This window comes from Gracilibacillus sp. Marseille-QA3620 (assembly GCF_054950035.1).
The window spans coordinates 87,672-144,778 of the sequence record NZ_CM143102.1; the positions used below are offsets into that span (position 1 = coordinate 87,672).

Below are 57,107 nucleotides of genomic sequence, written 5' to 3' on the forward strand. Positions count from 1 at the left end.
CTGTCTTCCCGACCATTTACAACTTAAATTATATGGGGCCTTAGCTCAGCTGGGAGAGCGCCTGCTTTGCACGCAGGAGGTCAGCGGTTCGATCCCGCTAGGCTCCACCATATAAGTCCGGTAATGATGGCGAAGAGGCCACACCCGTTCCCATTCCGAACACGGAAGTTAAGCTCTTCAGCGCCGATGGTAGTTGGGGCTCACGCCCCTGTGAGAGTAGGACGTTGCCGGGCACAAAGAGACCAGTTCAGTAATGAGCTGGTTTTTTGTTTTATCTATTGGTTGTTATTAAGAAAGAGTCAGTGCAGCCTAATATTTTTAGGTTCTATACTAAATGTTGGGGTGTCCACAAAAAACGGACATAAAAAAAGAGCACACATGCTCCACTTTTCTTATACTTGAATTGTCGAGAAACAAGTCGAAAAGGAGATGTGTGCTCTTGAATTTTAACATAACATTGCCAGGTTTAGAAGACGTTAAGGTGATAAAGTCCAAGGTAAATGATCATGGTGTTTTTGAAATGACCGTGGAGATGCCCCTGACCCCGCATATTTGTCCAAGATGCGGCGAGAAAACAGGGAAGGTTCATGATTATCGCATCCAGTCCGTTCGACATCTGAAAATGGCGGAACGACCAACGATTCTCCAGTATCGTAAACGCCGGTATGCCTGTCAATGCGGGAAAAGGTTTGCCGAACAGAATCCGTTTGTCGATCGGTATCAACGCTTCTCAAAAGAATGGAACCAACAAGTACAAATACGAGCCATCAAAGCGAAGACATTCAAGGAAATCGCCGCTCAATACCACACATCCGTCAGTACCATCATCCGGCGGTTTGATGCCATTGTCCCGTCCTCCATGAAGGGGAAGTCAGCCTTACCAGAAGTGATTGCCATTGATGAATTCAAGGGGAATACAGGCAAGGAAAAGTACCAGCTCATCATCGCAAATGCCGAGACTCGCGAGCCAATTGACATCCTACCAAACCGGCGAAAGGACACCATCAAGGACTATTTGCGCCAATACGGCGCGAAGGTGAAAGTGGTGGTCATGGACATGAGCCAGGCCTTTAAAGCGGCGGTTCAACAGGCGTTGGATCGTCCCATCATTGTGGCGGATAGCTTTCACTTTGTGCGATATATGAATTGGGCGCTGGATCGGGTTCGAGTGAGGGAACAGGCCAGGTGGCATGAATATGACCGAAAGAAATGCAAGAAAGCCCGCTATATCTTTCATAAAGCTGCTCATAAATTAACGGAGAAAGACCAATGGCTTCTTCAGCGATACTTCAGCTTTTCCCCTGAGCTCCAGAAAGCGTATGAGCTCAAGGAAGCCTTTTATACTTGGTTTTATAAGGCAAAAGAAAATGGAGAAAATGGGATTGTGGAGACGCAGAAAGAACTTCGCAAGTTCTATCAGAAGGTAGAAGAGAGTGGCATTCCTGAATTGAGCAAGACAGTCCAAACGTATCGAAACTGGGAAAGAGAAATCTTAAATCGCTTCGAGTTCAATTACTCGAATGGGTTTGTGGAAGGCTTAAACAATTTGACAAAGGTCATGAAACGGAATGGATTTGGCTATCGGAATTTCACCCGATTCCGCGCGAGAATCCTTCTCCATCATCAATATAAAAACATCGGCGATTCATTAGGATAAGGGGTAGAGCAAAAAGACTCTACCCCAACACTTGAAAAAGAACCTATTTTTATCATGCATATAACTTGTAGGGTATATTCAAAGGCTCCGAACAGGGGTATGGAAAATTGCTCGGTTCTATAACGGGCAGTCTGAGAATCAATTTACTGAATGGTGAGGGACCAGTTCTTAATGGAACTGGTCTTTTGTTTTTATATGGGGAAGAAGAGGAATGCTCAGGATACCCATCCTATGTCCATGCAAAGGGGGTGAAGAGTGGGAGTCGTCAGAGAAAGCCCACCCTTTGACCATACAATACATCGGAAAGATGAAGAGAAGGTGGACAAAAGGTGGGACAAGCCATGTTCCTCCCACCCTTACCTCATGCAAGGCATAGGAAGCATGGGGAAAGGGTGTTCGAAAGATGGTTAAATTCCGCTCCCTCAACAAAGACAGCCCAACTCACTCCCGCTCAAATCAGGTATCAAGTTAGAGAAAGAAGATCATTCATTCACACAAATTTTCACAACCATCTGTATTGCCTCCTCCATCGTTTTACCGTACCTCCTATACCCTATTTCTTCTTTTTATATAATTACCATAAAATGTTGATGTAGAGGGTTTCTAATAAAGAGAATATGGGTAAAATTTTATTATTGGCTTTTTGCCTTATAGCCCTTTTGCGAAATAATGTATATACATAGTGAAATGAATAGAGTAATTCATTGTCAAAATGAGAAAACTTTTTTATAATTAAAGTCAAATATAGTCAAAGTCAGAGCGGCGAGAGGGGGAGTCAAGCGATGAAGAATATATCAGATATTATTGAGAGTTATTTAAAGAATGTATTAGAGATGAGTGAGAAGGAATTAGTCGAAATTAAAAGAAGCGAGATTGCTGATAAGTTTCAATGTGTCCCCTCTCAAATCAACTATGTTATTAACACCCGCTTTACCATCGAAAGAGGCTATGTTGTGGAGAGCAAGCGTGGCGGAGGCGGATATATTCGTATTATGCGGGTTCAGTCACATGATAGGGCACATCTTATTGAACAGCTCAGCAGTTTAATTGGTGACCGGATTTCTCAAAGTAATTCAGAGGCGTTAATTGGAAGGCTCGTTGAGGAAGAAGTGATTTCTATCCGTGAAGCAAAAATTATGATGAGTGTGATGGATCGCTCAGTTTTACATTATGACCTGCCTGAGCGTGATGAGCTTAGAGCAAGAATTTTAAAGGCGATGTTTATGACGTTACGATATAAGTAAGTGAGTAGTGAATGAGGTGGAGAAATGCTTTGTCAGGAATGTAATGAACGGCCTGCTACGCTGCAGTTCACGAAGGTGATTAACGGCAAGAAGGCAGAAGTGAACCTTTGCGAGCATTGCGCCGCTGAGAAGGGGGATATCTTTATGCTCCATGATGGGGGCAATTTATCTTTCAACAATTTACTTGCAGGCCTTTTAAATATGGGTCTTGGCATGACATCGACGAAGGCGAGTCCCGGCTTTGGGGGCGACCAGCTGGAATGTCCTCATTGCCATTTGACTTACCGGGAGTTTGTGAATAGCGGGCGGTTTGGCTGCCGGCAATGCTATGAAACCTTTGCGCCATATTTGGAGCCGGTTTTAAGCAGGCTTCATGGCGGGAATGTAAACCATACAGGCAAGATACCAAAAAGAGCCGGCGGCACGCTTCATATAAGAAAGCAGATTAATGACTTGAAGGCAGACCTGCAAGCGTTGATTGAGCAAGAAGAATTTGAAAAGGCTGTACATGTCCGTGATGAGATTCGTCAGCTTGAGAAGGAGATTGAGGCTGCGTCTCAGGAAGGGGGCGGGGAAGGTTGACGATTGAAAATTTTATGAACCATGCAATTAGTTCATGGATGAACCAGGAAGGTCCGGAATCAGATATCGTGATGAGTTCGAGAATTCGGCTTGCACGTAATGTGAAGGATCTTTCCTTCCCGACAGTGTTCTCCGCAGAGGAGGCGGCTAAGATGCTCCGCAAAGTGGAGAATCGTCTTGGTGGCCAGTATCTGCCGGGACTCGGCACTTTGGAGATGGTGAGGTTGAGAGACCTTCAGGCGCTCGACAGACAGGTTCTTGTGGAGAAACATTTGATCAGCCCGCTGCTTGCGAAAGAATATGAGATGGGCGGAGTCTTGATCACAGAGAATGAAGAGGTCAGTATCATGGTAAATGAGGAAGACCATATTCGGATTCAATGTTTATTCCCTGGACTTCAGCTGAAAGAGGCTTTAGATGTAGCGAGCCGGATTGATGATTTGCTTGAAAATGAACTTGATTATGCATTTGATGAGAGGATTGGGTATTTAACGAGCTGTCCTACCAATGTTGGTACCGGTCTGCGGGCTTCTGTGATGCTGCATTTGCCGGGGCTGGTGCTGACAAGGCAAATGGATAGAATCATCTCGGCCATCAATCAGCTTGGACTGGTCGTTCGGGGCATGTATGGAGAAGGCAGCGAGGCACTCGGGAATATTTTTCAAATCTCGAATCAAATGACGCTTGGAAAGACCGAGGAAGCCATTGCTGAGGACTTGGACAGTGTGGTGAAGCAAATAATTATGCAGGAAAAAGCCGCGCGTGATACATTGGTCCAATCTTCAAACATACAATTGGAAGATAGGGTATTCCGTTCCTTAGGGATTTTATCGAATGCCCGCATCCTCGAGTCTAAGGAAGCGGCTAAATGTTTATCAGATGTTCGGCTGGGGATTGATTTAGGATACATCCCCAATATTACGAAACATATATTAAATGAATTAATGGTTGTTACGCAGCCTGGTTTCCTGCAGCGCTATGCAGGCGGGCCGCTGAACCCAAAAGAAAGAGATATACGAAGAGCTTCTCTCATTCGGGAAAGGCTGGCATTAGAAGATAAACCAATGAAAGAATAGGAGGAACTTATCATGATGTTTGGTCGATTCACAGAAAGAGCACAAAAGGTACTCGCACTTGCACAGGAAGAAGCAATCAGGCTCGGTCATAATAATATCGGTACGGAACATATCTTACTTGGATTGGTGAGAGAGGGAGACGGCATTGCCGCGAAGGCACTATATGCCCTTGGATTAAGCCCGGAAAAAATCCAAGAAGAGGTTGAAAATCTCATTGGGAAAGGTTCTGAGACGGTTCAAACGATCCATTATACTCCCCGAGCGAAAAAGGTTATCGAGCTTTCCATGGATGAAGCAAGGAAATTGGGCCATTCCTATGTGGGAACCGAGCATGTCCTCCTTGGGCTGATTCGTGAAGGAGAAGGCGTCGCAGCCAGAGTGTTGAATAATTTAGGCGTCAGCCTCAATAAGGCAAGACAGCAAGTATTGCAGCTTCTTGGCAGCAATGAATCGGGTGTTCATCAAGGAGGAGCCTCCTCTGCAGCCAGCACACCTACCCTTGACAGCCTGGCACGTGATTTGACCGCCATTGCAAGAGAGGGAAGCCTTGACCCGGTAATTGGCAGAGGGAAAGAAATTCAGCGTGTGATTGAGGTGTTGAGCCGCCGCACGAAGAATAACCCTGTTTTGATTGGAGAGCCCGGTGTTGGTAAAACAGCGATAGCTGAAGGACTCGCCCAGCAAATCGTCAATAATGAGGTCCCAGAGATTTTGCGGGACAAACGCGTCATGACACTGGATATGGGAACGGTTGTAGCCGGTACTAAATACCGCGGCGAATTTGAGGACCGCCTCAAAAAGGTGATGGACGAAATTCGAGCAGCCGGCAATGTCATCCTCTTCATTGATGAGCTTCATACCTTGATTGGTGCAGGCGGAGCTGAGGGTGCCATTGATGCATCTAATATTTTGAAACCATCACTCGCACGCGGTGAGCTTCAATGTATTGGTGCGACGACGCTTGATGAATATCGTAAATACATTGAGAAGGATGCAGCACTTGAACGCAGATTCCAGCCAATCCAAGTGGATGAGCCGACAATTGATGAGTCCATTCAAATTTTGAAGGGTCTGCGTGATCGTTATGAGGCCCATCATCGAGTATCTATTACCGATGAAGCAATTGATGCAGCGGTAAAATTATCAGACCGCTACATCTCTGACCGATTCCTTCCGGATAAAGCCATCGACTTAATTGATGAATCCGGCTCTAAGGTGCGTCTCCGCTCTTATACAACACCACCTAATTTGAAAGAACTTGAGGTGAGACTGGAGGAGGCACGCAAAGAAAAGGATGCGGCAGTTCAAAGTCAGGAGTTCGAAAAAGCAGCTTCCTTACGCGATATGGAGCAAAAATTGCGTGAAGAGCTTGAGAATACAAAACGTAATTGGAAGGAAAAGCAGGGCAAGGAAAACAGCGAGGTAACAGTGAATGACATCGCACATGTTGTTTCCAGCTGGACTGGAATCCCGGTTACGAAGCTTGCGCAGACAGAATCTGATAAACTGTTGAATATGGAAGACATTCTTCATAATCGTGTCATTGGTCAGGAAGAGGCTGTAAAGGCTATTTCGAAAGCGGTTCGCAGAGCGAGGGCTGGTCTTAAAGATCCGAAGCGTCCAATTGGCTCCTTCATCTTCTTAGGGCCTACCGGTGTCGGTAAAACCGAGCTTGCTAGAGCTCTTGCTGAGTCCATGTTTGGAGATGAGGATGCCATGATTCGGATTGACATGTCTGAGTACATGGAGAAACACTCAACCTCCCGTCTTGTTGGTTCACCACCAGGCTATGTCGGCTATGAGGAGGGCGGCCAGCTTACAGAGAAGGTTCGCCGAAAACCATATTCCGTCGTGCTGCTTGATGAGATTGAGAAAGCACACCCTGATGTTTTCAACATTCTATTACAGGTGCTTGAGGATGGAAGGCTGACAGATTCGAAGGGACGTACAGTAGACTTCCGTAATACAATCTTGATTATGACATCCAATGTGGGTGCACATAGCTTGAAGAAAAACCGGTATGTTGGTTTCAATATGCAGGATGAAGGCCAAGACTATAAGGATATGAAGGGGCAGGTTATGGATGAGCTCAAACGGGCTTTCCGTCCAGAATTCTTGAACCGGATTGATGAAATTATCGTCTTCCATGCTCTTGAGAAGAAACACCTGAAGGAAATTGTGACATTGCTGTCTAATCAATTGATTAAACGCTTGAAGGAGCAGGATATTGACCTTGAGCTTTCAGAAGCGGCTAAGGAAAAAATTGTCGAAGAGGGCTACGACCCAGACTATGGAGCCCGTCCGCTTAGAAGAGCTTTGCAAAAACATGTAGAAGACTTCTTGTCTGAAGAGCTTTTAAGAGGCAATATAGATAAAGGGAAACAGATTGTCATTGATGTGGAGAATGGCGAATTCACGGCTAAAACCGGTGAAAAGAGCCTGGCAAGCAAGTAAGATGAAGTAAGAAGAAGGGCACTTCCTATATGTGGATTGTGCCCTTTCCTTTCAATAGGAAAAAAGGCATTTCACCCTATGTATGGATTGGAGGGTTATGCTGCAGCCTGCTTCCTGAAGCGGGTTATATCCCCTTTAGTCTCTCCGAGTGGGCTGGTTATAAAGAAACCGAGTCCTCATCTATCATTACTTCTAACACATATCTTTGAGGAAATTTCCATATGAGCAGTCATGTATTTACGATATAAATGAAAAAGGGGCAGGTGGATCTGCCTGCACCGTAAGAGAGAGGATACTACCCTTTATGGCAAAGAAAAAAACGAAGTTCATTTGTCAGTCCTGCGGGTATGAATCTCCCAAGTGGATGGGGAGATGCCCAGGCTGTAACGGTTGGAACACGATGACAGAGGAAGTTGAAATCACGGCTTCAAAAAATCAGCGCAGAACAGCTTTTACCCATACAGATCAGCCAATGTCAAAGCCGGTATCCATCATGACGGTGGGAACTGAACAGGAGCCGCGGGTTATGACCGACTCGGGTGAACTGAACCGTGTACTTGGGGGCGGAATCGTGCCAGGGTCTTTACTATTGATTGGGGGAGACCCAGGGATAGGAAAGTCTACCTTGCTTTTGCAAGTATCGGCCCAATTAGCGAGAAAGGATTATGATGTCTTATACATATCCGGAGAGGAATCTGTTAAACAGACGAAGCTTCGTGCCGTAAGGCTTGGAGTCACTTCAGATCACCTATACGTTTATTCAGAAACGGATATGGGGATGATTGAACAAGCGATCAATGAAATCGATCCGGACTTCGTTATCATTGACTCCATTCAAACAGTCTTTCATCCAGATGTCACATCTGCACCAGGCAGTGTATCCCAAGTGCGTGAGTGTACGGCTGAGCTGATGAGATTGGCGAAGACGAAGGGAATTGCCATCTTCATTGTCGGACATGTGACAAAGGAAGGGAATATAGCGGGTCCGCGCCTTTTAGAGCATATGGTTGACACTGTATTATATTTTGAAGGGGAGCGGCACCATACCTTCCGGATTTTGCGAGCTGTCAAGAACCGCTTCGGCTCGACGAATGAGATGGGAATCTTTGAAATGAAGGAAGAGGGACTAGAAGAGGTCATGAATCCTTCCGAAATATTCCTTGAGGAGCGATCACAGGGAGCGGCAGGGTCTACCGTTGTTGCCTCGATGGAAGGGACACGGCCTATACTAGTAGAAATCCAAGCCTTGATTTCACCATCGATATTCCCTAATCCACGCCGGATGGCAACAGGAATTGATCATAACCGGGTGTCACTGCTGATGGCTGTACTGGAGAAAAGAGTCGGTCTTCTATTGCAGAACCAGGATGCCTATTTAAAGGTAACAGGCGGAGTCAAGCTTGGTGAACCTGCAGTAGACCTGGCCGTAATTGTCAGCATTGCTTCCGGATTCCGAGATGTGCCAACGAGAGCAACAGATTGTATTGTTGGCGAAGTCGGGCTGACAGGTGAGGTCCGCAGGGTTTCCCGAATAGAGCAGCGAGTGAAGGAAGCAGCCAAACTCGGATTTGAACGAATTATCATACCAGCCAATAACTTAAGCGGATGGACGCCTCCATCTGATATAAAGGTTGTTGGTGTAGCAACAGTCAGTGAAGCATTGAAATATGCGTTAGGGGGATAACTAGATGGATAAAAAGGTAGTCGAACGGGATAAATCACAGATCATACAGCTTGTAGCCCCGGGGACACCGCTCAGAGAAGGCTTGGACAATGTGCTTCGAGCTAATACAGGAGGCTTAATCGTTGTCGGCTATAACGATAAGGTAAAGGGCCTTGTCGATGGAGGGTTTAAGATTGGCTGCCCGTTTTCACCAAGCTATTTATATGAGCTCGCGAAAATGGATGGGGCAATTATTTTGAATGATAAGATTGATACTATTATGTTTGCGAATGCACATCTCGTGCCAGACAAAACGATTCCTTCCATGGAGACAGGCATGCGTCACAGGACAGCGGAACGAATTGCGAAGGAGACAAAATCACTCGTGATTGCCATCTCGCAGCGGCGAAATATTATTACCCTTTATCAAGGGAATTTCCGTTATGCCTTGAAGGAACTGTCAGTCATCTTGACGAAGGCGAATCAGGCCATGCAGACCTTGGAAAAATACCGTTCCGTGCTTGAGGAAAGCATCCAAAATCTAAGCAAGCTGGAATTTGAGGAGCTCGTAACATTCGGTGACCTTACCCATGTCTTGAACCGGCTGATTATGGTTATCCGAATTAAAACAGAGCTCCTATCCTATATGAATGAGCTTGGGGTAGAGGGGCGCTTGCTTCGGCTCCAGCTGAAGGAAATGCTGAGCGGTGTAGAGCAAGAGGCCTTTCATATTCTAAAGGATTATCACCATCAGCCTGATGCCTGCTCCCCGGAGAAGGTGTTTGAGCTGTTAAGCGAAATGTCTCAGTCAGAAGTGATTGAGGATACGGCTCTTATGAAGGCCCTTGGCTATCCAGGAGCAATGCCGCCTGAGCAATCGATAGCACCATGCGGGTATCGGGCTTTGCATAAGATTCCAAGGCTTCCTTTATCGATTATCCAAAATCTCGTCAAAACCTTTAAAACTTTGCCTGGCTTAATGAAGGCGGGAGTGGAGGATTTAGATGAAGTAGAAGGAATCGGGGAGGTCCGTGCGAAGAAGATTCATCAAGGATTAAAAAACCTTAAAAGTGTCAATAAATTATAAAAGGCAGAATTCTGACATCTAGCTGACATACTAAAAGGTATAATGAAGGAGACAGGCTTAAAAAATGCCAAAAATATGGTCTCAAGGGAAATGTTACAGACGCTTTACAGGATGTTTACAGCTTCAGTTTTATAGGGAAATAAGTAGGATGGGTGTTTCTGCTCGTTTATAATTAATTATAGGAGGTGAAAGAATGTTGAAAAGAATACTGCAAATTTGTTTCATATTTATCGGCGGGGCACTGGGCATGGGTATTTTGCCTGATTTATTACCATTGATCAATATTGATAATGAATTAATAACGAATCCGATTTCTTCTGCTATTTTAGGTGCAATTATATTCTATCTCATTACTTTCTGGTTGGTTGACTATGTCGCCCATTTTATTAAATGGATTGAGGAGCAATTATTGATTGCCCCTATTACGGATATTATCTTTGGAAGTATGGGCTTGTTAATTGGGCTCTTGTTGGCATTTTTGATTACATTGCCGTTGAATCAAGTGCCTATTCCCATATTGAATACGGTTTCTCCGATTCTTTTGACATTAATATGCGGTTATTTAGGATTTCAGGTAGGGTTTAAGAAGCGGGATGAGCTGACGAAGCTTGTGACGAATTCTGTCAAGACAAAGAAAAAGGGCTCTGAGCGGGATGGTGAAACAGCGGAGGACTCACCAGTTAAGCGTAAGGTCCTTGATACAAGTGTCATCATTGACGGCCGAATCGCTGATATCTGCAAGACAGGCTTCTTAGAGGGCCCGCTTGTAATCCCGCAGTTCGTGCTTGGAGAGCTTCAGCATATTGCGGATTCCTCTGATGCATTGAAGCGTACTAGAGGCCGCAGGGGACTTGATATCCTGAATAAGATTCAAAAGGAACTCCCTATTGAAGTCGAGATGTATGAGGGAGATTTTGAGGATATCTCTGAGGTGGACAGCAAGCTGGTCAAATTGGCAAAAACAATTGATGGAATCGTGGTTACAAATGATTTCAACTTGAATAAGGTATGTGAATTCCAGAATGTCCAGGTGCTGAATATTAATGAATTGGCGAACGCGGTTAAGCCAGTCGTCATCCCAGGTGAAGAGATGAATGTTCAAGTCATCAAGGATGGTAAGGAGCAGAACCAAGGGGTTGCTTACCTGGATGATGGTACAATGATTGTAGTGGAAGAGGGACGCAATTATATCGGCAAGAAGATTGACGTCATTGTAACGTCTGTACTGCAGACCTCTGCAGGCCGGATGATCTTCGCCAAACCGAAATTATTAGAAAAGGCTCTTTAAACCGAATTAAGGGGTATTGTAATCATGAAGTATGAAGTCATTATTCCTGCCGCGGGGCAGGGGAAGAGAATGAAGGCAGACCGGAATAAGCTCTGGATTGAGCTTGAAGGTGAGCCAATCATCTCTCATACATTGCGTCAATTTGGCGCAGATGAGAATTGCAAACGTATTCTCCTTGTGGTGAATCCTTCCGAAGAGCCTGACTTTCAGGTTCTTTCAGAGAACTGGCAATTGCCGGTACCGATTGAGCTCATACATGGAGGCAGCGAGCGGCAATACAGTGTGAAGAACGCAGTTGATTCTCTAACCGATGAAACGGAGATTGCTCTCGTCCATGACGGGGCAAGACCATTTATTACCCGCCCGCTCATTGAGAAGCTGATAAAGGATGCTGCCGAACATGGCGCAAGTGTTCTTGCAGTACCGGTTAAGGATACGATTAAGCAGGCAGAAGACTCCTTCATCACGAAAACGATCGAACGTTCAAGCTTGTGGGCTATTCAAACCCCGCAAGCTTTTCGTGTGTCCATCCTGAAGCGTGCACATAGTAAGGCGCAAGAGGATGGGTTCCTCGGAACGGATGATGCGAGTTTGGTCGAGCGCTTATGTATGCCAGTGGCGATTACGGAAGGGAATTACGATAATATCAAAATTACGACTCCAGAGGACTTGTATTTCGCAAAAGCCATACTGGAGAAGAATAAAGGAGTCCAGCATGATTAGAATAGGGCAAGGGTTTGATGTACATCAATTAGTGGAAGGTCGTCCGTTGATTATTGGGGGAATAACCATCCCTCATGACAAAGGCTTGCTAGGTCATTCTGATGCAGATGTTTTGCTGCATACGGTGGCTGATGCAATCTTAGGTGCACTGGCGGAAGGGGATATTGGCAAGCATTTTCCTGATACGGATATGGCATTTAAGGATGCTGATTCAAAACTGCTGCTGAAAGAAGTATGGGCAATTGCAAAGAAGAAAGGCTATAAGCTTGGCAATATCGATTGCACAATCATTGCGGAGCGTCCAAAAATGCGCCCTTACATCGATCAAATGCGAGAAGTGATTGCGGGTATCCTAGAGGCTGAAATGGAACAGGTTAATGTGAAGGCGACGACAACAGAGAAGCTCGGTTTTCCGGGTAGAGGAGAGGGGATTGCCTCACAGGCAGCTGTTCTTTTGGTAAAAGAATAAGGCCGGGCAGTTTTCTTCCTTTATGAATTAGTGGTAAAATGAACCCACAATTAGTTACTTTATCTTTTTGGGAGGAAAAAAGAATGACAAGCAGTATTCGTGTTCGGTATGCGCCAAGTCCAACCGGACATCTTCATATCGGTAATGCCAGAACAGCATTATTTAATTACTTATTTGCGAGAAGCCAAGGCGGAAGCTTTATTATCCGTATTGAAGATACAGATCAAAAAAGAAATATTGAAGGCGGCGAAGAGAGCCAGTTGAAGTATTTGAAATGGCTCGGTATGGACTGGGATGAAAGCATTGACTGCGAGGGAGCTTATGGCCCTTACCGCCAGTCTGAGCGTCTTGATATTTATAAACAATATTATACAGACCTGATGAACAGGGATATGGCTTATAAATGCTACTGCACGGAAGAGGAATTAGAGAAAGAGCGTGCAGAACAAATGGAACGCGGTGAAACACCAGCTTATTCCGGTAAATGCCGTCATTTGACGAAGGAGCAGCAAGAAGCATTGGAAGCAGAAGGCAGAAAGCCTAGCATTCGCTTCGCTGTCCCTAAAGGCAAGGTGTACACCTTCAATGATATGGTCAAAGGGGAAGTATCCTTTGAATCAGACGGTATAGGCGACTATGTCATCATTAAGAAAGACGGTATTGCAACCTACAACTTTGCTGTGGCGATTGATGATCATCTTATGGAAATCTCCCATGTTCTGCGCGGGGATGACCATATTACCAATACACCGAAGCAGCTGATGATCTATGAGGCATTTGATTGGGAGCCTCCTGTGTTCGGCCATATGACATTGATTGTTAATGAAAGCCGGAAGAAATTAAGTAAGCGTGATGAGTCTATCATCCAATTCATTGAACAGTATGAGGAATTGGGCTACTTGCCTGAGGCACTGTTTAATTTCATCGCATTGCTAGGCTGGTCTCCGAGCGGTGAAGAGGAGCTCTTCACGAAGGATGAGTTCATTTCTATCTTTGATGCTGACCGTCTGTCTAAATCTCCGGCATTGTTCGATAAGCAAAAGCTTACATGGATGAATAATCAGTACATGAAGAAGGTTGATACAGAGCGCGCACTTGAGCTGGCTCTTCCGCATCTTGTGAAGGCAGGACGTGTGTCTGAGAATATGACGGAGGAAGAACGCCAATGGGTGTACAAGCTTGTTGAGCTTTACCAAGAGCAAATGAGCTTCGGTGCAGAGATCGTTGAGCTTTCCGGATTATTCTTTAAGGATGAGCTTGTTTATGATGAAGATGCGAAGGAAATACTAGGGGATGAGACTGTTCCAGAAGTGCTTGGTGCCTTCCTAAATGAGGTAAATGCATTGCCTGAATTTACGGATGCAGAGATCAAAGCTGCCATCAAACGCGTTCAGAAGGAAACAGGTCACAAGGGCAAGAAGCTGTTCATGCCGATTCGTGTGGCTGTAACTGGACAAGCTCATGGTCCAGACCTTCCAAAAGCAATTGCTCTTCTTGGCCGCGAGAAAGTAAAGATGCGTTTAGAAGGACTTTTACGTTAACAATTGAGCGGAAATATAATATAGTATAGATACATCTAATAGGATAAAGCGTTGAGCGGGGAAGAGTAAGATTACGTCTGAGGTTTGACAGAGAATAACCACCATTGGCTGGAAGTGGTTTAAGCCGTCAAGTAATCTGAATGCGCCCCTGAGCCCTTCTTTGAACACCGTATGAGCGGACTAGTAGGAGAAGGCGGCATCCCATTGCCGTTACGAAATGGAAAAGTTGGGGTTCTTGTCATATAGAGAGCCCAAACAGAGTGGAACCGCGCATTTGATAGCGTCTCTGTCCTTCAATGGCAGAGGCGCTTTTTTATTTTTATGGATGGGGAAGGCTTTACGCGGGCTCGTGGGTTTTACTAAGAGCCATATGAAGAGGGGGTTATGCAAGTGTGGAAGCGAATGAAAGAGGATATTGATGTCATATTTGAGCAAGACCCTGCTGCTCGTTCTACGATTGAGATTATCTTAACGTATTCAGGTCTGCATGCGATTTGGAACCACCGCATTGCACATGCCTTATATAAACGACGATTCAAGTTTCTTGCGAGGGCTGTATCACAGATCAGCCGGTTTTTCACCGGTATTGAGATTCACCCGGCAGCAAAGATTGGAAGACGATTTTTCATTGACCATGGCATGGGAGTCGTAATTGGGGAAACGTGTGAGATTGGGGATAATGTCATTGTCTATCAAGGTGTGACGCTCGGGGGCACAGGTAAAGAAGGTGGCAAGCGGCATCCAACGATAGAGGATAATGTCTTGATTGCGACAGGTGCGAAAGTACTTGGGTCCATCATCATCGGGGAGAACTCAAAGGTTGGTGCGGGTTCGGTTGTTTTGAAGGATGTCCCGGCAAATTCAACTGTTGTGGGTATCCCAGGCAAGGTAGTCATTAAAGACGGGATTCGGTTGAAGCAGGATCTGAACCATCGTGATCTGCCAGACCCAGTTGATGATCAATGTCAGCAAATGCAGCAGCAGATTGATGAATTGAAGCAGGAACTGCAGGAATTACGAAAGGAGCTAACAAAGCATGAGCATTCAAATATATAATACGCTGACGAGAAAGAAAGAGCCCTTCCAACCGATAGAGGAAGGAAAAGTGAAGATGTATGTATGCGGTCCGACTGTATATAATTATATTCATATAGGAAATGCGCGACCGGCAATTGTTTTTGATACGGTTCGAAATTACTTGAAATACAAGGGATATGACGTCAAGTATGTCTCCAATTTCACGGATGTCGATGATAAGTTGATTCGAGCTGCACGTGAGCTGCATGAGGATGTTCCAGCGACTGCTGACAGATTTATTCAAGCCTACTTTGAGGACGTAGGAGCCCTAGGCTGCCAAAAGGCTGATGTGCATCCGCGGGTTATGGAAAACATGGATTTAATCATTGAATTTATTCAAGCCTTAGTTGATAAGGGAATGGCGTATGAATCGGGCGGCGATGTCTACTTCCGAACAAGAGAGTTTGACGGTTATGGCAAGCTTTCACACCAGTCCATCGATGAGCTCCGAGTAGGCGCGCGTATTGAAGTGGATGAAAGAAAGCAGGATGCGCTTGATTTCACCTTGTGGAAAGCGGCTAAGGAAGGAGAAATCTCCTGGGACAGTCCGTGGGGCAAGGGGCGCCCTGGATGGCATATTGAATGCTCCGCTATGGCGAAAAAATATCTAGGAGATACAATTGATATTCATGCCGGCGGTCAGGACTTGGCGTTCCCTCATCATGAGAATGAAATTGCCCAATCAGAGGCATTGACTGGTAAGCCATTCGCAAATTATTGGATGCATAATGGTTATATCAATATAGATAATGAGAAGATGTCCAAATCTCTCGGTAATTTTGTCACTGTTCATGATATTATCAAACATCACGATCCAATTGTTTTGCGCTTCTTTATCCTTTCTGTTCATTACCGCAACCCAATCAATTACAGCGAAGAATTGCTTGAGGCAACGAAGCTGTCATTTGACCGCTTACGTACGACGTATGAGAACTTAAAGCATCGCCAAACAGCCAGCACGAATATCACGACAAATGATGAGGAATGGCTCGAGAAAATTAAGGGACTGCATGCATCATTTGAAGAAGCTATGGATGACGATTTCAATACAGCTAATGCGATATCTGTTTTATTTGAGCTTTCGAAGCTTGGAAATCATTATTTGCTTGAAAAGGTTACTTCCTCTGATGTGATTGATGCTTTCTTGAATGAATTTAAGGTATTGTTCGGAGTGCTCGGAATGCCGATTGAGGTTGAAGAGACATTGGACGAAAAAGTGGAAAAATTAATTGAAGAACGCAATCGTGCGAGAAAGGAACGCAATTTCGCCCGTTCGGATGAGATCAGGGACCAATTGAAAGAGATGAACATCATCCTGGAGGATACACCTCAAGGCACGCGTTGGAAACGGGGATAAGAGAATGTTTGATTTGAAGGAGCTTGATGTAAAAGGATTGGGAAGTCTGGCTCTTGCCTATATGGGTGATGCCGTTTATGAGGTGTATATCCGGCATCATCTCTTACTCTTAGGGCAGGTCAAGCCTAATAAGCTTCATAAAGAAGCCACGAAATTTGTATCAGCAAGAGCGCAAAGCGCCGTGCTTCATTACATGCTTGATGAGAAGCTGTTGAGCGAGGAAGAAGAAGCCGTTGTAAGAAGAGGCAGGAATGCAAAGTCTGGAACTGTGCCGAAGAATACGGATGTTCAGACCTATCGCTATTCAACAGCCTTTGAGGCGCTGATTGGTTATTTGTATGGAAGTAGACAGGAGGAACGTTTGAATGAAATTATCAGGTTATCCATTCAATTTAAAGAAGGGAAGTGAAAAGAATGAGCGATGATTTAATTATGGGACGCAATACGGTGCTTGAGGCACTGCGCTCGGAGCGGGACATTCATAAGATTTGGGTTGCAGAAGGAGCAACTAAGGGGCAAATCCAGCAGGTCATCGCTGTCGCGAAAGAAAATAAAGTCATGATCCAAGTTGTGCCGAAGAAGAAGCTTGACCAAATGGTCGAGGGGAATCATCAGGGAGTTATCGCCCAAGTGGCGGCATATCAATATGCGGAGCTTGATGATATTTTCCGCCTGGCTGAGAAGAAACAGGAGGATCCGTTTATCCTGCTCCTTGATGAGCTTGAGGACCCTCATAACCTAGGATCCATTCTTCGTACGGCTGATGCCTCGGGCGTGCACGGTATTATTATTCCAAAAAGAAGAGCTGTCGGCTTGACGGCAACAGTAGCCAAATCCTCAACAGGGGCGATTGAGCATGTACCAGTTGTTCGTGTGACAAATCTTTCGCGTACGATTGAGGAATTAAAGGAACGCGGTGTATGGATTGCGGGAACGGATGCAAAAGGAAGTCAGGATTACCGCAGAATGGACGGGACGATGCCGCTTGGAATTGTTATTGGCAGTGAAGGCCGCGGAATGAGTCGGATTATCAAAGAAAAATGCGATTTCCTCTTCCACTTGCCAATGGTCGGCCATGTTACATCCCTCAATGCCAGTGTAGCGGCAAGCCTGCTAATGTATGAGGTTTACCGCAAGCGTTATCCTTTAGGGGAATAATATGAAAACCATACTGGTTGTGGATGGTTATAATATCATTGGCGCCTGGCCGGACCTGAAAAGGCTGAGAGACCTTGATTTAGCTGCCGCAAGAGATCGGCTGATTGACATGATGGCTGAGTACCAAGGTTACTCAGGCCATCAGGTCATCATTGTTTTTGATGCCTATTATGTTCAAGGGACGGAAAAGAAGTACCGAAATTCAAAGGTTGAGGTTATTTTCACAAAAGAGAATGAAACTGCAGATGAACGAATTGAGCGTTTGGCATCTGAATTAATCAAAATCAATACAAGGGTATATGTGGCTACCTCTGACTATACAGAACAAAGGACAATATTCGCACAAGGTGCGTACAGAAAATCTGCAAGAGAATTATTGCAGGAAATGGGCTATATACAAAAAGAAATCGACAAAAAGCTAAACGAAAAGATGGAAAAACAGCCAAGTTCTCGCATTCAGTTGAGTCGAGAAGTGTCGGAAATATTCGAAAAATGGCGACGAGGAAATCTTTGAGGACATTGACGCTCTAAAAACGCTTACTGTATAATATTTCTATCTTTGGTATCCTACGGAGGGATCGGTGTGGCAATATCTATCGGGGTAAGCTTGAGTGGCGACTATGGTCTTTTGGATGATGAATTGTTGGTTGACCGTGTGCAAAAGGGAGATAGCGAAGCCCTGGATTATTTGATACACAAGTATAGAAACTTTGTTAGGGCTAAAGCGAGAACCTATTTTTTGATAGGCGCAGACAAAGAGGATATTGTTCAAGAAGGAATGATCGGCCTATTCAAGGCCATCAGGGACTACCGGGAGGATAAACTGACCTCCTTCAAAGCATTTGCCGAGCTGTGCATTACAAGGCAGATTATCACGGCAATTAAGACGGCGACCAGGCAGAAGCATATCCCGCTTAATTCCTATGTTTCCTTGGACAAGCCTATTTATGATGAGGAATCTGACCGGACATTGATGGATGTGATTACCGGTGTAAAGGTAATGGACCCGGAGGAGTTAATCATTAATCAGGAAGAATTTGATTATATAGAGCTTAAGATGGGTGAGCTGCTAAGCGACCTTGAGAGAAAGGTACTCTCACTGTATCTAGATGGACAATCCTATCAGGAAATTTCGGAAGAGCTTAACCGGCATGTAAAGTCAATCGACAATGCCCTGCAGCGGGTCAAACGCAAGCTGGAACGTTATTTAGAAGTTCGATAGAGAGCATTCACATGTAGGAATGGCGGCAATGGGATTATTGACAGACAATTTTCTACATGATAAATTTGTTATTGAATTGTCATGAATATAGGTGTAAATATGAATAAAAAAGTAATCATTGCTTGTACGAAGTGTGGCTCGAGGAATTATACAACGAATTACAAACAAGCTGAGGAAAAGGCGCTTAGGCTCGAACTCAATAAATTTTGTAAAGCCTGTAATACTCACACACCTCATAAACAAACAATCTAAACTGTTTAGATCCTGAGAATACTGTAGGTTGGAGGTTTCATATTAATGCGACGCATTCTAGAGTTCTTCCGAGGCGTATCACGCGAAATGAAAAAGGTTAGCTGGCCTAAGAGAAAAGAGCTAACGACGTATACGATTACAGTTCTCGCAACTGTTATTATTATGTCCGTATTTTTTGCAGTTATTGATTTAGGTTTATCAGAACTTATTCGTCTTATTCTTGGATAGTGAATAAAGAGCGTAAAACATGGTATAATGGAAATTAGCATAAACAAACGTTACTAAGAAGCCCGGAAACGGGTTTTTTAATTTGTCTAAAAAACGCCCTATGTTAAGCAGGAAACGACTGCTGTTGTCGAGAATGACAGATTGATGATTTACATGATAGGTATTTCCCTATATTACCGTATACAAGGAGGGAAGGACATTAAGTCCTAAAGAAATGGAGAAAAATTGGTATGTTGTTCATACGTATTCCGGTTACGAGAACAAAGTAAAAGCAAATTTAGAAAAACGCGTCGAATCGATGGGGATGCAAGATAAGATCTTCCGTGTCATCGTTCCTGAAGAGGAAGAGACCGATATCAAAAACGGCAAGAAAAAAGTCGTGAAGAAGAAAGTATTCCCTGGCTATGTTCTCGTTGAGATTGTTATGACGGATGATTCCTGGTATGTGGTCCGGAATACACCAGGTGTTACCGGGTTCGTAGGATCAACAGGTTCTGGCTCAAAGCCGATCCCGTTGATGCCAGATGAAGCAACAGTGATTCTTAAGCGCATGGGCATGGATGAGAAACGAATCGAAATCGACTTGTTTGTCGGAGATGCAGTTAAGGTGAAAGAAGGTCCGTTTGCGGAATTTGCAGGCACAATCGAAGAGCTTGATAAAGCGAAGGGCAAATTGAAGGTGCTTGTTAATATGTTTGGCAGGGATACCCCGGTAGAATTGGATTTCGACCAGGTAGAAAAATTATAATCCTGAAAAACTTGCCTTTCATATTAAAAAATGATAAGATTTCAAAGGTCAGTATGTCTCAATACGAGACCTGAACTAATGGTATATTCTTTATGGACGAATAAAGAATGATTGTATATTCGAGTGGGAGGGCAAAAGCCCATTTACCACATCACGGACGATAAGGAGGTGTGTCTCGTGGCTAAAAAAGTAATTAAAATCGTGAAATTGCAGATTCCTGCAGCAAAAGCTAATCCAGCTCCACCAGTTGGTCCTGCACTAGGTCAAGCCGGTGTTAACATCATGGGCTTCTGTAAAGAGTTCAACGCTCGTACAGCAGAACAAGCAGGTCTAATCATCCCTGTTGAAATCACAGTATTTGAAGACCGTTCTTTCACTTTTATTACGAAAACTCCTCCAGCAGCTGTTCTTCTTAAGAAAGCGGCAGGAATCGAGTCTGGTTCTGGTGAACCAAACCGTAATAAAGTTGCAACAGTTAAACGTGACAAAGTACGTGAAATCGCTGAATCAAAAATGCCTGACTTAAACGCAGCAAGCGTTGAAGCAGCTATGCGTATGGTAGAAGGTACTGCCCGCAGCATGGGTATTGTCATCGAAGACTAATTGTTGTATGGAGGTTGCGAATGTCGGTACACTCGCAACCTTTTTCGTGGGAGGTCAAATTCCGTTATAACCACAATATTAGGAGGATATTAATAATGGCTAAGAAAAGCAAAAAGTATGCTGAAGCACTTCAGCTTATCGATCGTACAAAAGCATATTCCGTAACAGAAGCAGTTGAACTAGCTAAGAAAACAAACTTCGCTAAATTCGACGCAACTGTAGAAGTAGCATTCCGTCTTGGGGTTGACCCTAAGAAAGCGGACCAACAAATCCGCGGTGCGGTTGTTCTTCCAAACGGTACTGGTAAAACTCAACGCGTATTAGTATTTGCAAAAGGTGAAAAGCTTAAAGAAGCTGAAGCTGCAGGTGCTGATTTCGCTGGAGATACTGACTACATCAACAAAATCCAACAAGGTTGGTTCGATTTTGATGTCATCGTTGCAACTCCTGACATGATGGGTGAAGTTGGTAAATTAGGCCGTGTCCTTGGACCAAAAGGTTTAATGCCAAACCCTAAAACAGGTACAGTTACATTCGATGTTACAAAAGCAATCAATGAAATCAAAGCTGGTAAAGTTGAATACCGTGTAGATAAAGCTGGTAACATTCACGTGCCAATCGGAAAAGTTTCTTTCGAAGACAGCAAGTTAGTTGAGAACTTCACAACTATTTTTGAAACACTTCAAAAAGCGAAGCCAGCTGCTGCTAAAGGCACATACATGAAAAACGTTGCCATCACTACTACTATGGGACCTGGCGTAAAAGTAGACCCATCTTCTTTCTAAGCTTAATAAAATATATTTGACAACCTGATTATTATTTTATATAATTTGTCAGGTGTTATAAATAAAACTTAACATTTATGCCATAGACAGCAGGTGCTGATAAAGCTTAATTTCCTGCCGAGGTATTCGATCATAATAGAACTATTTTGTTCGGACTATCATCGTACCTCCATGTCTAGTTTAGATATGGAGGTTTTTTACGGGTGTGAATGGTAACATTCTACAGGAGGTGTTAATATGAGCAGTGCGATTAACGCAAAGAAACAAATTGTTGACGAAATTGCTGGCAAACTGAAAGACAGTGTTTCCACAGTCGTTGTTGACTACCGTGGATTGAACGTTGCAGAAGTGACAGAACTTCGTAAACAACTACGTGAAGCAGGCATCGAGTTCAAAGTTTACAAAAACTCTATGACTCGCCGTGCGGCAGATCAAGTTGAACTTTCTGGCCTTAACGAAGCTCTTACTGGTCCAAATGCGATTGCATTCAGTAACGAGGACGTTGTAGCTCCGGCTAAAATCTTGAATGACTTCGCGAAAAAACACGAAGCTCTAGAAATCAAAGCAGGTGTTATCGAAGGTAACGTTGCATCTGTTGAAGAAATTAAAGCACTTGCGGATCTTCCATCCCGCGAAGGTTTGCTATCCATGTTGCTCAGCGTGCTTCAAGCTCCTATCCGCAACTTGGCGCTTGCTACAAAAGCAGTGGCAGATCAAAAAGAAGAACAAGGAGCTTAATCGCTTCTTGATGAGCAATACGTATATCATGATTTACTAAAATTAAGGAGGAACTTTATAATGACTAAAGAACAAATCATTGAAGCAGTCAAAAATATGACTGTTTTAGAACTTAACGATCTTGTAAAAGCAATTGAAGAAGAATTCGGCGTAACTGCAGCTGCTCCTGTAGCTATGGTTGGTGCTGCTGGCGGAGAAGCTGCAGCTGAAAAAACTGAATTTGATGTAATCCTAGCTTCTGCTGGCGATCAAAAAATCAAAGTTATCAAAGTGGTACGTGAAATCACAGGTCTTGGTCTTAAAGAAGCAAAAGAACTTGTTGACAACACTCCAAAAGCTCTTAAAGAAGGCGCTTCTAAAGAAGAAGCTGAAGAAATCAAAGCTAAACTTGAAGAAGTTGGCGCTGGCGTAGAAGTTAAGTAATTTAACATTTGCCATCAAAAAAAGCTCGCTGCGAATACAGCGGGCTTTTTTTAGCCTTTATGAGTATATAGATTGCTGTATACCGGCATACTATAATGATTTGAGTTTTGAATGAAGCAAAAAAGAGATTTTTAGAAAATGTGGTTGCTTAGGAGGAGCTATGTATGACAAATCATTATTACTCCCGTAATCCTGAGGTCGAAAGCAAGCCTGAACAATGGAGCTTTACGCTGAGAGGCAAGGAATTCCGCTTTAAAACAGATGCCGGAGTTTTTTCGAAACGAGAGGTTGACTTTGGTTCAAGATTGTTGATTGAAGCCTTTGAATGCAGTCTTGAAGAGGATCAGCCAATCATAGATATTGGCTGCGGTTATGGCCCGATAGGCTTATCGGTCGCAAGTCTATATCCAAACAAGACCATTCATATGGTAGATGTGAATGCGAGAGCCATCGATCTATCAAAGGAAAATGCACATACAAATGGAATTGCCAATGTGAAGGTTTATGAGAGTTCCGTATTTAGTGCAGTGAAGGAAGCGAGTTTTGCGGCGGTCATCTCAAACCCTCCAATTCGTGCTGGGAAGAAAATTGTGCATGAAATTTTGGAGGAAAGCAAACGATTTTTAGCTGATGGCGGCGAACTGTGGATTGTTATCCAGAAGAAGCAGGGAGCACCGAGTGCCATGGCGAAGATGGAAGAAGTATTTGGGAATGTAGAGGTCGTTTTGAAGAAAAAAGGCTACTATATTTTGAAATCTAAAAAAGTTTGACTTGACAATATGCCTATGTTAATATTATAAAATGCAAATATATAATTTGGGACACCCTGCACATTTTCAAGGATGAATAAATTTATGTGTATATGTTCTGGATAATATGGAAAAAATAAACCAATACTATGCGTTTTTGAGATTGTGGTTTTCAGTGTGAAACCCTTTTTCTTTTTTGTTCAACCGCCAATTCAAGGCGGAGTGATAAATTAATTATAAACGCTTTATATGAGGGGTGAATCAGTTGACAGGTCAACTTGTTCAGTATGGACGACATCGCCAACGCCGGAGCTATGCGCGCATTAGCGAAGTGCTCGAATTGCCGAATTTAATTGAAATTCAAACCTCTTCCTATCAATGGTTTCTTGATGAGGGCTTAAGAGAAATGTTCCAGGACATTTCCCCTATCGAGGATTTTACAGGAAATCTGTCTCTGGAATTTATCGATTACAGTCTCGGAGATCCGAAATACCCTGTGGAAGAATCTAAGGAGAGGGACGTAACCTACTCCGCCCCATTACGGGTTAAAGTAAGGCTTGTAAACAAAGAGACGGGTGAAGTTAAAGACCAAGATGTCTTTATGGGTGATTTCCCTCTCATGACAGAAACGGGAACGTTTATCATAAACGGTGCCGAACGCGTTATTGTATCGCAATTGGTGCGCTCCCCAAGTGTGTACTACAGCGGAAAAGTAGATAAAAACGGAAAGCAAGGTTTCACTGCAACCGTTATTCCGAACCGTGGCGCATGGCTGGAGTATGAAACAGATGCGAAGGATGTCGTATACGTCAGAATCGACCGTACAAGAAAGCTGCCGGTAACGGTTCTTTTGCGTGCCCTTGGATTCGGCTCTGATCAAGAAATCATCGATCTAGTCGGTGACAACGAATATATCCGTAATACGCTAGAGAAAGACAATACGGAAAGTACAGAAAAAGCTTTGCTTGAAATTTATGAGCGTCTTCGCCCAGGCGAGCCGCCTACGGTTGAAAATGCAAAGAGCTTGCTCGTTTCACGTTTCTTCGATCCGAAGAGATACGATCTTGCGAATGTTGGACGCTATAAAATCAACAAAAAGCTTCATATAAAAAATCGTTTATTCAACCAGCGTGTAGCTGAAACTTTGGTAGACCCAGAGACAGGCGAAATCCTTGTTGAAAAAGATGCTATTTTAGATCGCCGTACGCTTGATAAGATCATTCCTTACCTTGAAAACGGGATTGGCTTCAAAACGTACAACCCTGCTGGCGGAGTCGTAGAAGATGATGTTCTCATTCAGAACGTTAAGATTTATGCTCCGAACGATGCAGAAGGCGAAAAAGTCATTAATGTTATCGGCAATGCTTATGTCGAGAAGAAAGTGAAAAATATCACGCCTGCAGATATCGTTGCATCAATCAGTTACTTCTTTAACTTATTGCACGGTGTCGGCGATACGGATGATATCGACCACTTAGGTAACCGCCGTCTTCGTTCTGTCGGCGAACTTCTTCAGAACCAGTTCAGAATCGGTCTATCCCGTATGGAACGTGTTGTACGTGAGAGAATGTCTATTCAAGACACGAACACAATCACGCCGCAGCAGCTCATCAATATCCGTCCGGTGATCGCGTCCATTAAAGAGTTCTTCGGAAGCTCTCAATTGTCTCAATTCATGGACCAGACAAACCCGCTTGCTGAATTGACGCATAAGCGCCGTCTATCTGCCCTTGGACCTGGTGGTTTAACAAGGGAACGTGCCGGAATGGAAGTACGTGACGTTCACTACTCTCACTATGGCCGTATGTGTCCGATTGAAACACCAGAGGGTCCGAACATCGGGCTTATTAACTCCTTGTCCTCCTTCGCGAAGGTGAACCCGTATGGTTTCATTGAAACACCATACCGCCGTGTTGACCCTGCGACAGGAAGAGTAACCGATCAAATCGATTACTTGACTGCTGATGAGGAAGATTTATATGTAGTAGCACAAGCGAATGCTCCATTAACAGAAGATGGCGCGTTCAAAAACGAAGAAGTTGTTGCGCGTTTCCGCGGTGAGAACACGGCTGTTAAACGTGACCGCGTCGATTATATGGACGTATCGCCTAAACAGGTAGTATCTGCTGCGACAGCTTGTATCCCGTTCTTAGAAAACGATGACTCCAACCGTGCCCTAATGGGAGCGAACATGCAGCGTCAAGCTGTACCTCTCATCAGACCACAGGCTCCGCTTGTCGGAACAGGGATGGAATATGTATCTGGTAAAGACTCCGGAGCAGCTGTCATCTGTAAACATCCGGGTATTGTTGAACATGTTGAAGCAAGAGAAATCTGGGTAAGACGCATCAGCGAAGTGGATGGCCAAGAGGTAAAAGGTAATCTTGATAAATACCGTACCCTTAAATTCATCCGTTCTAACCAAGGTACTTGCTACAACCAACGCCCAATCGTTAAAGCTGGAGACCGCGTGGTCAAAGGCGAAATCCTTGCAGATGGTCCTTCCATGGAACTTGGCGAATTGGCACTCGGTCAAAACGTGCTTGTTGCCTTCATGACATGGGATGGTTACAACTATGAGGATGCCATCATTATGAGTGAGCGTCTTGTAAAAGACGATGTCTATACATCTATTCATATTGAAGAATATGAATCAGAAGCCCGTGATACGAAGCTTGGGCCTGAAGAAATCACGCGTGATATTCCAAACGTTGGGGAAGAAGCCCTTCGTAACCTGGATGAGCGCGGTATTATCCGCATCGGTGCGGAAGTAAAAGACGGAGACCTTCTTGTTGGTAAAGTAACGCCTAAAGGTGTAACTGAGCTGACAGCTGAAGAAAGATTGCTTCATGCAATCTTCGGTGAGAAGGCCCGTGAAGTTCGTGATACATCCCTTCGCGTGCCACATGGCGGCGGCGGAATTGTCCACGACGTAAAAGTCTTCACTCGTGAAGACGGCGATGAACTGCCGCCAGGCGTTAACCAATTGGTGCGCGTATACATCGTTCAAAAACGTAAAATCCATGAGGGAGATAAAATGGCCGGGCGTCACGGTAACAAAGGGGTAATTTCCCGTATATTGCCGGAAGAAGACATGCCATTCCTTCCAGATGGAACACCTGTCGATATCATGTTGAACCCATTAGGGGTACCATCACGTATGAATATCGGTCAGGTATTGGAGCTTCACCTCGGCATGGCTGCTAGAAAGCTTGGTATCCATGTAGCGACACCTGTATTTGATGGTGCGAGGGAAGAAGATGTTTGGGATACAATCGAAGAAGCCGGAATGGCTCGCGATGCTAAAACGATTCTTTACGATGGAAGAACAGGAGAACCATTCGACAACCGCGTTTCTGTTGGTATCATGTACATGATCAAATTGGCGCACATGGTTGACGATAAACTCCATGCCCGTTCAACTGGGCCATACTCACTTGTTACGCAGCAGCCGCTTGGCGGTAAAGCTCAATTCGGTGGACAGCGTTTCGGTGAGATGGAGGTTTGGGCGCTTGAAGCTTATGGTGCTGCATACACTCTTCAAGAGATTCTTACAGTTAAATCCGATGATGTTGTCGGCCGTGTGAAAACATACGAGGCGATTGTCAAAGGCGACAATGTTCCTGAGCCAGGAGTTCCTGAATCCTTCAAAGTATTAATCAAGGAACTTCAAAGCTTAGGTATGGATGTGAAGATTCTCTCTGGTGACGATCAAGAAATTGAAATGCGTGACCTTGAAGATGATGATGATATCCACCAAGCAGATACGCTGACCATTGATCCAGATGTGAAAAGCCCTGAATCAGAAACGGTTGGAACGATAGAGTAACCAGAGTGAGATTGGGATACAGAAAGGGAGGTAGGCCCCTTGTTGGATGTAAATAATTTTGAGTATATGAAAATAGGCCTTGCTTCACCGGATAAGATTCGCTCTTGGTCTTTCGGAGAAGTGAAAAAGCCAGAAACAATTAACTACCGTACACTAAAACCTGAGAAAGACGGGTTGTTCTGTGAACGCATTTTCGGTCCTACTAAGGACTGGGAATGCCATTGCGGTAAATATAAAAGAGTACGTTACAAAGGCGTCGTTTGTGATCGCTGTGGCGTAGAGGTTACTAGAGCGAAGGTGAGACGTGAGCGTATGGGCCATATCGAATTGGCCGCTCCTGTCTCCCACATCTGGTACTTTAAAGGTATTCCTAGCCGTATGGGTCTTGTCTTAGACATGTCCCCTCGTGCGCTAGAAGAGGTTATTTACTTCGCTTCTTATGTTGTAACAGAAGCAGGCGATACAGCCCTTGAGAAGAAACAACTTCTATCTGAGAAAGAATACCGCGCTTACCGCGATAAATACGGCAGTAAGTTCCAAGCTGGCATGGGTGCTGAATCCATTAAAAAGCTTCTTCAAGATGTAGACCTCAACAAAGAGGTTGATGCCTTGAAGGAAGAGCTTAAAACAGCTCAAGGACAACGCCGTACACGTGCGATTAAACGTCTTGAAGTATTGGAAGCATTCCGTAACTCCGGAAATGAGCCTTCTTGGATGATCCTTGATGTACTTCCGGTTATTCCGCCGGAACTTCGTCCAATGGTTCAGCTTGACGGCGGACGTTTCGCAACAAGTGACTTGAACGATCTTTATCGTCGTGTCATCAACCGTAACAACCGTTTGAAACGTCTTCTTGACTTAGGCGCTCCTAGCATCATCGTACAAAATGAAAAACGTATGCTGCAGGAAGCTGTCGATGCATTGATTGACAACGGACGCCGCGGCCGTCCTGTAACAGGACCGGGTAACCGTCCGCTTAAATCTCTTTCCCACATGCTTAAGGGGAAACAAGGCCGTTTCCGTCAAAACTTGCTTGGTAAACGTGTTGACTACTCCGGACGTTCCGTTATCGTCGTAGGTCCGAACCTTAAGATGTATCAATGCGGTCTGCCAAAAGAAATGGCTATCGAGCTATTCAAGCCTTTCGTTATGAAAGAGCTAGTTGAAAAAGGTCTAGCACACAACATCAAATCCGCTAAGAGAAAGATCGAAAGACATTCTCCGGATATTTGGGATGTGCTTGAAGAGGTTATTAAGGAGCATCCAGTTCTCTTGAACCGTGCCCCTACGCTTCACCGTTTGGGAATCCAAGCGTTTGAGCCGACATTGGTTGAAGGACGCGCAATCCGTTTGCATCCGCTCGTATGTACAGCCTACAACGCTGACTTTGACGGTGACCAAATGGCCGTGCACGTACCTTTATCAGCAGAAGCTCAAGCAGAAGCACGCCTTCTCATGCTTGCAGCTCAAAACATCCTTAACCCTAAGGATGGAAAACCGGTTGTTACACCATCTCAGGATATGGTACTTGGTAACTACTATCTAACGATGGAAAGACCAGGAGCAGTCGGCGAAGGGATGATCTTCAATGATACAAACGAAGCCATCCTTGCTTACCAAAATGGATATGTTCACTTGCATACACGTGTAGCTGTACATGCAAGTTCTTTAAATAACCAAACATTCACGGAAGAACAAAACAAACAATTATTGCTGACAACTGTCGGTAAATTGATTTTCAATGAAATTCTTCCTGAAACATTCCCATACATCAACGAACCTACACGTTCTAATCTGGAAGAAAAAACACCAGAGAAGTACTTTGTTGAAAAGGGTGCAAACGTGAAGGAAATCTTCGCTGAACGCGAAAGAATCCAGCCGTTCAAGAAGAAAATTCTCGGAAACATCATTGCGGAAGTGTTCAAGCGTTTCAAAATCACTGAGACGTCGAAAATGCTTGACCGCATGAAGGATCTAGGATTCAAATACTCTACTCGTGCCGGTATTACGGTAGGGGTTGCAGATATCGTCGTATTACCAGAGAAACAAGAAATTCTTGATAAAGCTCAAACGAAGGTTGACGGTGTCATGAAGCAATTCAGACGTGGTCTCATCACGGAAGAAGAGCGTTATGATCGTGTTATCTCCATTTGGAGTGAAGCGAAGGATGAAATCCAAAGCAAGCTGATGGCATCCTTGCACCACTTGAACCCAATCTTCATGATGAGTGACTCCGGTGCCCGTGGTAACGCATCTAACTTCACGCAGCTTGCTGGTATGCGTGGTTTGATGGCCAACCCGGCTGGTCGTATTATTGAGCTCCCAATCAAGTCAAGTTTCCGTGAAGGCTTAACCGTATTGGAATACTTCATCTCCACTCACGGTGCGCGTAAAGGACTTGCCGATACAGCGCTGAAAACAGCTGACTCCGGTTACTTAACAAGACGTTTGGTTGACGTTGCACAGGATGTTATCGTTCGCGAGGATGACTGTGGAACAGACCGCGGCTTGGTTGTTAAAGCATTGAAAGATGGCACTGAAGTCATCGAACGCCTTGAAGAGCGTCTTGTAGGACGTTATGCAAGGAAGAAATTGAAACATCCTGATACAGGCGAAGTTCTAATCAATGAGAATGAAATCTTCACAGAAGATCTTGCTCAGAAGATTGAAGAGCTTGGCATTGAAGAAGTGTGGATTCGTTCTGCCTTCACTTGTAACACTCGCCATGGCGTATGTAAGAAATGTTACGGCCGCAACTTGGCAACTGGTCAAGAGGTTGAAGTTGGGGAAGCTGTTGGTATCATCGCGGCTCAATCCATCGGTGAACCAGGTACACAGTTGACAATGCGTACATTCCATACGGGCGGGGTTGCCGGAGACGATATTACACAAGGTCTTCCACGTATTCAGGAGTTGTTCGAGGCGCGTAATCCTAAAGGTCAGGCTGTTATTTCTGAAATCGAAGGAACAGTTATCTCCATTAATGAGATTCGCGACAAACAACAAGAAATCACTATTCAAGGTGCAGTGGAAAGCCGTTCTTACACAGCGCCATACTCTGCTCGCTTGAAAGTGAATGTCAATGACATGGTTGTTCCAGGTCAAGAGCTTACAGAAGGGTCTATCGATCCGAAAGAGCTTCTCAAGGTAACAAATGTACGTTCCGTACAAGAGTACCTCTTGAAGGAAGTTCAAAAAGTATACCGTATGCAAGGGGTAGAAATTGGCGACAAACACGTAGAGGTTATGGTTCGTCAAATGCTTAAGAAAATCCGTGTCATCGACGCAGGTGAAACAGATGTCCTTCCAGGTACGCTGCTTGATATCCATCAATTCACGCAAGCAAACCGCGAAGCACTTCTTAAAGGCAAAAACCCGGCAACTGGACGCCCAGTCTTGCTCGGTATTACGAAGGCTTCTCTTGAAACGGATTCCTTCTTGTCTGCTGCATCCTTCCAAGAAACAACTCGTGTTCTTACAGATGCCGCAATCAAAGGAAAACGTGACGAGCTTCTCGGTCTTAAAGAGAACGTTATTATCGGTAAGCTGATCCCTGCTGGTACAGGTATGCAGCGCTATCGTAAAGCCGTTCCTGTATTGACAGAGAAAGAAGAAACGGTTACAGCTGAATAAGCCTTGTAACTGGAAAGTTTGCAGCCAGATTTTCGGATCTGGCTGCTTTCATTCCAGTCAACAATCAAAAAACGAAGTTTTTTTGATGCGGTTGTTGACATAGATGATTTGAAAGTGTTACTATAGCAAAGGTGCTCCTATTAACCTGTTACTTTGGAGGATATACAATATGTCTTATGAAAAAGTATCTCAGGCCCAAAACCTGATAATAGGGACGAAACAGACAGTGAAAGCTCTGCGCACAGGTAATGCAAAAGCAGTCGTGATTGCGCTTGATGCGGATTCACGCGTCACTTCCAAAGTCATTGATACTGCTAATGAGTACTCAGTGCCAGTCGAATATGTAGACTCAATGAGGTTGCTCGGAAAAGCATGCAAGATTGATGTTGGTGCAGCAGCTGTTGTCATTATGAAATAGAAAACTGTTTTTGCAGTTGATGCAAAAACTTTGTTTTTACCCTTTTATGAACCACCTGGATGTGTGGGACTAGGGGAACCAATTTTGAAGGGAGGAAACATCATGCCAACTATTAACCAATTGGTACGTAAGCCACGTAAATCTAAAGAAGAAAAATCAAAGTCTCCAGCTTTGAATAAAGGCTACAACAGCTTCAAAAAATCCCAAACTAACGTATCATCTCCACAAAAACGTGGGGTATGTACTCGTGTGGGTACTATGACTCCAAAGAAACCGAACTCCGCGCTTCGTAAATATGCGCGTGTACGTTTGACTAATGGAATCGAGGTTACTGCTTACATTCCTGGTATCGGCCACAACTTGCAAGAACACAGCGTTGTACTTATCCGCGGAGGACGTGTAAAAGACCTTCCGGGTGTACGTTACCATATCGTACGTGGTGCTCTTGATACTGCTGGCGTTAACAACCGTATGCAAGGTCGTTCTAAATACGGTACTAAAAAACCTAAAGCAGCAAAAAAATAATCAACAAAAAATAACCACTTCTTTGAAAGGAGGAACAAAATATGCCTCGTAAAGGACCTGTTTCAAAAAGAGATGTATTGCCTGATCCGATTTATAATTCCAAGCTTGTAACTAAATTGATCAACAAAATGATGATCGATGGAAAAAGAGGAACTTCCCAAAAAATCCTTTATGCTGCTTTCGATATCGTAAGCGAGCGTACTGGTAAAGAGCCAATGGAAGTTTTCGACCAAGCGCTTAAAAATATCATGCCAGTTCTAGAAGTTAGAGCACGCCGTGTTGGTGGTGCTAACTACCAAGTACCAGTTGAGGTTCGCCCTGACCGCCGTACTACACTAGGACTTCGCTGGTTAGTAAACTATGCTCGCCTTCGTGGTGAAAAAACGATGGAAGAGCGTTTAGCTAACGAAATCATGGACGCAGCTAACAACACTGGCGCATCTGTGAAAAAACGCGAAGATACACACAAAATGGCTGAAGCTAACAAAGCTTTCGCTCATTACCGTTGGTAATATTTAACCTACTAAAAATCTATAAATCAGAAGGAAGGAGAAAGACCCAATGGCTAGAGAGTTCTCCTTAGAAAATACTCGTAATATCGGTATCATGGCTCACATTGATGCCGGTAAAACGACTACTACTGAGCGTGTATTATATTACACTGGTCGTATCCACAAAATTGGTGAAACACATGAAGGTGCTTCCCAAATGGACTGGATGGAACAAGAGCAAGAACGCGGAATCACGATCACATCTGCTGCAACAACTGCGCAATGGAAAGGTCACCGCGTAAACATCATCGACACTCCAGGACACGTAGACTTCACAGTTGAAGTTGAGCGTTCCCTACGTGTACTTGATGGTGCAGTAGCTGTACTAGACGCGCAATCCGGTGTTGAGCCGCAAACTGAAACAGTTTGGCGTCAAGCTACTACTTACGGAGTACCACGTGTTGTTTTCGTAAACAAAATGGACAAAATCGGTGCTGATTTCTTATACTCCGTAAAAACATTGCATGAGCGTCTTCAAGCGAATGCACACCCAATTCAGCTTCCTATCGGTGCTGAAGATGACTTCGAAGCGATCATCGACCTTGTTGAAATGAACGCTGTGTTCTATGGTAATGACCTTGGAACAGACATCGAAGTTCGTGAAATTCCTGAAGAACATATGCCACTAGCTGAAGAATACCGTGAAAAGTTAATCGAAGCAGTAGCAGAAATTGATGAAGAATTAATGGAAAAATACCTTGGCGGTGAAGAAATCACTAAAGAGGAATTGAAAGCAGCTATCCGTAAAGGTACTGTTAACGTTGAATTCTACCCAGTTATCTGTGGATCTGCCTTCAAAAACAAAGGTGTTCAATTAATGCTAGATGCAGTTATCGACTACCTTCCATCTCCATTAGATGTACCTGCAATTAAAGGTACTCTACCGGATACTGATGAAGAAGTGGAACGTCATTCTGATGACAACGAGCCTTTCGCAGCGCTTGCGTTCAAAGTTATGACTGACCCTTATGTCGGTAAATTGACATTCTTCCGCGTATACTCTGGTACATTGAGCTCAGGTTCATATGTACAAAACTCTACGAAAGGTAAACGTGAACGTGTAGGACGTATCCTGCAAATGCACGCTAACTCTCGTCAAGAGATCAGCCAAGTATATGCTGGGGATATCGCGGCAGCTGTAGGTCTAAAAGACACTACAACTGGAGATACTCTATGTGAGGAAAAGAACCTAGTTATCTTAGAATCCATGGAATTCCCAGAGCCAGTTATCTCCCTTTCTATCGAGCCTAAATCTAAAGCAGACCAAGACAAAATGTCTACTGCTCTTCAAAAACTTCAAGAGGAAGATCCAACTTTCCGTGCTCACACTGACCAGGAAACTGGCCAAACGATCATCGAAGGTATGGGTGAGCTTCACTTAGATATCTTAGTAGACCGTATGCGTCGTGAGTTCAAAGTAGAAGCGAACGTAGGTGCTCCTCAAGTTGCTTACCGTGAGACATTCCGTACTTCTGCACAAGTAGAAGGTAAGTTTGCTCGTCAATCTGGTGGTCGTGGACAATACGGTCACGTTTGGATTGAATTCTCACCAAACGAAGAAGGAAAAGGCTTCGAATTCGAAAACGCAATCGTCGGTGGGGTTGTCCCTCGTGAATACATCCCAGCTGTACAAGCAGGTCTTGAAGACGCGCTTGACCGCGGTGTACTTGCAGGTTACCCATTAATCGACATCAAAGCGAAATTATTCGACGGATCTTACCATGACGTTGACTCCTCTGAGATGGCGTTTAAAGTTGCTGCATCCATGGCTCTTAAAAATGCAGCTTCTAAATGTAATCCGGTTATCCTTGAGCCAATGATGAGCGTTGAAGTTGTTATCCCTGAAGAGTACATGGGTGACATCATGGGTAACATCACAGCTCGTCGTGGACGTGTAGAAGGTATGGAAGCACGCGGTAACGCACAAGTTGTTCGCGCTATGGTACCTCTATCAGAAATGTTCGGTTACGCAACTACATTGCGTTCCAACACTCAAGGACGCGGCGTGTTCTCTATGACCTTCGACCACTACGAAGAAGTGCCTAAGAGCATCGCTGATGAAATCATCAAAAAAAATAAAGGTGAATAATTGATTTTCACGCTTTATTAAAGTATAACTACTTATGTAAGCCAAGATAGCGGCCATAAGCCTGCTGTCTTGGCACACATAGTATTAATAATCAATTTTCTTATATTAAAGGAGGAAATCCTAAAATGGCAAAAGCTAAATTTGATCGTTCTAAACCACACGTTAATATCGGAACTATCGGTCACGTTGACCACGGTAAAACAACTCTTACAGCTGCAATCACTTCTGTACTTGCTAAAAAAGGACAAGCAGAAGCACGTGCATATGACCAAATCGATGGTGCTCCAGAAGAAAGAGAACGTGGTATCACAATCTCTACTGCACACGTTGAGTACGAAACTGACAACCGTCACTACGCACACGTAGACTGCCCAGGACACGCTGACTATGTTAAAAACATGATCACTGGTGCAGCTCAAATGGACGGCGGTATCCTTGTTGTATCCGCTGCTGACGGCCCAATGCCACAAACTCGTGAGCACATCCTTCTTTCTCGTCAAGTAGGTGTACCTTACCTTGTTGTATTCATGAACAAATGTGACATGGTAGACGACGAAGAACTTCTTGAACTAGTAGAAATGGAAATCCGTGACCTTCTTTCTGAGTACGATTTCCCTGGCGATGACATCCCTGTTATCAAAGGTTCTGCTCTTAAAGCTCTTGAAGGTGAAGCTGAGTGGGAAGAAAAAATCGTTGAACTTATGAACGCTGTTGACGAATACATCCCAACTCCAACTCGTGACACTGACAAACCATTCATGATGCCAGTTGAGGACGTATTCTCTATCACTGGTCGTGGTACAGTTGCAACTGGCCGTGTAGAACGTGGTCAAGTTAAAGTTGGTGACGTTGTTGAAATCATCGGTCTTGCTGACGAACCAAAATCTACAACTGTAACAGGTGTAGAAATGTTCCGTAAGCTTCTTGATTACGCTGAAGCTGGTGACAACATTGGTGCCCTTCTTCGTGGTGTAGCACGTGAAGATATCCAACGTGGTCAAGTACTTGCTAAACCAGGTACTATCAACCCACACACTAAATTCAAAGCTGAAGTTTACGTATTGTCTAAAGAAGAAGGCGGACGTCACACTCCATTCTTCTCTAACTACCGTCCACAATTCTACTTCCGTACAACTGACGTAACTGGTGTTGTTAACCTTCCAGAAGGAACTGAAATGGTTATGCCTGGCGACAACATCGAAATGTCTGTTGAACTTATCGCTCCAGTTGCGATCGAAGAAGGAACTAAGTTCTCTATTCGTGAAGGCGGACGTACAGTAGGCGCTGGCGTAGTTTCTACAATCAGCGAATAATAATAGCCTATGCTATAAAAGCAGGCAGTCATAATGACTGCCTGCTTTTTTTAGTGTGCCCGGCATGGGTGTAAGCTTTAGGGTGAAAGTCCCGAGCCTCGAAGGCAGTAGTAGGGGTTAGCCAAAGACAAGGGTGTCCGTGGTGACGCGGAATCTGAAGGAAGTTGGAGGCAAATCTCCGCCCCAAGGAACACGAACTGCATACAAGGCTAGCTGTCATTGAGTGAGTTTGCTAAACAAAACAAAGCTCTTACTGCCGAAGGTGATAGAGAGTAAATGCAGTGGGGACATGGAGAGAAAGCGTGCGCCCTTACCCGGGGAGGTCTGATGGAGATGTGAAGTACCCTTCATAACCTGTCTAGTGATAGGCAGCTGAACCATCAGAAGTCAGCTGAGGTCATAGTACGAATCGGTCTAGAACGATTCGGAAGGACCGAACAATCAAGAGAGAATAGCCCTTGGCATTCAGTCTGTCATGATGACCATAGAAAACGTAAGAGACCTCACGAGAAGAAGGATGCGGTGAATCCCGCAGGGGACTTCCCGGAGGATGGAGTGACGGCTGGCATAAGAAGATAAGCTATTCACGGAAGGAAGAAACGAGATGCTTTTGAATCAAATCCTGTCACGGGAGAATATGCTTCTCGCATTAAAGCGAGTCGAAAAGAATAAAGGAAGTCATGGAGTAGATAAGATGCCCGTACAAAACCTACGTCAGCACTTAGTCGAAAATTGGTCTTCCATCAGAGAAGCTATTCTGGAGGGAACCTACGAACCGATGCCAGTCCGAAGAGTCGAAATCCCGAAACCTGATGGCGGCTTCCGGCTACTGGGAATCCCTACCGTGACAGACCGTTTGATTCAACAGGCGATAGCCCAAGTGGTATCGAAGATATACGACCCCATGTTCTCCGAACATAGTTATGGCTTCCGACCAAACCGGAGTGCCCATGACGCTGTACGGAAGGCGAAGGGCTACATCCAAGAAGGATACAGATGGGTAGTAGACATGGACTTGGAGAAGTTCTTTGACAAGGTCAATCATGACCGACTAATGAGCACGTTGGCAAAGAGAATCGATGAGAAACCTCTATTGAAACTAATTCGCCGGTATTTACAAGCTGGAGTGATGATCAATGGAGTGGTTACCAGTATGGAGAAAGGAACTCCTCAGGGAGGTCCCCTAAGCCCCTTACTTTCAAATATTGTCCTAGATGAATTGGATAAAGAATTAGAAAGCCGGGAACATCGATTCGTACGCTATGCGGATGATTGCAATATCTACGTGAAATCCAAGCGTGCAGGTGAACGAACCTTGGCCAGCATTCAACGACTCATTGAGGGGAAGCTCCGATTGAAAGTGAATGAGAAGAAGTCAGCGGTAGGCCGACCTTGGAAACGTAAGTTTCTGGGGTTTACTTTCGCATCGACGAAAGAGCCAAAAATTCGCATCGCAAAAGCGAGCATCCAGCGAATGAAGGAGAAGGTCCGGAAAATCACTTCCAGGAAGATGCCTTACCCAATGGAATACCGGATTCAGAAACTGAACCAGTATCTAACCGGATGGTGTGGATACTTCGCGTTAGCCGATACGAAGGCTATTTTTGGATTGTTGGATAAATGGATACGCAGAAGGTTGCGAATGTGCTTGTGGAAGAACTGGAAGAACCCAAAGGCGAAGATAAGGTACCTCATGAACCTAGGTGTTCCGAAAGGAAAAGCTTATGAATGGGGGAACAGTCGGAAAGGCTATTGGCGTATCTCGAAAAGTCCAATATTACACAAAGCCCTCGGCAATACCTATTGGTATTCCCAAGGGCTCAAAAGTCTACAAGGTCGGTATGAAACCTTGCGTCATCAACTTGATTGAACCGCCGTATACGGGACCGTACGTACGGTGGTCTGAGAGGTCGGGGGTTAGTCGCCCCCTCCTACTCGATTATGGCTGTGATATAGATAGTGGTTAATAGTAGAATACTGCCCGCCATCATTATAGGCCAGGACTAGCTGGCAGGGGGAGAACCCCGCTGTTCCCTGGCTGCCTCATTGGTTTATCCACTTGCAATGAAAAACTATAATTAAGAATAACAAAGCTTTTTATATAGAAAATGGACAGTATTTCGGTCAGGCTATAACTTTCTCCAAAGAAAAAATTGAGATACAATAGCATAGAAGGTTAATTTTGGATTATGGAGGACCGCAATGCTAGAGACCATTCGATCAGCATTTAACCCTTATCAATATAAAAGGGAAATACGACAGCCGATGACAGTTAGGAAGTACAGCCTTTATTTCACCGGTCTCATTCTCTACAGTTTTTTGCTCGCTGGGTTCAGTGGATTTTTCGGAGTGGGGAGTGAATCCTTTTCGGTCCTGATGGAACAGACAGCCGAAGGAAGGTGGGAAACAGCAAAAGGAATCTTCATGCTAGGTAAGGCCACGGCAGGAATCCTGTCTCCTTTATGCTTTACACTCTTTTTTACTGTGCTCATTTGGCTGGTCTTTGAGGAGCTCGATTTTGGGACTGTATGGCGTATGCAGTTGATGCCGATGATGATCATCCTATTTGGGAATACGGTCGACTTGGTGGTTTCCATTCTGCTCCGTGTGCCTGAGTACTCTTCACCGCTTGGGTTTGGAATTATCGCGCAATCACTGACAAGTCAGACTTTCTGGATCATGCTTGGGGCTGAGGTGACCATCTTTATGATTTTATCCGGATGGAGCCAATTTAGCTTGCTAAGAAAGACATATGGCTTTGAAGGGAGAAGAGTCCTGCTAATCGTGATTCTTTCTTGGGTTATTTACATACTTTTTAATAGTGCAACAAGCACACTTATTCATACGATGAAGGTGAATCTATGAGACGTAAATATTACATGCTGGCAGCTTTACTTATTATTCTCTTCGTAACAGTCAATATGTTCCTGTTAGAGGATAACAAGGATATAGATCGGACAGTACTCATTTCTAAACCAATTGCTGCTAAGGAGAAAACATTAAAGAAAACATTCGGAACAGAGGGTGTGGTTGAGTCTTCCTCCGTTACATATGTTTACGTTGAAAAGGATAAGGGTGAGATTCAGTCTATATTAGTGGAGGAAGGTCAGTACATAGAAGAAGGCACACCTCTTGTAGAATATAGGAATGATTCAGCGAAGGTTGAAATTGAATCATTGGAGCAGGCAAACGCTGAACTGGAATTGGAGAAGGAGAAACTTCTCGAGGACAGAACAGTCCTTGAAGAGGAGTTGAGCGAGACTGAATCTCTCCCGGATATTGATGGAGAAGAGGAGGGGGATGAGCATGTACATCCTTCTTATGATCAAACTCGCCCTATTCAATATGAAATCAATAATATCGATTACAGTGTAAAGCAAATTGAGTTAAAGCAAGCAAATAACCAAGCGAAGATTGACCACCTGAAGGATGTTTCTTCAGAAATAGTTATAGAGAGTGAAGTTACAGGGATCATCACAGAGGTGCATGGTGAAAGAAGAGCTGACGGTGACCCCATCTTGACGATTGCATCTAGCAACCCTCTATGGGCAGTTGCTTATGTGGATGAAGAACATATACATAAGGTCGAGCCTGGACAAACTGTCCTGCTATATCCTGAGTTTATGAAAGCAAACCGAGTCTTCGGAAATATCATTGATGTGGGAGCATACCCTGAGAAGAAAGATGGCGCAGATGGTCAAAGTCTGTACCCTGTAACCATTGAGATTGAGGAGGGAGAAGCAGAAGAAGGGGAGCTGGCAGAGGATTCAGCAGATGACAATCAAGTAGAGGAACCTGAAGTACTTGAAGAAGAGTTTGAGGGGGAAGACGATGCTGAGGGAGGAACAGATGAGCTAGCAGTGCCATCTGATGAATCAGATGAGGATGCTGCCGAATCCCAAACTGCCTCTCTTCGTATAGGAGCACATATGAACGCGGATATCACATTAGCAGAGCTGACAGGACCTACCATACGGGATGATGCAGTAAGATATAATAAAGCTCTCGTACTACAGAAAGGGAAGCTGAAGCAGCAGAATGTTGTTATCGGGCTTCATGCTGATAAGCAATATGTGATTAAAAAGGGCTTGAAGAAGGGGCAGCCGCTGCTCAGGGAAGCTGATCTCACGATTAAAACAGGAACAAGCTATATTACGGCCGCTGACTGGGATTCTCTTACGAAGAAACGTATGAAGCAATTTACCGGCAAGGAGTTCTCCTTATTGTATCTGCATGGATTACTTCGATAAGCTATGTATTATAGAAGAAACTCGTTTTTGAAGCTTGGTTATTTAGCAGCTAAGAGGTCTGTATCCTATGGATGCAGACCTTTTTGTGTAGTAATCAGCCATTAATTCTCCGTGCAGATACAAGCTTACAGTGTAGCAAAACCTCACTGATGGAATCCTCTAATCGCCCTTACTTAGTAGAATGTTGGAAAGCACTTCAGATAACTTGATATTGAGGTTATGAGCATGTATACTTAAAAAAGTGTTGAGACCGAAAAGAATATTTAGCTATTGCATATTCGATAAACATTAGGTATAATAGACAATGTTGGTCTTTTCATTGCGATGATGTGGAAGGTTGCTGACACACCCGGCCGCTTTGCCATGGCGAGTGTGTGAGGAGATTTCCGCGGAGAATGTCTATTACAAAATAGGCGATAAAGGAGGGAAAATAATGGCAAAACAAAAGATTCGCATCCGTTTAAAAGCTTACGATCACAGAATCCTTGATCAATCTGCTGAGAAAATTGTAGAAACTGCAAAACGTTCTGGTGCAGCCGTTTCAGGTCCGATTCCACTTCCGACTGAAAGAAACGTATACACTATCCTACGTGCGGTACACAAATACAAAGATTCTCGTGAGCAATTCGAAATGCGCACGCACAAACGTCTAATCGACATTGTGAATCCTACACCACAAACTGTAGATTCTCTAATGCGTTTAGATTTGCCATCTGGCGTCGATATCGAAATCAAATTATAATCGCTTGAACAAATAAAACAAACAATATTTACAGGAGGTGTGACGAAATGACCAAAGGAATCTTAGGAAGAAAAATTGGTATGACTCAAGTATTTGCTGAGAACGGTGAACTTATCCCGGTAACAGTTGTTGAAGCAGTACCTAACGTTGTTCTTCAAAAGAAAACTGTCGAAAACGACGGTTACGAAGCAATCCAGCTTGGTTTCGAAGATCTTCGCGAGAAGCTCGCTAACAAGCCGGAAAAAGGACACGCTGAAAAAGCAAACACTGCTCCTAAGCGCTTCACTCGCGAATTCCGCGATGCAGACCTCAACACTTACGAGGTAGGTCAGGAAGTCAAAGTTGATATTTTCGCAGAAGGCGAAATCGTAGATGTAACAGGAATCTCGAAAGGTAAAGGTTTCCAAGGACCAATCAAACGTCACGGCCAAGCTCGTGGACCAATGGCTCACGGATCCCGCTACCATCGTCGTCCTGGTTCAATGGGACCAGTTGCTCCAAACCGCGTATTCAAAGGCAAAAAACTTGCTGGACGTATGGGTGGAACTCAAATCACTGTACAAAACCTTCAAATCGTTAAGGTTGATGCAGAACGTAACGTAATCCTTATCAAAGGTAACGTTCCTGGACCTAAAAAAGCTTTACTAAAAATCAAAACTGCGGTTAAAGCGAACTAATCTAACGAGAAAGGAGGAAAATTGCAATGCCGAAAATTGCTCTTTTAAACCAAAGCGGCGCTCAAGTTGGCGATATCGAGCTTAACGAGTCCGTATTTGGCATCGAACCAAATGAGAACGTAGTAACTGAAGCAATCCTTATGCAAAGAGCATCTTTGCGTCAAGGTACACATAAAGTGAAAAACCGCTCTGAAGTAAGCGGCGGTGGCCGTAAACCATGGCGTCAAAAAGGAACTGGTCGTGCCCGTCAAGGCTCTATCCGTTCACCACAATGGCGTGGCGGTGGTGTTGTTTTCGGACCTACACCAAGAGGTTATGCTTACAAACTTCCTAAGAAAGTACGTCGCTTAGCGATTAAATCTGTTCTTTCTGCGAAAGTAAACGAAGAAAACATCATTGTTCTTGATGCTTTGAGCTTTGAAGCGCCAAAAACAAAAGAATTCACAGCTGTATTAAAAGGCTTGAATACTGAAAACAAAAAAGCGTTAATCGTTACTGCTGATGTAGACGAAAACGTAGCATTATCTGGCCGCAACATTCCTGGAGTAACTGTTGTTGAAGCAAACGCGATCAACGTACTAGAGGTTGTTGGACATGAGAAATTAATCATGACTAAAGCAGCTGTTGAAAAAATAGAGGAGGTGCTTGGATAATGGAAGCACGCGATATTATTAAGCGCCCCGTGATCACAGAGTTCTCAGCTGACATTATGGCTGATAAGAAATACACTTTCGAAGTTGACGTTAGAGCTAACAAAACTCAAATCAAAGATGCTGTACAAGAAATCTTTGACGTAAAAGTTGAGAAAGTTAACGTTATGAACTACAAAGGTAAATTCAAACGCATGGGTAGACATGCTGGATATACAAACAAACGCCGCAAAGCGATTGTTACGCTAACTGCTGATAGCAAAGAAATCGAATTCTTCGAGGCTTAATTTTAAAAGAAAAGGAGGGAACACAACATGGCGATTAAACATTACAAACCTACCAGCAATGGTCGTCGCGGAATGACTACTTCCGATTTCGCTGAGATCACTACAGACAGACCGGAAAAATCATTGCTTGCACCTTTACACAAAAAGGGCGGCCGCAACAACCAAGGTAAGTTAACTGTTCGTCATCAAGGTGGCGGCCACAAGCGCCAATACCGTATCATCGACTTCAAACGTGATAAAGATGGCATTCCAGGACGCGTTGCTACTATCGAGTACGATCCAAACCGTTCTGCTAACATTGCATTAATCAACTATGTTGATGGGGAAAAACGTTACATTATTGCTCCGAAAAACTTGGAAGTAGGCATGGAAATTATGTCTGGTTCTGAAGCGGACATCAAAGTAGGTAACGCTCTTCCATTAATAAACATTCCAGTGGGTACAGTTATCCACAATATCGAGTTGAAACCTGGTAAAGGAGGACAATTAGTCCGTTCTGCAGGAACTTCTGCTCAAGTATTAGGTAAAGAGGGACGTTACGTTCTTGTACGTCTTAACTCTGGAGAGGTTCGTATGATTCTTTCTACTTGCCGCGCTACAATCGGTCAAGTGGGTAACGAACAACACGAACTTATCAACATCGGTAAAGCCGGTCGTTCTCGTTGGTTAGGCAAACGCCCTACTGTACGTGGTTCTGTAATGAACCCAGTTGATCACCCACACGGTGGTGGTGAAGGTAGAGCACCTATCGGACGTAAATCTCCAATGACACCTTGGGGCAAACCTGCTCTTGGTCTTAAAACTCGTAAGAAAAAGAACAAAACAGACAAGTTTATCGTTCGTCGTCGTAAAAAATAACGCGGTTGTACTACGGTTCGATAACAGAACCGTAGGGCAATCACGAAGGGAGGCACAATCATGGGTCGCAGCCTAAAAAAAGGACCATTTGTTGACGATCATCTCATGAAGAAGGTTGAAGCATTGAACGAGACTGACAAGAAGCAAGTTATCAAAACTTGGTCACGCCGTTCTACAATCTTCCCACAATTCATCGGACATACAGTTGCTGTATACGATGGACGCAAACACGTACCAGTTTATGTTACGGAAGACATGGTAGGCCACAAGTTCGGTGAATTCGCACCAACTCGCGCTTACAAAGGTCATGCCGGAGACGATAAGAAAACAAGACGTTAATCCAGAGAGGAGGCATAAATTATGCAAGCAAAAGCTGTTGCAAGAACAGTTCGTATTGCTCCTCGTAAAGCTCGTTTAGTACTAGATCTAATCCGAGGTAAGCAAGTAGGTGAAGCAATTGCTATTCTTAACTACACTCCGAAAGCAGCTTCTCCAGTTATCGAAAAAGTATTGAAATCTGCTATGGCAAATGCAGAACACAACTACGATATGGACGTTAATACACTTGTTGTTTCTGAAGCATACGCAAACGAAGGACCAACACTTAAACGTTTCCGTCCTCGTGCTATGGGTCGCGCAAGCGCAATTAACAAACGCACAAGCCACATCACAATCGTTGTATCAGAAAAGAAGGAGGGATAATCCGTGGGTCAAAAGGTAAATCCGGTCGGTATGCGTATCGGGATCATCCGTGATTGGGAATCCAAATGGTTCGCAGACAAAGACTACGCAAAACTTTTGCACGAAGACCTTAAAGTACGTGAGTACATTATGAAGCGTCTTAACGATGCATCTGTTTCTAAAATCGAAATCGAACGTGCTGCAAACCGCGTGAACATTTCTATCCACACTGCGAAGCCTGGTATGGTTATCGGTAAAGGTGGTACTGAAGTTGAAGCGCTTCGTAAAGCACTCAACCAATTAACTGAAAAACGTGTTCATATCAACATCATCGAAATCAAGAGAGCTGATTTGGACGCTAAACTAGTAGCGGAAAATATCGCGCGTCAATTAGAAAACCGTGTATCTTTCCGTCGTGCACAAAAACAAACAATCCAACGTGCAATGCGCGCTGGTGCAAAAGGTATCAAAACTCAAGTATCTGGACGTTTAGGCGGAGCAGATATCGCCCGTGCTGAACACTACAGTGAAGGAACTGTTCCACTTCATACTCTTCGTGCTGACATCGACTATGCTACAGCAGAAGCGGACACAACTTACGGAAAGCTTGGAGTAAAAGTATGGATCTATCGTGGAGAAGTCCTTCCTGCTAAGAAGAAGTCTGTGGAAGGAGGAAAATAATATGTTATTGCCTAAACGCGTAAAACATCGCCGTGAACACCGCGGAAAGATGAGAGGCCGTGCTAAAGGCGGTACTGAAGTTGCATTCGGTGAATTCGGTTTACAAGCTCTTGAAGCTTCTTGGATCACAAACCGTCAAATCGAAGCTGCACGTATCGCGATGACTCGTTATATGAAACGTGGCGGTAAAGTTTGGATCAAAATTTTCCCTCACAAGCCTTACACTGCAAAACCTTTAGAAGTACGTATGGGTTCCGGTAAAGGGGCGCCTGAAGGATGGGTTGCAGTAGTAAAACCAGGTAAAATTATGTTCGAAATTGCTGGAGTATCTGAAGAGGTAGCTCGTGAAGCACTTCGACTAGCATCACACAAACTTCCTGTAAAATGTAAGTTTGTAAAACGTGAAGAAATTGGTGGTGAAGCAGAATGAAATCTAATGAGATCCGTGATTTAACCACTGCCGAAATAGAACAAAAACTTAAAGCACTCAAAGAAGAGCTTTTCAACCTTCGCTTCCAGCTTGCTACTGGACAATTGGAAAACCCAGCGCGCATTCGTGAAGTTCGTAAAGCGATTGCTCGTATGAAAACAGTTGTACGTGAAAGAGAGCTCGGCGTAAACAATTAATGAGAGGAGGTTCACATAATGAGTGAACGCAACCAGCGCAAAGTATACACTGGCCGTGTTGTTTCTGACAAAATGGATAAGACGATCACAGTTGTCGTTGAAACAAAGAAAACACATCCTTTGTATGGCAAACGCGTGAAATACTCCAAAAAATACAAAGCTCATGATGAAATGAATGAAGCAAAAGTTGGCGATATCGTTAAAATTATGGAAACTCGCCCGTTATCCGCAACTAAACGTTTCCGTTTAGTGGAAGTTGTAGAAAAAGCGGTTATCATTTAATATAAAAGTTTCGGATTAAGTAATTCCGAAGGGAGGTTACGCAGATGATTCAACAGGAATCTCGTTTGAAAGTAGCTGACAACTCTGGTGCTCGTGAAGTACTTACAATTAAAGTTCTCGGTGGTTCTGGTAGAAAGACAGCTAACATTGGTGATGTAATCGTATGTACGGTCAAACAGGCAACACCAGGAGGCGTTGTTAAAAAAGGTGACGTTGTGAAGGCAGTTGTTGTTCGTACTAAACGCGGCGTTCGTCGTACAGATGGTTCTTACATTCGCTTCGACGAAAATGCATGCGTGATTATTCGTGATGACAAGAGCCCTCGTGGAACACGTATTTTCGGACCAGTTGCTCGTGAACTACGCGACAACAACTTCATGAAAATCGTTTCATTAGCTCCTGAAGTTCTTTAATAAACGGTTGTATAGAGAAAGATCAAGGAGGTGCGAATCTCGTGCATGTAAAAAAAGGTGATAAAGTTATCGTCATCTCTGGCAAGGATAAAGGTAAACAAGGCGTAGTGCTTGAAGCATACCCTAAAAAAGACCGCGTTCTTGTTGAAGGTGTAAACATTGTTAAGAAACACGCTAAACCTTCCCAAGCGAATCCACAAGGTGGTATCTTCGATCAGGAAGCAGCGATTCATGTTTCCAACGTTATGATTATTGACCCTAAAACTGGGAACCCTACCCGCGTAGGATACCAAACAGTTGACGGCAAAAAAGTACGTGTAGCAAAAAAATCAGGTGAATCCTTAGATAAATAAGTCATAAACGAAGGGAGGTACAACAAATGAACCGCCTTAAGGAAAAATATCAAAAAGAAATCACTCCTGCTCTTATGAGCAAGTTTAACTATAGTTCTGTAATGCAAGTACCAAAACTTGAGAAAATCGTTGTGAATATGGGTGTCGGCGATGCTGTTCAAAACGCGAAAGCATTGGATGTAGCTGTAGAAGAATTAGCAACGATCACTGGTCAAAAACCAGTTGTAACAAAAGCTAAAAAATCTATCGCTGGTTTCCGTCTTCGTGAAGGTATGGCAATCGGTTGTAAAGTAACTCTTCGCGGTGAGCGTATGTATGAGTTCCTTGACAAATTAATTTCCGTATCCTTACCACGTGTACGTGACTTCCGTGGAATCTCCAAAAAAGCATTCGACGGACGCGGTAACTACACACTAGGTGTTAAGGAACAGCTGATTTTCCCTGAAATCGACTACGATAAAGTAAACAAAGTTCGAGGCATGGACATTGTTATCGTAACGACTGCTAACACTGACGAAGAAGCTCGTGAGCTTCTAGGTCAATTCGGAATGCCATTCCAAAAGTAATCGCTAAATAAGGGAGGCGAAAAAGTGGCTAAGAAATCAATGATCGTGAAACAACAACGTACACCGAAGTTTAAAGTACAAGAGTACACACGTTGCGAACGTTGTGGTCGTCCGCATTCTGTATACCGCAAATTTAAACTTTGCCGTATTTGTTTCCGTGAACTAGCATATAAAGGACAAATTCCAGGCGTTAAAAAAGCTAGCTGGTAAAACCCGAAACCGGGAAGGAGGTTATCATTGTGGTAATGACAGATCCAATTGCAGATTTGCTAACTCGCATTCGTAATGCGAACATGGTTCGTCACGAGAAATTGGAAGTTCCAGCTTCCAAAATGAAAAAAGATGTTGCTGAGATCTTGAAACGTGAAGGCTTCATCCGTGACGTAGAATTCATCGAAGATAATAAACAAGGTATCTTGCGTATCTTCTTAAAATACGGCGCTAACAATGAGCGCGTAATCACTGGTATCAAACGTATCAGTAAACCAGGTCTTCGTGTATACGCTAAAGCAGACGATGTTCCACGCGTATTAAACGGACTAGGTATTGCAATCGTGTCTACTTCTCAAGGTGTTATTTCTGATAAAGAAGCACGCGCTAAGAAAATTGGCGGAGAAGTAATCGCGTACGTATGGTAATAAACATTTCACTTATGAATGGAGGTGCACGAAATGTCCCGCGTAGGTAGAAAACCTGTAGAAATTCCAGCTGGAGTTACAGTTACATTGAACGGTCATACAGTAACTGTTAAAGGACCAAAAGGTGAATTGACTCGTACTTTTCACTCTGATATCGAAATTAAAGTAGAAGATAACAACGTAGTTGTAAACCGTCCAAGCGATGAGAAGCTTCATCGTTCATTGCACGGAACTACACGCGCTATTATCGCAAACATGGTTGAAGGTGTCTCTAAAGGATTCGAAAGAAACCTTGAGTTGATTGGTGTCGGATATCGTGCTCAAAAACAAGGTAAAAAGCTTGTATTGAATGTAGGATATTCTCACCCAGTAGAGATCGAACCAGAAGAAGGAATTGAAATCGAAGTTCCTGCTAACACAAAAATTAGTATCAAAGGTACTGACAAAGAGCGTGTTGGCGCATTAGCTGCTAACATCCGCGATGTACGTCCACCAGAACCTTACAAAGGTAAAGGTATTCGTTACGAAGGCGAACATGTTCGTCGTAAAGAAGGTAAAACAGGTAAGTAAGGCCCTAAAGCTTAGGAAAGGAGTGTCGTAAATGATCACGAAGGCTAACAAAAACGCTACTCGTAAGAAAAGACATGCACGTGTTCGCGCTAAGCTCGCTGGCACTGCTGCTCGTCCGCGTTTGAATGTTTTCCGATCCAATAAGCACATTTACGCACAGCTTATTGATGATGCTAATGGTGTTACATTGGCTAGTGCATCAACTCTTGATAAAGAAATTAGCCTTGACGCCACAAGCAATGTGGATGCAGCTAAAGCAGTTGGCGCATTAATCGCTAAACGCGCTGTAGAAAAAGGCGTTTCCGAAGTAGTTTTTGACCGTGGAGGATACCTTTACCACGGACGCATACAAGCACTTGCAGATGCTGCACGTGAAAACGGATTACAATTCTAATAGATAAAGGAGGGACATATTAGATGCGTCGCATTGATCCAAATAAATTAGAACTAGAAGAACGCGTAGTTACGGTTAACCGCGTTGCTAAAGTAGTAAAAGGCGGACGTCGTTTCCGTTTCACTGCTCTAGTAGTAGTAGGAGATAAGAACGGCCATGTAGGATTCGGTACTGGTAAAGCTCAAGAGGTACCTGATGCAATCCGCAAGGCTATCGAGGATGCGAAGAAAAACTTGGTGACTGTACCAATGGTTGGAGTTACAATTCCTCACGAAGTTATCGGACGTTTCGGATCTGGTGAAATCCTAATGAAGCCAGCTTCTGAAGGTACTGGAGTTATCGCTGGTGGCCCAGTTCGTGCGGTACTTGAATTAGCAGGTATTGCTGATATCCTTTCCAAGTCTCTTGGCTCTAACACACCAATCAATATGGTTCGTGCTACTATTGATGGTATCAAGCAATTGAAATCCGCTGAAGAAGTGGCTAAATTGCGTGGTAAGTCAGTAGAGGAACTGTTAGGATAAGGAGGGAAATCAAATGGCAAAGAAATTGGAAATTACCCTCACGCGTAGTTTAATCGGCCGTTCCGAAGACCAACGCGTAACAGTGAATACTCTTGGTCTTAAGAAAATGCACCAAACTGTAGTGCATAACGACAACGATGCTATTCGCGGTATGATCAACAAGGTTTCACACCTTGTAACTGTTAAAGAAATTTAATGCTAACTAACGTTGATATAAGGAGGTGCCAGCATGAAACTTCACGAATTAAAACCTGCAGAAGGTTCTCGTAAAGCGCGCAAACGTGTAGGTCGCGGTATTGGTTCTGGTCACGGTAAAACCGCTACTAAAGGTCACAAAGGTCAAAATGCCCGCTCTGGCGGTGGTGTTCGCCTTGGATTTGAAGGGGGTCAAACTCCTCTATTCAGACGTTTGCCAAAACGTGGATTCACTAATATTCATCGTAAAGAATTTGCAGCCGTAAACCTAGAAAAGCTTAACCGCTTTGAAGATGGTACTGAAGTAACACCTGAATTGTTAATCGAAACAGGTGTTGTGAAAAGCGAAAAAGCAGGAATCAAAATTCTTGCTAAAGGTAATGTAGAGAAAAAGTTAACTGTAAAAGCTCATAAATTCTCTGCTGCTGCAAAAGAAGCGATTGAAGCCGCAGGCGGTAAAACTGAGGTGATTTAATGTTCCGTACATTACGTAATTTCATGCGAGTGAAAGATATCAGGAACAAAATTCTCTTCACTCTTGCTATGCTAGTAATTTATCGCATCGGCACCTTCATCCCGGTTCCGGGTGTGAATGCTGAGATACTCAATATGAGCGATCAGTTAAGCGTTTTTGGAGTTCTTAACTTCTTCGGAGGCGGAGCTCTTAGCAACTTTTCTATTTTAGCGATGGGTATCATGCCGTATATCACGGCATCGATCATCATCCAGCTCTTGCAGATGGATGTTGTCCCTAAATTCGCTGAATGGTCTAAGCAAGGTGAGGTTGGACGGCGTAAATTAGCTCAGTTTACCCGCTATGGAACGATTGTGCTTGGATTTATCCAAGCTCTCGGTATGTCATACGGTTTTAACAACATGGCTAATGGAGCTTTGATAGAAAACCCAGGAATTACGACGTATCTGTTGATTGCAACAGTATTAACAGCCGGTACCGCATTCTTATTGTGGCTCGGTGAACAAATCACATCTAATGGTGTTGGAAATGGGATTTCGATCATTATCTTCGCAGGTATTGTTTCCGCAATCCCTTCTACACTTAACCAAGTATATGCAACAATGTTCGAAGATGCTGGTGATGCTCTGTTCCTAAACATTGTTATTGCAGTCTTGATTGTTTTGGCAATCATCGCAATCATTGTTGGAGTTATCTTCATTCAGCAAGCAAACAGAAAAGTACCTATCCAATATGCGAAGCAGGTTGCTGGCAAAGGCCCGGTTGGTGGACATAATACTCACTTGCCTTTGAAAGTTAACTCTGCTGGTGTAATACCGGTAATCTTTGCTGTTTCCTTCATTATCACTCCACCGACGATCGCCTCTTTCTTCGGAGAGAACAGTGTGACGACGTGGATCACGAATACATTTGATTACACTCGCCCGGTTGGGATGATTCTCTACATTGCTTTGATCATTGCTTTCTCCTATTTTTATGCTTTCATTCAAGTTAACCCGGAACAGCTGTCCGAGAACTTGAAGAAGCAGGGAGGATATGTACCAGGAATTCGTCCGGGTAATGCCACTCGGGAATACTTTACTCGCGTATTGTACCGATTGACTTTCGTCGGGGCGCTATTCCTTGCATTTATTGCTATACTTCCGGTACTATTTACTAAGTTGGCTGACCTTCCGTCTTCTGCCCAAATTGGCGGAACAAGTCTTCTGATTGTAGTAGGTGTCGCCTTAGATACAATGAAGCAATTAGAATCACAGTTAGTGAAGAGACATTACAAAGGATTTATTAAATAAAAGGTTTCGGGGACATTTATGCTCCCCAAGCCTATTATTGTTTAGGGGGAAAAAGTGTGAATCTTGTATTAATGGGACTGCCAGGCGCCGGTAAAGGCACTCAAGCAGAAAGAATAGTAGAAGAATACCATATCCCTCATATCTCTACTGGAGATATGTTTCGGGCAGCAATGAAGGATGAAACTCCGCTTGGTCTTGAGGCGAAATCCTATATGGATAAAGGCGAGCTTGTTCCTGATGAAGTTACCATCGGAATTGTACGCGAGCGTTTAGCTAAGGATGACTGCCAAAAAGGATTCTTGCTTGATGGATTCCCTCGTACAGTTGCTCAAGCTGAAGCACTTGAAGCGCTTCTCGCTGAAATGGATCGGCAATTAGACTATGTCATTAATATAGAAGTAGATAAAAGCATACTAATGGAGCGCTTGACAGGCCGACGCATCTGCAAGGCATGCGGTGCTACTTACCATCTAGTATTCAATCCTCCAGCCAAAGAAGGCGTGTGCGACCGCTGTGGGGGAGAGTTGTACCAAAGAGCGGATGACAACGAGGCAACGGTTCAGACCCGTCTCGATGTTAACATTCAACAGTCGCAGCCACTGATTACCTTCTATGAAGGAAAAGGTTATTTACGAAATCTTGACGGACAGCAACCGATTGAAAAAGTCTTCGCGGATATAGAAGAGCTGCTCGGGAGCTTGTCTCGATGATCATTTGTAAAACCCCACGCGAGATTGCGATCATGCGTGAAGCCGGCCGTTTAGTTGCGCTCACACACCAAGAGCTGCAAAAATATATTCAGCCTGGCATTACTACAAAGGAATTGGATGCAATCGCAGATGAGTTTATCTGCAAACATGGTGCAATTCCGTCCTTTAAAGGGTATAATGGTTTTCGTGGCAGCATTTGTACATCCGTTAATAACGAGCTTGTACATGGCATTCCTGGTAAAAAAACATTGAAGGACGGCGATATAATCAGTATTGATATAGGCGCTAAGCTCAATGGTTATCACGGTGATTCAGCATGGACTTATCCTGTTGGAGAAATCGATGATGATACTAGGAGACTGCTTCAAGTAACAGAAACGTCCCTTTTTAAGGGGATTTCGGAAATAAAGCCAGGCCAACGTCTCTCTAATATCTCACATGCTATTCAAACATATGTCGAGGAAAACGGCTTTTCTATAGTAAGAGAGTATGTCGGACACGGAATCGGTCAAGACTTACATGAAGCACCGCAATTGCCGCACTTTGGCCCGCCTAATAAAGGTCCAAGGCTGAAGCCGGGAATGGTGATTTGTGTGGAGCCAATGGTCAATGCCGGCAGCCGCTACGTCCAGACGTTGTCGGATAACTGGACGGTGGTCACGGTTGATGGCAGGAATTGTGCCCATTTTGAGCACACCGTTGCGATTACCGAAGAAGGCTATGAAATCTTAACGTTAGTTTAATTGTAGGTGATCTTGATTGATCCATGAGGAAAGATCTCCCCGGTTGGGACAATTTGTGCGTGTCACTCAAGGCAGGGACACAGATCAATATGCCATCGTTGTGAGAATTGCTGATGAAAAGTTTGTTTGGATCGCTGACGGTGACAGGCGTAAGTTTGATCGCGCGAAGCGAAAGAACATGCTTCATTTGCATTTTTATGAAGCTCATTCTCCTGAGGTGGAGAATAGCTTAGGGGAAACAGGTCGCGTCACGAACGGAAAACTCCGTTACGCATTGACATATTTTTTGAAAAGCCTAGAGAAGAAGGGAGAAGAACTGTAATGGCAAAAGATGATGTTATTGAAGTTGAGGGTACAGTTACTGAGACTTTACCAAACGCTATGTTTAAAGTGGAATTAGAGAATGGCCATACTGTCCTTGCTCATGTGTCCGGCAAAATTAGAATGCACTTCATTCGAATTCTGCCTGGTGACAAAGTGACGGTTGAGCTATCTCCTTATGACTTAACCCGCGGAAGAATAACGTATCGTTTTAAATAATCTCGGTTGCACTCCGCATTTTATAAGGAGGGAAAACAATGAAAGTCAGACCATCAGTAAAACCAATCTGCGAAAAATGTAAAGTTATCCGTAGAAACGGTAAAGTAATGGTTATTTGTGAAAACCCAAAGCATAAGCAAAAACAAGGGTAATAATAAAGGAGGTGCGCATATAAATGGCACGTATTGCTGGAGTAGATATTCCTCGTGACAAACGAGTTGTTATTTCTTTAACTTATATTTTCGGTATTGGCAGACCAACTGCTGAAAAAGTTCTTGCAGAAGCTGGTGTTTCTCAAGATACTCGCGTACGCGATCTTACTGAAGACGAGTTGAACAAAATCCGTGAAATCATCGACGGTTACAAAGTAGAAGGTGACCTTCGCCGTGAAGTTTCCCTTAACATCAAACGTCTAATGGAAATCGGATGCTACCGTGGACTTCGCCACAGAAGAGGACTTCCTGTTCGTGGACAAAACACGAAAAACAACGCTCGTACTCGTAAAGGCCCACGTAAAACTGTAGCTAACAAGAAAAAATAATAAGTGAGGAGGTTTTGTCGACATGGCACGCAAAACGAATACACGCAAACGTCGCGTGAAAAAGAACGTAGAATCTGGTATCGCCCACATTCGTTCTACTTTTAATAACACTATCGTTACTATTACTGACGCACACGGAAATGCGATTTCTTGGTCTAGTGCTGGTGCACTTGGCTTCAGAGGTTCCCGTAAGTCAACTCCGTTCGCTGCTCAGATGGCAGCAGAAACTGCAGCTAAAACATCAATGGAACACGGTATGAAAACTTTAGAAGTAACTGTAAAAGGACCTGGTTCTGGTCGTGAAGCAGCTATCCGTGCTTTACAAGCAGCTGGTCTTGAAGTTACAGCTATTAAAGATGTAACTCCAGTTCCTCATAATGGTTGCCGCCCACCAAAACGCCGTCGTGTGTAATTTTGTTTGAATAGATTTTATATCCCTGTCTATAATGGGATAATAGAAAGGTTTTCTTATTTAAGAAAGTCATCAGTAAGTTGCGCACATTCGGGAGTCTATATTGGGGAATTTCGGTTAGATCGAAACCACTACCTTCTTCTAGCCGGGGTTTCGACGTTTTGAAGGAGGGTATTGTTGAATGATCGAGATAGAAAAACCAAAAATTGAAACGGTTCAAATCAGCGAAGACGGAAAATATGGGAAGTTTATCGTTGAACCACTTGAGCGTGGATATGGAACAACTCTGGGTAACTCCTTACGTCGTATCCTATTATCCTCATTGCCTGGTGCTGCCGTTACATCTATTCAAATTGATGGTGTACTCCATGAGTTCTCTACTATTGAGGGTGTAGAAGAAGATGTAACAGCTATCATCCTAAATATCAAGAAGCTCGCATTGAAGATTTATTCCGATGAGGAAAAAACCCTTGAAATTGATGTTCAAGGTGAAGGAGCTGTAACGGCTGCTGATATTACACATGATAGTGACGTAGAAATCCTTAATCCGGATCTTCTCATTGCTCATCTATCCAAGAAAGCACACTTGCGCATGCGCTTAGTGGCTAAACGCGGAAGAGGCTACACGCCGGCTGATCAAAACAAACGTGAAGATCAACCAATCGGTGTAATACCAATTGACTCTATTTACACTCCAGTATCCCGCATGACTTATCAAGTAGAAAATACGCGTGTTGGTCAATTGACTAATTTCGATAAGTTGACTCTTGATGTATGGACTGATGGAAGTACTGGTCCAAAAGAAGCGATTGCGCTCGGCGCTAAGATCGTTACTGAGCATTTAAATATCTTTGTTGGTTTAACGGATGAAGCTCAAAATGCTGAAATCATGGTTGAAAAAGAAGAAGATCAAAAAGAAAAAGTACTTGAGATGACAATCGAAGAGCTTGATCTTTCTGTTCGTTCTTACAACTGCTTGAAGCGTGCTGGCATCAACACGGTGCAAGAGCTTGCCAATAAAACAGAAGAAGATATGATGAAGGTTCGTAACCTTGGCCGTAAATCACTTGAAGAAGTGAAAGCTAAGCTTGAAGAATTAGGTCTTTCCCTGCGTAAAGACGACTAATAAAAGATAAGATACAATCCGTATTTCACCTAAAGGAGGGAAACTTTCATGGCATACAGAAAGTTAGGACGTACAAGTGCACAGCGTAAAGCTATGCTACGTGACTTGGCTACTGATTTAATCATCAACGAACGTATTGAAACGACTGAAACTCGTGCGAAAGAATTGCGTTCAGTAGTTGAGAAAATGATCACTCTAGGCAAACGTGGAGATTTACACGCTCGTCGTCAAGCAGCTGCTTACATCCGTAACGAAGTTGCAAACGAAGAGTCTGGCCAAGATGCTGTTCAAAAATTATTCGCTGAAATCGCACCTCGTTATGAAGAGCGCCAAGGCGGTTACACTCGTATCATGAAAATTGGTCCACGTCGCGGTGACGCTGCACCAATGGTAATCATCGAGTTAGTTTAATAAGTGAAATCAAGGGAGAGTTCATCCTCTCTTCTGATTCTCTTTTTGACAAGCCTATAGCATGAAGCGCAGCGGTACGTTGCGCTTATGCTTTTAAGCTTATTTACTGAAAAATCCAAAAAACGACGGAGCGTTACGATATAGCTCACATTTAGGTGACGATCTGAATGTTAGCATGTCTAGCTCTTGCACCCCTATTTGCGGACAAAACGTATGTTGTCCGCGTGTGGTTAAGATAAGGTGAATGCTGTTCTTAATTCCGAGGACCTCTGGTCTTGTCGGAAGGGGGTGCAGCGTTTTTTTATACCTAAAATTAAGCAAACAGTGGAGAAAGCTATATAATGAGAAGAGCAGAGAATAGAGAAGCGTATGGAGGAAGTTATGAGGAAACTGTTGGCAGAAGTAAGCAATGTATCCTTTCAATATGATACTAGCACCAGAAAAGCCCTTGACGGCATCTCTTTTTCCGTTGTCGAGGGAGAATGGCTGGCCATTGTAGGACATAATGGTTCAGGTAAATCGACCTTGGCCAAGCTTTTAATTGGCCTGAATTTCCCAAGTGAAGGGAAGATCAAGGTTGGCGATATGGACATGAGCGAGGAGTATATATGGGAGATCAGACGCCAAATTGGCATGGTTTTTCAGAATCCCGATAACCAATTTGTCGGCACGACGGTTGTGGATGATGTGGCTTTTGGTTTGGAAAATGCCGGCATCGAAAGAGAAGTCATGATAAGCCGGGTTAAGGATGCGCTCTTAAAAGTGCGCATGGATGGCTTTCTCAATCAAGAGCCGCACCATTTGTCTGGCGGTCAGAAGCAGCGTGTAGCCATTGCAGGCGTGCTAGCGCTTGGACCGTCCATCATCATATTGGATGAAGCAACATCTATGCTTGACCCGATGGGCAAAGCAGAGGTGCTTGAGACCATCCGTCAGCTGAAGGCAGACCGAAATTTAACGGTTATCTCCATTACTCATGATTTGGAGGAGGCTGCACGGGCAGATCGGATGATCGTCCTTAATCAAGGGAAAATCTTTGCTGAAGGGACACCAAGTGAGATTTTTGCTCTTGATGAAGAGTTGATTAAGCTCGGACTTGATATTCCCTTCTCTGTGAAGATGGGCAAGCTCCTGCGTGAGCAAGGGCTTGATGTAAGCAATCACATCACTGAGGAAGGGCTGGTGGATGAACTATGCAAATATCGCTCAAACAAGTAGCACATATTTATCAGGAGGGTACCCCATTTGAATTCAGGGCTATCCATGATATCAATGTAGAATTCCCCTCTGGCTCCTTCATTGGTGTGATCGGTCACACTGGATCTGGGAAGTCTACCCTGCTGCAGCATTTGAATGCCTTATTAAAGCCTTCGGAAGGGTCGGTTACGATTGGGGAACAAATGATAACATCTGATAAGAAGATGAAGAACCTAAAAGCCATTCGTAAGCAGGTCGGAATCGTCTTTCAGTTCCCAGAACACCAGTTGTTCGAAGAAACGGTTGAGAAGGACATCTGCTTTGGGCCAATGAATTTTGGGGTGAGTGAAGAGGAAGCCAAAGCTAGAGCAAGGGCAGCGCTAGAGCTCGTGGGCTTGCATGAATCCCTTCTGAATGTATCTCCGTTTGATTTATCAGGAGGGCAAATGAGAAGGGTTGCGATTGCTGGTGTTCTTGCGATGGAGCCGGAGGTCATCGTTCTTGATGAGCCAACAGCCGGGCTGGACCCTAAAGGACGCAAGGAGATCATGGAGATGTTCTATAAGCTCCATAAGGAGAAAGGCATCACAACGATTCTTGTAACGCACAGCATGGAGGACGCAGCCCGCTATGCTGATGAACTTGTCATCATGAATAAGGGGACAATCGTTAAGAAGGCGCCCCCTTCTGAGATCTTTGCTGAGCCGGAAGAATTAATGGAACTTGGACTAGCTGTGCCTGATACTGTTCGTTTTCAGCTCGACTTTGAAGAGAAGACTGGCCTTAGATT

At 44.0% G+C, this 57,107-nt stretch carries 68 protein-coding genes, 2 tRNA genes, 1 rRNA gene and 2 other annotated features (2 of these 73 cut by a window edge); all 71 genes read left to right on the forward strand.

From position 1 onward, the window contains the following. Positions 1–15 (forward strand) — tRNA-Pro (locus ACY8DX_RS00470); it begins 62 nt to the left of the window's first position. 19 nt (positions 16–34) lie between these two features. Continuing rightward, positions 35–110: transfer RNA gene (locus tag ACY8DX_RS00475), tRNA-Ala, on the forward strand. A gap of 6 nt (positions 111–116) precedes the next feature. After that, a 5S ribosomal RNA gene (gene rrf, locus ACY8DX_RS00480) occupies positions 117–233 on the forward strand. A 200-nt stretch (positions 234–433) separates the two neighbouring features. Then, the gene (locus ACY8DX_RS00485) at positions 434–1,657 is read left to right on the forward strand and encodes an ISL3 family transposase (RefSeq protein WP_462406874.1); all 1,224 of its coding nucleotides are present in this window, start codon (positions 434–436) and stop codon (positions 1,655–1,657) included. A gap of 782 nt (positions 1,658–2,439) precedes the next feature. Next, positions 2,440–2,901, forward strand: a complete 462-nt coding sequence (locus ACY8DX_RS00490) for a CtsR family transcriptional regulator (RefSeq protein ID WP_049672579.1) — start codon at positions 2,440–2,442, stop codon at positions 2,899–2,901. Between the two features lie 24 nt (positions 2,902–2,925). Beyond that, complete coding sequence (locus ACY8DX_RS00495) at positions 2,926–3,483, forward strand: protein-arginine kinase activator protein McsA (RefSeq protein ID WP_439802143.1); 558 nt, start codon at positions 2,926–2,928, stop codon at positions 3,481–3,483. A gap of 14 nt (positions 3,484–3,497) precedes the next feature. Beyond that, complete coding sequence (locus tag ACY8DX_RS00500) at positions 3,498–4,559, forward strand: protein-arginine kinase McsB (RefSeq protein WP_439802145.1); 1,062 nt, start codon at positions 3,498–3,500, stop codon at positions 4,557–4,559. Between the two features lie 12 nt (positions 4,560–4,571). Beyond that, positions 4,572–7,013, forward strand: coding sequence for an ATP-dependent protease ATP-binding subunit ClpC (gene clpC, locus ACY8DX_RS00505; protein ID WP_049672576.1), 2,442 nt, complete (start codon positions 4,572–4,574; stop codon positions 7,011–7,013). A 304-nt stretch (positions 7,014–7,317) separates the two neighbouring features. Next, a complete protein-coding gene (gene radA / locus ACY8DX_RS00510) occupies positions 7,318–8,697 on the forward strand; it encodes a DNA repair protein RadA (protein ID WP_049672575.1) in 1,380 nt (459 codons plus the stop codon). 4 nt (positions 8,698–8,701) lie between these two features. After that, on the forward strand, positions 8,702–9,763 hold the full coding sequence (disA, locus tag ACY8DX_RS00515) for a DNA integrity scanning diadenylate cyclase DisA (RefSeq protein WP_049672574.1): 1,062 nt from the start codon (positions 8,702–8,704) through the stop codon (positions 9,761–9,763). Positions 9,764–9,956: 193 nt separating this feature from the next. Further along, complete coding sequence (locus ACY8DX_RS00520; RefSeq protein ID WP_049672573.1) at positions 9,957–11,051, forward strand: PIN/TRAM domain-containing protein; 1,095 nt, start codon at positions 9,957–9,959, stop codon at positions 11,049–11,051. Between the two features lie 24 nt (positions 11,052–11,075). Beyond that, a complete protein-coding gene (ispD, locus tag ACY8DX_RS00525; RefSeq protein ID WP_439802144.1) occupies positions 11,076–11,774 on the forward strand; it encodes a 2-C-methyl-D-erythritol 4-phosphate cytidylyltransferase in 699 nt (232 codons plus the stop codon). Beyond that, a complete protein-coding gene (ispF, locus tag ACY8DX_RS00530; RefSeq protein ID WP_049672571.1) occupies positions 11,767–12,243 on the forward strand; it encodes a 2-C-methyl-D-erythritol 2,4-cyclodiphosphate synthase in 477 nt (158 codons plus the stop codon). Before ispD ends, ispF begins: the two co-directional genes overlap by 8 nt. An 83-nt stretch (positions 12,244–12,326) precedes the next feature. After that, positions 12,327–13,784, forward strand: coding sequence for a glutamate--tRNA ligase (gltX, locus tag ACY8DX_RS00535; RefSeq protein WP_049672570.1), 1,458 nt, complete (start codon positions 12,327–12,329; stop codon positions 13,782–13,784). A 42-nt stretch (positions 13,785–13,826) separates the two neighbouring features. Continuing rightward, positions 13,827–14,075, forward strand: a binding site (T-box leader). Between the two features lie 99 nt (positions 14,076–14,174). After that, entirely contained in the window at positions 14,175–14,840 is a 666-nt protein-coding gene (cysE, locus tag ACY8DX_RS00540) for a serine O-acetyltransferase (protein ID WP_049672568.1), read from the forward strand. After that, a complete protein-coding gene (gene cysS, locus ACY8DX_RS00545) occupies positions 14,821–16,218 on the forward strand; it encodes a cysteine--tRNA ligase (RefSeq protein WP_049672567.1) in 1,398 nt (465 codons plus the stop codon). The genes cysE and cysS overlap by 20 nt, the downstream gene beginning before the upstream one ends. Positions 16,219–16,222: 4 nt before the next feature. Continuing rightward, complete coding sequence (locus ACY8DX_RS00550) at positions 16,223–16,627, forward strand: Mini-ribonuclease 3 (protein ID WP_049672566.1); 405 nt, start codon at positions 16,223–16,225, stop codon at positions 16,625–16,627. A gap of 5 nt (positions 16,628–16,632) precedes the next feature. Beyond that, positions 16,633–17,376 (forward strand): 23S rRNA (guanosine(2251)-2'-O)-methyltransferase RlmB, encoded by a 744-nt coding sequence (rlmB, locus tag ACY8DX_RS00555; protein WP_049672565.1) that lies wholly within the window; start codon positions 16,633–16,635, stop codon positions 17,374–17,376. A gap of 1 nt (position 17,377) precedes the next feature. Beyond that, positions 17,378–17,890: an NYN domain-containing protein gene (locus tag ACY8DX_RS00560; protein WP_049672564.1), complete on the forward strand. Its 513-nt coding sequence runs from the start codon at positions 17,378–17,380 to the stop codon at positions 17,888–17,890. A 69-nt stretch (positions 17,891–17,959) separates the two neighbouring features. Further along, positions 17,960–18,598 (forward strand): RNA polymerase sporulation sigma factor SigH, encoded by a 639-nt coding sequence (gene sigH / locus ACY8DX_RS00565; RefSeq protein WP_049672563.1) that lies wholly within the window; start codon positions 17,960–17,962, stop codon positions 18,596–18,598. A gap of 99 nt (positions 18,599–18,697) precedes the next feature. Beyond that, on the forward strand, positions 18,698–18,850 hold the full coding sequence (gene rpmG / locus ACY8DX_RS00570; RefSeq protein ID WP_082197221.1) for a 50S ribosomal protein L33: 153 nt from the start codon (positions 18,698–18,700) through the stop codon (positions 18,848–18,850). Between the two features lie 45 nt (positions 18,851–18,895). Continuing rightward, on the forward strand, positions 18,896–19,078 hold the full coding sequence (gene secE / locus ACY8DX_RS00575; RefSeq protein WP_049672562.1) for a preprotein translocase subunit SecE: 183 nt from the start codon (positions 18,896–18,898) through the stop codon (positions 19,076–19,078). A gap of 214 nt (positions 19,079–19,292) precedes the next feature. Next, positions 19,293–19,826, forward strand: a complete 534-nt coding sequence (gene nusG, locus ACY8DX_RS00580; protein WP_049672561.1) for a transcription termination/antitermination protein NusG — start codon at positions 19,293–19,295, stop codon at positions 19,824–19,826. 177 nt (positions 19,827–20,003) lie between these two features. Further along, positions 20,004–20,429, forward strand: a complete 426-nt coding sequence (gene rplK / locus ACY8DX_RS00585; protein ID WP_049672560.1) for a 50S ribosomal protein L11 — start codon at positions 20,004–20,006, stop codon at positions 20,427–20,429. A 95-nt stretch (positions 20,430–20,524) separates the two neighbouring features. Continuing rightward, positions 20,525–21,214, forward strand: a complete 690-nt coding sequence (gene rplA, locus ACY8DX_RS00590; protein WP_049672559.1) for a 50S ribosomal protein L1 — start codon at positions 20,525–20,527, stop codon at positions 21,212–21,214. A gap of 62 nt (positions 21,215–21,276) precedes the next feature. Beyond that, positions 21,277–21,422: a sequence feature (ribosomal protein L10 leader region), on the forward strand. Between the two features lie 29 nt (positions 21,423–21,451). Continuing rightward, complete coding sequence (gene rplJ / locus ACY8DX_RS00595) at positions 21,452–21,952, forward strand: 50S ribosomal protein L10 (protein WP_049672558.1); 501 nt, start codon at positions 21,452–21,454, stop codon at positions 21,950–21,952. A 60-nt stretch (positions 21,953–22,012) separates the two neighbouring features. Further along, entirely contained in the window at positions 22,013–22,375 is a 363-nt protein-coding gene (gene rplL / locus ACY8DX_RS00600) for a 50S ribosomal protein L7/L12 (protein ID WP_049672557.1), read from the forward strand. Between the two features lie 164 nt (positions 22,376–22,539). After that, positions 22,540–23,145: a class I SAM-dependent methyltransferase gene (locus ACY8DX_RS00605; protein ID WP_049672556.1), complete on the forward strand. Its 606-nt coding sequence runs from the start codon at positions 22,540–22,542 to the stop codon at positions 23,143–23,145. Between the two features lie 244 nt (positions 23,146–23,389). Next, complete coding sequence (rpoB, locus tag ACY8DX_RS00610) at positions 23,390–26,953, forward strand: DNA-directed RNA polymerase subunit beta (protein ID WP_049672555.1); 3,564 nt, start codon at positions 23,390–23,392, stop codon at positions 26,951–26,953. Positions 26,954–26,992: 39 nt separating this feature from the next. Next, positions 26,993–30,586: a DNA-directed RNA polymerase subunit beta' gene (gene rpoC, locus ACY8DX_RS00615; protein WP_462406039.1), complete on the forward strand. Its 3,594-nt coding sequence runs from the start codon at positions 26,993–26,995 to the stop codon at positions 30,584–30,586. Positions 30,587–30,755: 169 nt separating this feature from the next. After that, complete coding sequence (locus tag ACY8DX_RS00620) at positions 30,756–31,004, forward strand: 50S ribosomal protein L7ae-like protein (protein ID WP_049672553.1); 249 nt, start codon at positions 30,756–30,758, stop codon at positions 31,002–31,004. A gap of 102 nt (positions 31,005–31,106) precedes the next feature. Next, positions 31,107–31,529, forward strand: coding sequence for a 30S ribosomal protein S12 (rpsL, locus tag ACY8DX_RS00625; RefSeq protein ID WP_049672552.1), 423 nt, complete (start codon positions 31,107–31,109; stop codon positions 31,527–31,529). 41 nt (positions 31,530–31,570) lie between these two features. After that, positions 31,571–32,041: a 30S ribosomal protein S7 gene (rpsG, locus tag ACY8DX_RS00630; protein WP_049672551.1), complete on the forward strand. Its 471-nt coding sequence runs from the start codon at positions 31,571–31,573 to the stop codon at positions 32,039–32,041. A 49-nt stretch (positions 32,042–32,090) separates the two neighbouring features. Continuing rightward, a complete protein-coding gene (fusA, locus tag ACY8DX_RS00635; protein ID WP_049672550.1) occupies positions 32,091–34,169 on the forward strand; it encodes an elongation factor G in 2,079 nt (692 codons plus the stop codon). Between the two features lie 125 nt (positions 34,170–34,294). Continuing rightward, positions 34,295–35,482, forward strand: a complete 1,188-nt coding sequence (gene tuf, locus ACY8DX_RS00640) for an elongation factor Tu (RefSeq protein ID WP_049672549.1) — start codon at positions 34,295–34,297, stop codon at positions 35,480–35,482. Between the two features lie 604 nt (positions 35,483–36,086). Beyond that, complete coding sequence (gene ltrA / locus ACY8DX_RS00645; RefSeq protein ID WP_049670210.1) at positions 36,087–37,352, forward strand: group II intron reverse transcriptase/maturase; 1,266 nt, start codon at positions 36,087–36,089, stop codon at positions 37,350–37,352. Between the two features lie 332 nt (positions 37,353–37,684). Next, positions 37,685–38,347, forward strand: coding sequence for a hypothetical protein (locus ACY8DX_RS00650; RefSeq protein WP_462406040.1), 663 nt, complete (start codon positions 37,685–37,687; stop codon positions 38,345–38,347). After that, on the forward strand, positions 38,344–39,732 hold the full coding sequence (locus ACY8DX_RS00655; RefSeq protein ID WP_462406041.1) for an efflux RND transporter periplasmic adaptor subunit: 1,389 nt from the start codon (positions 38,344–38,346) through the stop codon (positions 39,730–39,732). Before ACY8DX_RS00650 ends, ACY8DX_RS00655 begins: the two co-directional genes overlap by 4 nt. Positions 39,733–40,165: 433 nt before the next feature. Then, the gene (gene rpsJ, locus ACY8DX_RS00660; protein WP_049672546.1) at positions 40,166–40,474 is read left to right on the forward strand and encodes a 30S ribosomal protein S10; all 309 of its coding nucleotides are present in this window, start codon (positions 40,166–40,168) and stop codon (positions 40,472–40,474) included. A 47-nt stretch (positions 40,475–40,521) separates the two neighbouring features. Beyond that, positions 40,522–41,151, forward strand: a complete 630-nt coding sequence (gene rplC, locus ACY8DX_RS00665; RefSeq protein ID WP_049672545.1) for a 50S ribosomal protein L3 — start codon at positions 40,522–40,524, stop codon at positions 41,149–41,151. Between the two features lie 26 nt (positions 41,152–41,177). After that, the gene (rplD, locus tag ACY8DX_RS00670; protein ID WP_049672544.1) at positions 41,178–41,804 is read left to right on the forward strand and encodes a 50S ribosomal protein L4; all 627 of its coding nucleotides are present in this window, start codon (positions 41,178–41,180) and stop codon (positions 41,802–41,804) included. After that, a complete protein-coding gene (rplW, locus tag ACY8DX_RS00675; protein ID WP_049672543.1) occupies positions 41,804–42,088 on the forward strand; it encodes a 50S ribosomal protein L23 in 285 nt (94 codons plus the stop codon). Before rplD ends, rplW begins: the two co-directional genes overlap by 1 nt. 27 nt (positions 42,089–42,115) lie before the next feature. After that, complete coding sequence (gene rplB / locus ACY8DX_RS00680) at positions 42,116–42,946, forward strand: 50S ribosomal protein L2 (RefSeq protein ID WP_049672542.1); 831 nt, start codon at positions 42,116–42,118, stop codon at positions 42,944–42,946. A gap of 60 nt (positions 42,947–43,006) precedes the next feature. Further along, positions 43,007–43,285 (forward strand): 30S ribosomal protein S19, encoded by a 279-nt coding sequence (gene rpsS / locus ACY8DX_RS00685; protein WP_049672541.1) that lies wholly within the window; start codon positions 43,007–43,009, stop codon positions 43,283–43,285. A 21-nt stretch (positions 43,286–43,306) separates the two neighbouring features. Continuing rightward, positions 43,307–43,648: a 50S ribosomal protein L22 gene (rplV, locus tag ACY8DX_RS00690; RefSeq protein ID WP_049672540.1), complete on the forward strand. Its 342-nt coding sequence runs from the start codon at positions 43,307–43,309 to the stop codon at positions 43,646–43,648. Positions 43,649–43,651: 3 nt separating this feature from the next. Continuing rightward, the gene (gene rpsC, locus ACY8DX_RS00695; protein WP_049672539.1) at positions 43,652–44,308 is read left to right on the forward strand and encodes a 30S ribosomal protein S3; all 657 of its coding nucleotides are present in this window, start codon (positions 43,652–43,654) and stop codon (positions 44,306–44,308) included. Between the two features lies 1 nt (position 44,309). After that, complete coding sequence (gene rplP / locus ACY8DX_RS00700; RefSeq protein WP_049672538.1) at positions 44,310–44,738, forward strand: 50S ribosomal protein L16; 429 nt, start codon at positions 44,310–44,312, stop codon at positions 44,736–44,738. Next, positions 44,735–44,935: a 50S ribosomal protein L29 gene (gene rpmC / locus ACY8DX_RS00705; RefSeq protein WP_049672537.1), complete on the forward strand. Its 201-nt coding sequence runs from the start codon at positions 44,735–44,737 to the stop codon at positions 44,933–44,935. The genes rplP and rpmC overlap by 4 nt, the downstream gene beginning before the upstream one ends. Before the next feature lie 18 nt (positions 44,936–44,953). Next, entirely contained in the window at positions 44,954–45,217 is a 264-nt protein-coding gene (gene rpsQ / locus ACY8DX_RS00710) for a 30S ribosomal protein S17 (protein ID WP_049672536.1), read from the forward strand. A gap of 44 nt (positions 45,218–45,261) precedes the next feature. After that, the gene (gene rplN / locus ACY8DX_RS00715; RefSeq protein ID WP_049672535.1) at positions 45,262–45,630 is read left to right on the forward strand and encodes a 50S ribosomal protein L14; all 369 of its coding nucleotides are present in this window, start codon (positions 45,262–45,264) and stop codon (positions 45,628–45,630) included. A 41-nt stretch (positions 45,631–45,671) separates the two neighbouring features. After that, a complete protein-coding gene (gene rplX, locus ACY8DX_RS00720) occupies positions 45,672–45,983 on the forward strand; it encodes a 50S ribosomal protein L24 (RefSeq protein WP_049672534.1) in 312 nt (103 codons plus the stop codon). Between the two features lie 26 nt (positions 45,984–46,009). Next, entirely contained in the window at positions 46,010–46,549 is a 540-nt protein-coding gene (gene rplE, locus ACY8DX_RS00725; RefSeq protein WP_049672533.1) for a 50S ribosomal protein L5, read from the forward strand. A 24-nt stretch (positions 46,550–46,573) separates the two neighbouring features. Then, positions 46,574–46,759: a 30S ribosomal protein S14 gene (gene rpsN / locus ACY8DX_RS00730; RefSeq protein WP_053591330.1), complete on the forward strand. Its 186-nt coding sequence runs from the start codon at positions 46,574–46,576 to the stop codon at positions 46,757–46,759. Positions 46,760–46,788: 29 nt separating this feature from the next. Further along, complete coding sequence (rpsH, locus tag ACY8DX_RS00735) at positions 46,789–47,187, forward strand: 30S ribosomal protein S8 (protein ID WP_049672532.1); 399 nt, start codon at positions 46,789–46,791, stop codon at positions 47,185–47,187. Between the two features lie 33 nt (positions 47,188–47,220). After that, positions 47,221–47,757: a 50S ribosomal protein L6 gene (gene rplF, locus ACY8DX_RS00740; protein WP_049672531.1), complete on the forward strand. Its 537-nt coding sequence runs from the start codon at positions 47,221–47,223 to the stop codon at positions 47,755–47,757. A 31-nt stretch (positions 47,758–47,788) separates the two neighbouring features. Beyond that, positions 47,789–48,151: a 50S ribosomal protein L18 gene (gene rplR / locus ACY8DX_RS00745; RefSeq protein ID WP_049672530.1), complete on the forward strand. Its 363-nt coding sequence runs from the start codon at positions 47,789–47,791 to the stop codon at positions 48,149–48,151. A gap of 23 nt (positions 48,152–48,174) precedes the next feature. Then, entirely contained in the window at positions 48,175–48,675 is a 501-nt protein-coding gene (gene rpsE / locus ACY8DX_RS00750; protein WP_049672529.1) for a 30S ribosomal protein S5, read from the forward strand. 13 nt (positions 48,676–48,688) lie between these two features. After that, a complete protein-coding gene (rpmD, locus tag ACY8DX_RS00755) occupies positions 48,689–48,871 on the forward strand; it encodes a 50S ribosomal protein L30 (RefSeq protein ID WP_049672528.1) in 183 nt (60 codons plus the stop codon). Positions 48,872–48,904: 33 nt separating this feature from the next. Next, positions 48,905–49,345, forward strand: coding sequence for a 50S ribosomal protein L15 (rplO, locus tag ACY8DX_RS00760; protein ID WP_049672527.1), 441 nt, complete (start codon positions 48,905–48,907; stop codon positions 49,343–49,345). Next, the gene (secY, locus tag ACY8DX_RS00765) at positions 49,345–50,637 is read left to right on the forward strand and encodes a preprotein translocase subunit SecY (protein WP_049672526.1); all 1,293 of its coding nucleotides are present in this window, start codon (positions 49,345–49,347) and stop codon (positions 50,635–50,637) included. Before rplO ends, secY begins: the two co-directional genes overlap by 1 nt. A gap of 56 nt (positions 50,638–50,693) precedes the next feature. Further along, complete coding sequence (locus ACY8DX_RS00770) at positions 50,694–51,347, forward strand: adenylate kinase (protein ID WP_462406042.1); 654 nt, start codon at positions 50,694–50,696, stop codon at positions 51,345–51,347. After that, a complete protein-coding gene (gene map / locus ACY8DX_RS00775) occupies positions 51,344–52,090 on the forward strand; it encodes a type I methionyl aminopeptidase (protein WP_049672524.1) in 747 nt (248 codons plus the stop codon). Before ACY8DX_RS00770 ends, map begins: the two co-directional genes overlap by 4 nt. A 16-nt stretch (positions 52,091–52,106) precedes the next feature. Then, positions 52,107–52,412: a KOW domain-containing RNA-binding protein gene (locus tag ACY8DX_RS00780; protein ID WP_049672523.1), complete on the forward strand. Its 306-nt coding sequence runs from the start codon at positions 52,107–52,109 to the stop codon at positions 52,410–52,412. After that, complete coding sequence (gene infA / locus ACY8DX_RS00785) at positions 52,412–52,630, forward strand: translation initiation factor IF-1 (RefSeq protein WP_040372572.1); 219 nt, start codon at positions 52,412–52,414, stop codon at positions 52,628–52,630. The genes ACY8DX_RS00780 and infA overlap by 1 nt, the downstream gene beginning before the upstream one ends. Before the next feature lie 38 nt (positions 52,631–52,668). Then, positions 52,669–52,782 (forward strand): 50S ribosomal protein L36, encoded by a 114-nt coding sequence (rpmJ, locus tag ACY8DX_RS00790; protein ID WP_017473641.1) that lies wholly within the window; start codon positions 52,669–52,671, stop codon positions 52,780–52,782. A gap of 23 nt (positions 52,783–52,805) precedes the next feature. Further along, positions 52,806–53,171: a 30S ribosomal protein S13 gene (rpsM, locus tag ACY8DX_RS00795; protein WP_049672522.1), complete on the forward strand. Its 366-nt coding sequence runs from the start codon at positions 52,806–52,808 to the stop codon at positions 53,169–53,171. 22 nt (positions 53,172–53,193) lie between these two features. Next, on the forward strand, positions 53,194–53,583 hold the full coding sequence (gene rpsK / locus ACY8DX_RS00800) for a 30S ribosomal protein S11 (RefSeq protein WP_049672521.1): 390 nt from the start codon (positions 53,194–53,196) through the stop codon (positions 53,581–53,583). A gap of 181 nt (positions 53,584–53,764) precedes the next feature. Next, entirely contained in the window at positions 53,765–54,709 is a 945-nt protein-coding gene (locus ACY8DX_RS00805; protein WP_049672520.1) for a DNA-directed RNA polymerase subunit alpha, read from the forward strand. Positions 54,710–54,757: 48 nt separating this feature from the next. Then, positions 54,758–55,120 (forward strand): 50S ribosomal protein L17, encoded by a 363-nt coding sequence (gene rplQ / locus ACY8DX_RS00810; protein WP_049672519.1) that lies wholly within the window; start codon positions 54,758–54,760, stop codon positions 55,118–55,120. Positions 55,121–55,501: 381 nt separating this feature from the next. Further along, complete coding sequence (locus tag ACY8DX_RS00815; RefSeq protein ID WP_462406043.1) at positions 55,502–56,338, forward strand: energy-coupling factor ABC transporter ATP-binding protein; 837 nt, start codon at positions 55,502–55,504, stop codon at positions 56,336–56,338. Continuing rightward, positions 56,314–57,107, forward strand: the 5' portion of a protein-coding gene (locus ACY8DX_RS00820) for an energy-coupling factor ABC transporter ATP-binding protein (RefSeq protein WP_462406044.1). It continues 73 nt past the right edge of the window; only the first 794 of its 867 coding nucleotides appear in the window; it begins with the start codon at positions 56,314–56,316; its stop codon lies beyond the right edge, outside the window. Before ACY8DX_RS00815 ends, ACY8DX_RS00820 begins: the two co-directional genes overlap by 25 nt.

Coding starts and splice junctions, on each gene's coding strand:
- ACY8DX_RS00490 (WP_049672579.1), top strand. CDS start 2,440: ATGAAGAATATATCAGATATTATTGAGAGTTATTTAAAGAATGTATTA.
- ACY8DX_RS00495 (WP_439802143.1), top strand. CDS start 2,926: ATGCTTTGTCAGGAATGTAATGAACGGCCTGCTACGCTGCAGTTCACG.
- ACY8DX_RS00500 (WP_439802145.1), top strand. CDS start 3,498: ATGAACCATGCAATTAGTTCATGGATGAACCAGGAAGGTCCGGAATCA.
- clpC (WP_049672576.1), top strand. CDS start 4,572: ATGATGTTTGGTCGATTCACAGAAAGAGCACAAAAGGTACTCGCACTT.
- radA (WP_049672575.1), top strand. CDS start 7,318: ATGGCAAAGAAAAAAACGAAGTTCATTTGTCAGTCCTGCGGGTATGAA.
- disA (WP_049672574.1), top strand. CDS start 8,702: ATGGATAAAAAGGTAGTCGAACGGGATAAATCACAGATCATACAGCTT.
- ACY8DX_RS00520 (WP_049672573.1), top strand. CDS start 9,957: ATGTTGAAAAGAATACTGCAAATTTGTTTCATATTTATCGGCGGGGCA.
- ispD (WP_439802144.1), top strand. CDS start 11,076: ATGAAGTATGAAGTCATTATTCCTGCCGCGGGGCAGGGGAAGAGAATG.
- ispF (WP_049672571.1), top strand. CDS start 11,767: ATGATTAGAATAGGGCAAGGGTTTGATGTACATCAATTAGTGGAAGGT.
- gltX (WP_049672570.1), top strand. CDS start 12,327: ATGACAAGCAGTATTCGTGTTCGGTATGCGCCAAGTCCAACCGGACAT.
- cysS (WP_049672567.1), top strand. CDS start 14,821: ATGAGCATTCAAATATATAATACGCTGACGAGAAAGAAAGAGCCCTTC.
- ACY8DX_RS00550 (WP_049672566.1), top strand. CDS start 16,223: ATGTTTGATTTGAAGGAGCTTGATGTAAAAGGATTGGGAAGTCTGGCT.
- rlmB (WP_049672565.1), top strand. CDS start 16,633: ATGAGCGATGATTTAATTATGGGACGCAATACGGTGCTTGAGGCACTG.
- ACY8DX_RS00560 (WP_049672564.1), top strand. CDS start 17,378: ATGAAAACCATACTGGTTGTGGATGGTTATAATATCATTGGCGCCTGG.
- rpmG (WP_082197221.1), top strand. CDS start 18,698: ATGAATAAAAAAGTAATCATTGCTTGTACGAAGTGTGGCTCGAGGAAT.
- secE (WP_049672562.1), top strand. CDS start 18,896: ATGCGACGCATTCTAGAGTTCTTCCGAGGCGTATCACGCGAAATGAAA.
- nusG (WP_049672561.1), top strand. CDS start 19,293: ATGGAGAAAAATTGGTATGTTGTTCATACGTATTCCGGTTACGAGAAC.
- rplA (WP_049672559.1), top strand. CDS start 20,525: ATGGCTAAGAAAAGCAAAAAGTATGCTGAAGCACTTCAGCTTATCGAT.
- rplJ (WP_049672558.1), top strand. CDS start 21,452: ATGAGCAGTGCGATTAACGCAAAGAAACAAATTGTTGACGAAATTGCT.
- rplL (WP_049672557.1), top strand. CDS start 22,013: ATGACTAAAGAACAAATCATTGAAGCAGTCAAAAATATGACTGTTTTA.
- ACY8DX_RS00605 (WP_049672556.1), top strand. CDS start 22,540: ATGACAAATCATTATTACTCCCGTAATCCTGAGGTCGAAAGCAAGCCT.
- ACY8DX_RS00620 (WP_049672553.1), top strand. CDS start 30,756: ATGTCTTATGAAAAAGTATCTCAGGCCCAAAACCTGATAATAGGGACG.
- rpsL (WP_049672552.1), top strand. CDS start 31,107: ATGCCAACTATTAACCAATTGGTACGTAAGCCACGTAAATCTAAAGAA.
- rpsG (WP_049672551.1), top strand. CDS start 31,571: ATGCCTCGTAAAGGACCTGTTTCAAAAAGAGATGTATTGCCTGATCCG.
- fusA (WP_049672550.1), top strand. CDS start 32,091: ATGGCTAGAGAGTTCTCCTTAGAAAATACTCGTAATATCGGTATCATG.
- tuf (WP_049672549.1), top strand. CDS start 34,295: ATGGCAAAAGCTAAATTTGATCGTTCTAAACCACACGTTAATATCGGA.
- ltrA (WP_049670210.1), top strand. CDS start 36,087: ATGCTTTTGAATCAAATCCTGTCACGGGAGAATATGCTTCTCGCATTA.
- ACY8DX_RS00650 (WP_462406040.1), top strand. CDS start 37,685: ATGCTAGAGACCATTCGATCAGCATTTAACCCTTATCAATATAAAAGG.
- ACY8DX_RS00655 (WP_462406041.1), top strand. CDS start 38,344: ATGAGACGTAAATATTACATGCTGGCAGCTTTACTTATTATTCTCTTC.
- rpsJ (WP_049672546.1), top strand. CDS start 40,166: ATGGCAAAACAAAAGATTCGCATCCGTTTAAAAGCTTACGATCACAGA.
- rplC (WP_049672545.1), top strand. CDS start 40,522: ATGACCAAAGGAATCTTAGGAAGAAAAATTGGTATGACTCAAGTATTT.
- rplD (WP_049672544.1), top strand. CDS start 41,178: ATGCCGAAAATTGCTCTTTTAAACCAAAGCGGCGCTCAAGTTGGCGAT.
- rplW (WP_049672543.1), top strand. CDS start 41,804: ATGGAAGCACGCGATATTATTAAGCGCCCCGTGATCACAGAGTTCTCA.
- rplB (WP_049672542.1), top strand. CDS start 42,116: ATGGCGATTAAACATTACAAACCTACCAGCAATGGTCGTCGCGGAATG.
- rpsS (WP_049672541.1), top strand. CDS start 43,007: ATGGGTCGCAGCCTAAAAAAAGGACCATTTGTTGACGATCATCTCATG.
- rplV (WP_049672540.1), top strand. CDS start 43,307: ATGCAAGCAAAAGCTGTTGCAAGAACAGTTCGTATTGCTCCTCGTAAA.
- rplP (WP_049672538.1), top strand. CDS start 44,310: ATGTTATTGCCTAAACGCGTAAAACATCGCCGTGAACACCGCGGAAAG.
- rpmC (WP_049672537.1), top strand. CDS start 44,735: ATGAAATCTAATGAGATCCGTGATTTAACCACTGCCGAAATAGAACAA.
- rpsQ (WP_049672536.1), top strand. CDS start 44,954: ATGAGTGAACGCAACCAGCGCAAAGTATACACTGGCCGTGTTGTTTCT.
- rplN (WP_049672535.1), top strand. CDS start 45,262: ATGATTCAACAGGAATCTCGTTTGAAAGTAGCTGACAACTCTGGTGCT.
- rplE (WP_049672533.1), top strand. CDS start 46,010: ATGAACCGCCTTAAGGAAAAATATCAAAAAGAAATCACTCCTGCTCTT.
- rplF (WP_049672531.1), top strand. CDS start 47,221: ATGTCCCGCGTAGGTAGAAAACCTGTAGAAATTCCAGCTGGAGTTACA.
- rplR (WP_049672530.1), top strand. CDS start 47,789: ATGATCACGAAGGCTAACAAAAACGCTACTCGTAAGAAAAGACATGCA.
- rpsE (WP_049672529.1), top strand. CDS start 48,175: ATGCGTCGCATTGATCCAAATAAATTAGAACTAGAAGAACGCGTAGTT.
- rpmD (WP_049672528.1), top strand. CDS start 48,689: ATGGCAAAGAAATTGGAAATTACCCTCACGCGTAGTTTAATCGGCCGT.
- rplO (WP_049672527.1), top strand. CDS start 48,905: ATGAAACTTCACGAATTAAAACCTGCAGAAGGTTCTCGTAAAGCGCGC.
- secY (WP_049672526.1), top strand. CDS start 49,345: ATGTTCCGTACATTACGTAATTTCATGCGAGTGAAAGATATCAGGAAC.
- map (WP_049672524.1), top strand. CDS start 51,344: ATGATCATTTGTAAAACCCCACGCGAGATTGCGATCATGCGTGAAGCC.
- infA (WP_040372572.1), top strand. CDS start 52,412: ATGGCAAAAGATGATGTTATTGAAGTTGAGGGTACAGTTACTGAGACT.
- rpmJ (WP_017473641.1), top strand. CDS start 52,669: ATGAAAGTCAGACCATCAGTAAAACCAATCTGCGAAAAATGTAAAGTT.
- rpsM (WP_049672522.1), top strand. CDS start 52,806: ATGGCACGTATTGCTGGAGTAGATATTCCTCGTGACAAACGAGTTGTT.
- rpsK (WP_049672521.1), top strand. CDS start 53,194: ATGGCACGCAAAACGAATACACGCAAACGTCGCGTGAAAAAGAACGTA.
- ACY8DX_RS00805 (WP_049672520.1), top strand. CDS start 53,765: ATGATCGAGATAGAAAAACCAAAAATTGAAACGGTTCAAATCAGCGAA.
- rplQ (WP_049672519.1), top strand. CDS start 54,758: ATGGCATACAGAAAGTTAGGACGTACAAGTGCACAGCGTAAAGCTATG.
- ACY8DX_RS00815 (WP_462406043.1), top strand. CDS start 55,502: ATGAGGAAACTGTTGGCAGAAGTAAGCAATGTATCCTTTCAATATGAT.